Origin of the sequence: Actinomycetospora chlora, from assembly GCF_039542135.1 — a bacterium.
Taxonomy (GTDB): domain Bacteria; phylum Actinomycetota; class Actinomycetes; order Mycobacteriales; family Pseudonocardiaceae; genus Actinomycetospora; species Actinomycetospora chlora.
Genome location: NZ_BAABHO010000020.1, coordinates 55,399 through 100,291, shown reverse-complemented (window position 1 = coordinate 100,291; position 44,893 = coordinate 55,399). Strand labels below are relative to the sequence as shown.

At 75.3% G+C, this 44,893-nt stretch carries 40 protein-coding genes (1 of these 40 cut by a window edge); 15 read left to right on the top strand and 25 right to left on the bottom strand.

What is annotated here, in order from left to right; genetic code table 11:
• Positions 1 to 358: 358 nt before the first annotated feature.
• Positions 359 to 1,135 carry a transcriptional repressor LexA gene (lexA, locus tag ABD994_RS14490; protein ID WP_345415725.1) on the top strand — a complete coding sequence of 259 codons (777 nt, stop codon included), beginning with the start codon at positions 359 to 361 and terminating at the stop codon, positions 1,133 to 1,135.
• Positions 1,136 to 1,153: 18 nt separating this feature from the next.
• Here lexA and ABD994_RS14485 read toward each other — a convergent pair whose 3' ends face one another.
• The gene (locus ABD994_RS14485) at positions 1,154 to 1,891 is read right to left on the bottom strand and encodes a YoaK family protein (RefSeq protein ID WP_345415722.1); all 738 of its coding nucleotides are present in this window, start codon (positions 1,889 to 1,891) and stop codon (positions 1,154 to 1,156) included.
• 137 nt (positions 1,892 to 2,028) lie between these two features.
• Here ABD994_RS14485 and ABD994_RS14480 point away from each other — a divergent pair, with 137 nt between their 5' ends.
• Together ABD994_RS14480 and ABD994_RS14475 are read left to right on the top strand one after the other, a co-directional pair.
• A complete protein-coding gene (locus ABD994_RS14480) occupies positions 2,029 to 2,700 on the top strand; it encodes a FadR/GntR family transcriptional regulator (protein WP_345415719.1) in 672 nt (223 codons plus the stop codon).
• On the top strand, positions 2,697 to 3,872 hold the full coding sequence (locus tag ABD994_RS14475; protein WP_345415716.1) for an MFS transporter: 1,176 nt from the start codon (positions 2,697 to 2,699) through the stop codon (positions 3,870 to 3,872). The genes ABD994_RS14480 and ABD994_RS14475 overlap by 4 nt, the downstream gene beginning before the upstream one ends.
• A gap of 27 nt (positions 3,873 to 3,899) precedes the next feature.
• Here the strand turns inward: ABD994_RS14475 and ABD994_RS14470 are convergent, their stop codons facing one another.
• The 3 genes from ABD994_RS14470 to dapF are packed head-to-tail and all read right to left on the bottom strand — an operon-like array spanning position 3,900 to position 7,315.
• Positions 3,900 to 4,868, bottom strand: a complete 969-nt coding sequence (locus tag ABD994_RS14470; RefSeq protein ID WP_345415713.1) for a hypothetical protein — start codon at positions 4,866 to 4,868, stop codon at positions 3,900 to 3,902.
• Positions 4,869 to 4,885: 17 nt separating this feature from the next.
• Positions 4,886 to 6,412 (bottom strand): GTPase HflX, encoded by a 1,527-nt coding sequence (gene hflX / locus ABD994_RS14465; protein ID WP_425550059.1) that lies wholly within the window; start codon positions 6,410 to 6,412, stop codon positions 4,886 to 4,888.
• 42 nt (positions 6,413 to 6,454) lie between these two features.
• The gene (gene dapF / locus ABD994_RS14460) at positions 6,455 to 7,315 is read right to left on the bottom strand and encodes a diaminopimelate epimerase (protein WP_345415737.1); all 861 of its coding nucleotides are present in this window, start codon (positions 7,313 to 7,315) and stop codon (positions 6,455 to 6,457) included.
• Between the two features lie 106 nt (positions 7,316 to 7,421).
• Between dapF and ABD994_RS14455 the strand changes: the two genes are divergently transcribed.
• Both ABD994_RS14455 and ABD994_RS14450 read left to right on the top strand, forming a co-directional pair.
• Positions 7,422 to 8,027 carry an acyl-CoA-like ligand-binding transcription factor gene (locus ABD994_RS14455; RefSeq protein ID WP_345415710.1) on the top strand — a complete coding sequence of 202 codons (606 nt, stop codon included), beginning with the start codon at positions 7,422 to 7,424 and terminating at the stop codon, positions 8,025 to 8,027.
• Between the two features lie 50 nt (positions 8,028 to 8,077).
• Complete coding sequence (locus ABD994_RS14450) at positions 8,078 to 10,048, top strand: MDR family MFS transporter (RefSeq protein WP_345415706.1); 1,971 nt, start codon at positions 8,078 to 8,080, stop codon at positions 10,046 to 10,048.
• A 64-nt stretch (positions 10,049 to 10,112) separates the two neighbouring features.
• On the opposite strand, the gene miaA is transcribed toward ABD994_RS14450, so the two are convergent.
• On the bottom strand, positions 10,113 to 11,051 hold the full coding sequence (gene miaA / locus ABD994_RS14445; protein ID WP_345415703.1) for a tRNA (adenosine(37)-N6)-dimethylallyltransferase MiaA: 939 nt from the start codon (positions 11,049 to 11,051) through the stop codon (positions 10,113 to 10,115).
• Positions 11,052 to 11,058: 7 nt separating this feature from the next.
• Positions 11,059 to 11,772, bottom strand: coding sequence for a class III extradiol ring-cleavage dioxygenase family protein (locus ABD994_RS14440; protein WP_345415700.1), 714 nt, complete (start codon positions 11,770 to 11,772; stop codon positions 11,059 to 11,061).
• A gap of 139 nt (positions 11,773 to 11,911) precedes the next feature.
• Between ABD994_RS14440 and ABD994_RS14435 the strand changes: the two genes are divergently transcribed.
• Positions 11,912 to 13,255, top strand: coding sequence for a DUF349 domain-containing protein (locus ABD994_RS14435; protein WP_345415697.1), 1,344 nt, complete (start codon positions 11,912 to 11,914; stop codon positions 13,253 to 13,255).
• On the opposite strand, the gene ABD994_RS14430 is transcribed toward ABD994_RS14435, so the two are convergent.
• The 3 genes from ABD994_RS14430 to ABD994_RS14420 are packed head-to-tail and all read right to left on the bottom strand — an operon-like array spanning position 13,256 to position 16,660.
• Positions 13,256 to 13,702: an Rv2732c family membrane protein gene (locus ABD994_RS14430; protein ID WP_345415694.1), complete on the bottom strand. Its 447-nt coding sequence runs from the start codon at positions 13,700 to 13,702 to the stop codon at positions 13,256 to 13,258. It lies immediately after the preceding gene.
• Positions 13,699 to 15,219, bottom strand: a complete 1,521-nt coding sequence (miaB, locus tag ABD994_RS14425; protein WP_345415691.1) for a tRNA (N6-isopentenyl adenosine(37)-C2)-methylthiotransferase MiaB — start codon at positions 15,217 to 15,219, stop codon at positions 13,699 to 13,701. The genes ABD994_RS14430 and miaB overlap by 4 nt, the downstream gene beginning before the upstream one ends.
• A gap of 22 nt (positions 15,220 to 15,241) precedes the next feature.
• Positions 15,242 to 16,660 carry an APC family permease gene (locus ABD994_RS14420; protein ID WP_425550058.1) on the bottom strand — a complete coding sequence of 473 codons (1,419 nt, stop codon included), beginning with the start codon at positions 16,658 to 16,660 and terminating at the stop codon, positions 15,242 to 15,244.
• A gap of 94 nt (positions 16,661 to 16,754) precedes the next feature.
• On the opposite strand from ABD994_RS14420, the gene ABD994_RS14415 reads away from it, so the two are divergent.
• Both ABD994_RS14415 and ABD994_RS14410 read left to right on the top strand, forming a co-directional pair.
• Positions 16,755 to 17,300 carry a GNAT family N-acetyltransferase gene (locus ABD994_RS14415; RefSeq protein ID WP_345415734.1) on the top strand — a complete coding sequence of 182 codons (546 nt, stop codon included), beginning with the start codon at positions 16,755 to 16,757 and terminating at the stop codon, positions 17,298 to 17,300.
• A gap of 35 nt (positions 17,301 to 17,335) precedes the next feature.
• On the top strand, positions 17,336 to 17,806 hold the full coding sequence (locus ABD994_RS14410) for a hypothetical protein (protein WP_345415683.1): 471 nt from the start codon (positions 17,336 to 17,338) through the stop codon (positions 17,804 to 17,806).
• 45 nt (positions 17,807 to 17,851) lie between these two features.
• Here the strand turns inward: ABD994_RS14410 and ABD994_RS14405 are convergent, their stop codons facing one another.
• From ABD994_RS14405 to ABD994_RS14370, 8 genes are all read right to left on the bottom strand, one after another.
• The gene (locus ABD994_RS14405) at positions 17,852 to 18,721 is read right to left on the bottom strand and encodes a succinate dehydrogenase/fumarate reductase iron-sulfur subunit (RefSeq protein ID WP_345415680.1); all 870 of its coding nucleotides are present in this window, start codon (positions 18,719 to 18,721) and stop codon (positions 17,852 to 17,854) included.
• Positions 18,722 to 18,723: 2 nt separating this feature from the next.
• Positions 18,724 to 20,757, bottom strand: coding sequence for a fumarate reductase/succinate dehydrogenase flavoprotein subunit (locus tag ABD994_RS14400; protein ID WP_345415677.1), 2,034 nt, complete (start codon positions 20,755 to 20,757; stop codon positions 18,724 to 18,726).
• Entirely contained in the window at positions 20,757 to 21,593 is an 837-nt protein-coding gene (locus ABD994_RS14395) for a hypothetical protein (RefSeq protein WP_345415673.1), read from the bottom strand. Before ABD994_RS14395 ends, ABD994_RS14400 begins: the two co-directional genes overlap by 1 nt.
• Before the next feature lie 218 nt (positions 21,594 to 21,811).
• A complete protein-coding gene (recX, locus tag ABD994_RS14390) occupies positions 21,812 to 22,456 on the bottom strand; it encodes a recombination regulator RecX (RefSeq protein ID WP_345415669.1) in 645 nt (214 codons plus the stop codon).
• A gap of 5 nt (positions 22,457 to 22,461) precedes the next feature.
• Positions 22,462 to 23,502 carry a recombinase RecA gene (recA, locus tag ABD994_RS14385; RefSeq protein WP_345415666.1) on the bottom strand — a complete coding sequence of 347 codons (1,041 nt, stop codon included), beginning with the start codon at positions 23,500 to 23,502 and terminating at the stop codon, positions 22,462 to 22,464.
• 236 nt (positions 23,503 to 23,738) lie between these two features.
• Entirely contained in the window at positions 23,739 to 23,933 is a 195-nt protein-coding gene (locus ABD994_RS14380; protein WP_345415664.1) for a DUF3046 domain-containing protein, read from the bottom strand.
• 181 nt (positions 23,934 to 24,114) lie between these two features.
• Positions 24,115 to 24,795, bottom strand: coding sequence for a GAP family protein (locus ABD994_RS14375; protein WP_345415661.1), 681 nt, complete (start codon positions 24,793 to 24,795; stop codon positions 24,115 to 24,117).
• Positions 24,792 to 26,027, bottom strand: a complete 1,236-nt coding sequence (locus tag ABD994_RS14370) for a patatin-like phospholipase family protein (RefSeq protein ID WP_345415658.1) — start codon at positions 26,025 to 26,027, stop codon at positions 24,792 to 24,794. The genes ABD994_RS14375 and ABD994_RS14370 overlap by 4 nt, the downstream gene beginning before the upstream one ends.
• 81 nt (positions 26,028 to 26,108) lie before the next feature.
• On the opposite strand from ABD994_RS14370, the gene ABD994_RS14365 reads away from it, so the two are divergent.
• Both ABD994_RS14365 and ABD994_RS14360 read left to right on the top strand, forming a co-directional pair.
• Positions 26,109 to 30,878: an ATP-dependent helicase gene (locus tag ABD994_RS14365; RefSeq protein WP_345415655.1), complete on the top strand. Its 4,770-nt coding sequence runs from the start codon at positions 26,109 to 26,111 to the stop codon at positions 30,876 to 30,878.
• 96 nt (positions 30,879 to 30,974) lie between these two features.
• Complete coding sequence (locus ABD994_RS14360; protein WP_345415652.1) at positions 30,975 to 31,928, top strand: hypothetical protein; 954 nt, start codon at positions 30,975 to 30,977, stop codon at positions 31,926 to 31,928.
• 10 nt (positions 31,929 to 31,938) lie between these two features.
• On the opposite strand, the gene ABD994_RS14355 is transcribed toward ABD994_RS14360, so the two are convergent.
• Both ABD994_RS14355 and ABD994_RS14350 read right to left on the bottom strand, forming a co-directional pair.
• Positions 31,939 to 32,754, bottom strand: coding sequence for an IclR family transcriptional regulator (locus ABD994_RS14355; RefSeq protein ID WP_345415649.1), 816 nt, complete (start codon positions 32,752 to 32,754; stop codon positions 31,939 to 31,941).
• A 139-nt stretch (positions 32,755 to 32,893) separates the two neighbouring features.
• A complete protein-coding gene (locus ABD994_RS14350; protein ID WP_345415646.1) occupies positions 32,894 to 34,390 on the bottom strand; it encodes a M28 family metallopeptidase in 1,497 nt (498 codons plus the stop codon).
• Between the two features lie 148 nt (positions 34,391 to 34,538).
• Between ABD994_RS14350 and ABD994_RS14345 the strand changes: the two genes are divergently transcribed.
• From ABD994_RS14345 to ABD994_RS14335, 3 genes are all read left to right on the top strand, one after another.
• Positions 34,539 to 36,302 (top strand): MFS transporter, encoded by a 1,764-nt coding sequence (locus ABD994_RS14345; protein ID WP_345415643.1) that lies wholly within the window; start codon positions 34,539 to 34,541, stop codon positions 36,300 to 36,302.
• A gap of 73 nt (positions 36,303 to 36,375) precedes the next feature.
• Positions 36,376 to 36,705, top strand: a complete 330-nt coding sequence (locus tag ABD994_RS14340; RefSeq protein ID WP_345415640.1) for a hypothetical protein — start codon at positions 36,376 to 36,378, stop codon at positions 36,703 to 36,705.
• Positions 36,706 to 36,738: 33 nt separating this feature from the next.
• Complete coding sequence (locus ABD994_RS14335; RefSeq protein ID WP_345415637.1) at positions 36,739 to 37,635, top strand: DNA-formamidopyrimidine glycosylase family protein; 897 nt, start codon at positions 36,739 to 36,741, stop codon at positions 37,633 to 37,635.
• On the opposite strand, the gene ABD994_RS14330 is transcribed toward ABD994_RS14335, so the two are convergent.
• Entirely contained in the window at positions 37,632 to 38,048 is a 417-nt protein-coding gene (locus ABD994_RS14330) for a DUF2000 family protein (protein WP_425550057.1), read from the bottom strand. The two genes, ABD994_RS14335 and ABD994_RS14330, sit on opposite strands and share 4 nt — an antisense overlap.
• Before the next feature lie 83 nt (positions 38,049 to 38,131).
• Here ABD994_RS14330 and ABD994_RS14325 point away from each other — a divergent pair, with 83 nt between their 5' ends.
• Complete coding sequence (locus tag ABD994_RS14325) at positions 38,132 to 38,914, top strand: helix-turn-helix transcriptional regulator (RefSeq protein WP_345415634.1); 783 nt, start codon at positions 38,132 to 38,134, stop codon at positions 38,912 to 38,914.
• A 7-nt stretch (positions 38,915 to 38,921) separates the two neighbouring features.
• Here ABD994_RS14325 and ABD994_RS14320 read toward each other — a convergent pair whose 3' ends face one another.
• The 4 genes from ABD994_RS14320 to rimO form a co-directional block, all read right to left on the bottom strand.
• The gene (locus ABD994_RS14320) at positions 38,922 to 39,764 is read right to left on the bottom strand and encodes a PspA/IM30 family protein (RefSeq protein ID WP_345415629.1); all 843 of its coding nucleotides are present in this window, start codon (positions 39,762 to 39,764) and stop codon (positions 38,922 to 38,924) included.
• 165 nt (positions 39,765 to 39,929) lie between these two features.
• A complete protein-coding gene (locus tag ABD994_RS31685; protein WP_425550056.1) occupies positions 39,930 to 40,514 on the bottom strand; it encodes a helix-turn-helix domain-containing protein in 585 nt (194 codons plus the stop codon).
• A gap of 118 nt (positions 40,515 to 40,632) precedes the next feature.
• The gene (pgsA, locus tag ABD994_RS14310; protein WP_345415626.1) at positions 40,633 to 41,247 is read right to left on the bottom strand and encodes a CDP-diacylglycerol--glycerol-3-phosphate 3-phosphatidyltransferase; all 615 of its coding nucleotides are present in this window, start codon (positions 41,245 to 41,247) and stop codon (positions 40,633 to 40,635) included.
• A complete protein-coding gene (gene rimO, locus ABD994_RS14305) occupies positions 41,244 to 42,761 on the bottom strand; it encodes a 30S ribosomal protein S12 methylthiotransferase RimO (protein ID WP_345415623.1) in 1,518 nt (505 codons plus the stop codon). The genes pgsA and rimO overlap by 4 nt, the downstream gene beginning before the upstream one ends.
• Positions 42,762 to 42,817: 56 nt before the next feature.
• On the opposite strand from rimO, the gene ABD994_RS14300 reads away from it, so the two are divergent.
• Positions 42,818 to 43,339: an amino-acid N-acetyltransferase gene (locus ABD994_RS14300; protein WP_345415620.1), complete on the top strand. Its 522-nt coding sequence runs from the start codon at positions 42,818 to 42,820 to the stop codon at positions 43,337 to 43,339.
• 14 nt (positions 43,340 to 43,353) lie between these two features.
• Here ABD994_RS14300 and ABD994_RS14295 read toward each other — a convergent pair whose 3' ends face one another.
• A protein-coding gene (locus tag ABD994_RS14295) for a sensor histidine kinase (protein ID WP_345415617.1) crosses the window boundary here: on the bottom strand, positions 43,354 to 44,893 show its 3' portion. Its footprint extends 413 nt past the window's final position; 1,540 of the gene's 1,953 nt are visible here — the last part of the coding sequence; its start codon lies off the right edge, out of view; its stop codon occupies positions 43,354 to 43,356.

The following is a 44,893-nucleotide window of genomic DNA, read 5'->3' as shown; positions in this document are numbered from 1 at the left end:
GCCCGGCCGGGCGCACCGCCCCGCGCTCCTCCGCCGGCCGGGCCGGGCGCGTGCCGGCGGGCCGCACCCGGGCGGGCGCGCCCGGCACCGGACCCGGCACCTCGACGTCGCAGCGGCTCGCGTCCAGGGACATGACGACCTCCTCGGCTCGCACACGCGTTCGATCGAACGCGTGTGCGATGTCTAGCACCGACCCCCGACAACGTCGACGGATCGCCCGGCGTGTCGTTCGAACACGTGTTTGATCCCGTCGCTCCGCGGCGCTAACTTCGCGCTCGAGGACCCCGCCACCCGCGGGGCGACCGCACGCCCGGCCCCGCCCGGGTCGGCGGACACGACGTGGGAAGGACACACGGCCATGGCACGCACGCCCCGGGGGCCCGACGGCCCCGACGAGTCCGGGGCCGGGCCCGAGGTGGCCCCGGAGACGGCCGCCGTCGTGCCGGCCCGGGTGCACGCCTTCCCGGAGCCGGCCGACGCCGACGCCTCCCCCGGTCTCACGCCCCGCCAGCGCAAGGTGCTCGAGGTCATCCGCGACCACGTCGAGCGCCACGGCTACCCGCCGAGCGTCCGCGAGATCGGCGACGCGGTCGGCCTGACGTCCACGTCGTCCGTCGCGCACCAGATGCGGACGCTGGAGAAGAAGGGCTACCTGCGCCGCGACCCCAACCGTCCGCGGGCGCTCGACGTGCGGCTGCCCGAGGAGCTCGAGGGCGCCGACACGGCCGACCACACCGAGGAGATCCGGGCCGACCGCCCCGCGCCGACGTTCGTGCCGGTGGTCGGCCGCATCGCCGCCGGTGGCCCGATCCTCGCCGAACAGGCCGTGGAGGACGTCTTCCCGCTGCCGCGCGAGCTCGTCGGCGAGGGGTCGCTGTTCCTCCTGCGCGTCGCCGGCGACTCCATGGTCGACGCCGCCATCACCGACGGCGACTGGGTGGTCGTGCGCCAGCAGCCCGTGGCCGACAACGGAGAGATCGTCGCGGCGATGATCGACGGCGAGGCGACGGTCAAGACCTTCAAGCGCCGGGACGGCCACGTGTGGCTGCTGCCGCACAACCCGGACTTCGAGCCGATCCCCGGCGACGAGGCGACGGTGCTCGGCAAGGTCGTGGCGGTGCTGCGGCGACTCTGAGGGCAGGCTCCGGGGCGCTCACGCCCGGGCGCCCACCGGCTCCTGCCACGGCGCGGGCCGCCGCACCACCACCGCGAGCACCCCGACGATCGCCGCCAGGAGCACCGGGGCGGGCAGCAGTGCCCGGGCAAGCCCGACGTGCAGCACGAGCAGCGCCCCGGCCAGCGCCCCGAGGAACATCGTCGCCACGGACAGCACCCGCCGGGTGACGACCACGCGGCCCGACGAGCGCACGTCCGCGGCGATCCCGGTGAGGGTCATGGTGAGGACGGTCGTGGTGAGGTCGGGCACCGCGAGGTGGCGGACCGCGGAGTTCTGCAGGCCGAGGGCGATGGCCGCCAGCGCGGCGACCGCCGAGGCGAGCCCGCTGCCCGGCGTGCCGCTCAGCCCGATGAGCAGGCCCACGGCCACGAGCAGCAGCACCGTCTCCACCAGCGCCGCGTCGCGCAGCAGGTGACCCCGGCGCCGGGCCCGGCGGGTGGCGAGCGAGCCCCCGGCCAGCGCCCCGACGAGGAACCCCCCGAGCGCGGCGAGCGACGCCGCGAGGGCGAAGCCGGGCGCCCCGGCCACCGCGAAGCCGAGGAAGACGACGTTGCCGGTCATGTTGGCGACGAAGACGCGGCCGAGGCCGAGGACGCTGACGGCGTCGACGAGTCCCGTGGCGGCGGTCATCACCAGCAGGAGGATCGGGAGCGGGCCGTGGACGGGCCCGGAGAACCACGCCCCGGTCCGGTCGCCGTGCGGTGCAGCGGTCACGGTCGCCCATTCTCGGGCGCGGTCGGGGTGCTGGGCATCCGTCGATCGACGTTGCTGCCAGCACCGGGCCGACATAGGGTCAGGTCATCTGATGACCTGAGGAGTAGGGAATGCGTCCGATACGACGGGGTGGCCTGGTGGATCAGGTGATCGACGTGCTCACCGCCTCGATCAGCAGTGGCGAGTGGCCGCCCGGGCACCGGCTCCCGGCCGTGACCGAGCTGGCCGTGGAGCTGGACGTCGGGCGGTCGACGGTGCGCGAGGCCGTGCAGGCGCTCGCCCACCGCGGCCTGCTCGAGGTCGCCCAGGGGCGGGGCACGTTCGTCGCCGACCCCGGCAGCGGCGCCTGGACCCTGCGGCTGCGGCGCAGCGAGGCGCTCGACGTCTACGAGGCCCGGCGCGGACCCGAGATCGAGGCCGCCCGCCTCGCCGCGCTCCGGCGCACCGACGACGACCTCGCGGCGATCGAGGCGGCGATCGCCGACCGGCGCGCCGCGCGCACCTGCGGGGCGATCGGCGAGTGGGCCTCGGCGGACCTCGCCCTGCACCGCGCGGTGGTCGCGGCGACCCAGAACCCCGTGCTCCTGCGCCTGTTCGACGCCCTCGCCGACGGCGTGCAGGACGTGTTCCACCACCAGAGCGCGGACCCCGGCAGCGGCGTCGACACCGCCGCCGACCACGACGCGCTCGTCGATGCGATCGCCCGCCGCGACCCCGAGGCCGCGGCGCGGGCGACCCGCTCCTACCTCGACGCCTGCGAGGGCGAGATCCGCTCGCTGCTCGCCGACGGCGCCGGGGACACGGCGTGAGCCGTCGGCGGGCCCTCGGCCTCGCCGTCGAGCACGGCGTCGACGACCTCTACCAGGGCTCGGTCCCGGCGCTGGTCCCCGCGCTCGTCGCGGTCCGGGGCTGGGACCTCACGCAGGCCGGCGGGCTCGTGCTCGCGGCGACCGTGCTGTCGTCGGTCGCACAGCCGCTGTTCGGCCTCCTCGCCGACCGTCGACGCTTCCCGCACCTGCGGGTCCTCGGGATGCTGGTCGCCGCGGCCGGAGTGGGCGCGGTCGGGCTGACCGGGTCCTACCTCGCCACGTGGTCGGCGGTCCTCCTCTCCGGCCTGGGCATCGCGGCCTACCACCCCGAGGCCGCCCGGGCGGTGCACGCCACCGGCACCGGCGACCGCGGGATGGGTTGGTTAACGGTCGGCGGGCTGGCCGGCTTCGCGGCCGGTCCGGCGGCCGTCGCCGTGGTGGTCGGCGGCCTGGGGCTCCCGGCGACGCCGTTGCTCGCGCTGCCCGCGGTCGCGGCCGCGGTGCTCGGGGTCCTCCCGCGCCGGCGTCCCGGTCCCGCCGTGGTGGCCGGCGCCGCGACCGTCGCGGCGGCGAGGCGCGACGACTGGCCGCGCTTCGCCTGGCTCACCGGCGTCGTGGTCGCCCGGTCGGTGGCGTTCTACGGCCTGTCCGCCTTCCTCGCCGTGCACCTGACCGTGCGCTTCGGGTTCGGCCCGGGGCTCGCCGCGGCGACGCTCGGCGTCTTCACGGGCGCGGGGGCGGTGGCCACGATCGCGAGCAGCGCCCTGACGCGGCAGTGGGGACGCACCGCGGTGCTGCGCGGGTCCTACGTCGTCGCGGTCCCCCTGCTCGGCGCCACGCTGCTCGCCCCCTCGCCGGTCCTCGCGCTCGCCGCGACCGCTCTGCTCGGCGCGGCACTCGGCGTCCCCGTGCCGGTGCACACGACGCTCGGCCAGGCCTACCTCCCGCGCCACCTGGGCCTCGCCGCGTCGGTGACGCTCGGGCTCGCGACCAGCGCGGGCGGGCTGGCGTCGCCGGTCCTCGGCGCCCTCGCCGACCACGAGGGCACGACCGTCGCCCTCGCCGTCCTCCTCGCGGGTCCGCTCATCTCGGCGCTGTGCACCCTGCGCCTCCGTGATCGGGACGGGGACCGGGGCGGAGCCGGCGAGCGAGCGGGGAGTTCGCGCGCGTAGAAGCAGCGAACCGCCCGATCGCTGCCCCTACCGGGACAGGCGGCGGCGCACGAGGGCCACGAGGCCGAGGAGCAGCCCGGCGGCCACACCCGTGGCCAGCACGACGCCGACGGTGGCGAGCGGCTCGGGCAGGCCGGCCGAGGCGGGCGGCGAGGCGACCGGCGAGGGGAACGCCGTCGGGGCGCCGTCGACCAGTGCCGTCGCGCCGGGGATCGCGTGCAGCGGCGCGGGCGGCTCGCCGCGCGGCGTCTCGCCGGTCGCGAGCAGCGTCCCGTCCGGGGCGAAGGCCAGCGCCTCGCCCTGCACCTCGCCGGGCAGCGGGACCCGCACGGGCGCGGCCCGCAGGGCGGTGACGACGTCCTCCGCGGTGGTGGTGCCGCCGGGCGCCGGGAAGAGCCAGGCGTCGGCGTACGTGCGCAGGGCGACGACCCGGCCGTCCGCGGAGATCGCGCCGCCGGTGTAGGTGCCCGACCCGAACGTCGTCAGCGCCTCCCCCGGCACGACGACCTCGCCCGCCCGCCGCAGGACGCCGTCGTCGCCGACGTAGACACCGCTGCGCCCGCCGAGGTCCTTGGTGACCACCACCGGACGCCCGTCCGCCGCGACCAGCAGCGACTCGGCGTCGTGGGGGCCGTCGGTGTAGGTGTAGCGCACGACCTGCTCGCCTCCGTCGGGCAGCAGGCGCAGCACGGCGACGGTCGCGCGCCGACGGTCGTTGTCGCCGGTGTCGGCGAGCCAGAGCGTCCCGTCGGGGGTGCGGGCGAGGTCCTCGACGTCGCGGCCGAGGTGGGGCACCTCGCGCTCGCCCACCACGGCGCAGCGGTCGTCGAGCCGGTAGACGGTGCTCGGGTTGCCGCTGTCGTTGACGACCTCGTACCCGTCGGCGTCGGCGACCAGCCCGGACGCCTCGGCGAGCCGGGGGTCGTCGAGCGTGCAGCGGACCGCCGGGTCGGCCCACGCGACCGCCGGGACGAGCAGGCCCGCCAGGACCAGCACGACGAGCAGGGAGCGCCTCAGGGCACGCGAGCCGGGTCGGTCGCCGCCGCGCGCAGCGACGCCGCGAGCTCCTCGGAGACCCGGGCGTGCAGCTCCGTGCCCTCGGCCGTGTGGCGCTCGGCGAGCACCTCGCCGTCGGCGTGCGCGCGGGCGACCAGCGCGCCCTCGGTGTAGGGCAGCAGCACCTCGAGCTCGACGTCCGGGTGCGGGAGGTCCTCGGCCAGCCGCGCGCGCAAGCGGTCGAGACCCTCGCCGGTCTGCGCGGACACGAACACCGCCCCGGGCAGTGCGCCGCGCAGCTCGGCGAGCGCCAGCGGCTCGGCCGCGTCCACCTTGTTGACGACGAGCAGCTCCGGCGGCACAGGGGTCTCCAGCCCGGCGAACACCTCGCGGACCGCCGCGATCTGGTCCTGCGCCGACGGGTCCGAACCGTCGACGACGTGGAGCACCAGGTCGGCGTCGCCGACCTCCTCCAGCGTCGAGCGGAACGCGTCGACCAGCTGGTGGGGCAGGTGGCGCACGAACCCGACGGTGTCGGTGAGGGTGACCTCGCGGCCGTCGGCGGTCTCCCACCGGCGCGTGGTCGGGTCGAGGGTCGCGAACAGCGCGTCCTGGACCAGCACACCCGCGTCGGTGATCGCGTTGAGCAGGCTGGACTTGCCGGCGTTGGTGTAGCCCGCGATGGCCACCGACGGCACGGCGCGGTTCTGGCGGCGCCCGCGCTTGGTCTCGCGGACCGTCGACATGCCCTCGATCTCGCGGCGCAGCTTGGCGATGCGGCGGTGGATGCGCCGCCGGTCGGTCTCGAGCTTGGTCTCGCCGGGACCGCGCGTGCCCACGCCACCGCCCCCCGCGCCGCCACCACCGCCGGCGCCGCCGCCCTGCCGGGACAGCGACTCGCCCCAGCCGCGCAGGCGGGGCAGGAAGTAGCGCAGCTGAGCGAGCTCCACCTGCGCCTTGCCCTCCCGGGAGCGGGCGTGCTGGGCGAAGATGTCGAGGATCAGGGCGGTCCGGTCGATGACCTTGACCTTGAGCTTCTCCTCGAGCTGGCGCAGCTGGCCGGGCGAGAGCTCGCCGTCGGCGATGACGGTGTCGGCGCCGGTGGCCTGCACCGTCTCGCGCAGCTCGGCGACCTTGCCCGACCCGACGAACGTGGCGGGGTCCGGGTTCTGGCGGCGCTGGACGAGGCCGTCGAGCACCTCCGAGCCGGCCGTCTCGGCGAGGCGCGCGAGCTCGACGAGCGAGGCGTCGGCCTCGCGGGCGGTGCCCGAGGTCCACACGCCGATGAGCACGACGCGCTCGAGGCGCAGCTGCCGGTACTCGACCTCGGTGACGTCGGTGAGCTCGGTGGACGAGCCGACCAGCCCGGGCACGCGCCGCAGGGAGGCGCGCTCCTCGAGGTCGAGGGCGCCGCCGGTGGGCTCACCGGGGTCGGCCACCTCGTCGAGACGGATGTCGCTGCTGCGGTCGCGACGGCCCGCGGGGCCGGGCTGGGTCGCCGACGGCGTCGACACGCGAGGGTCCTGCGCTGCGGGTTCTGTCATCTCACCGTCCATGGTTCCACGCGCGGCAAGGTGAAAACCACCTCAGTGTGTCGCGGGGACCGGCGCTCCCCAGGTGCCACGCGCGACGAGCTCGGCCGGCCCGGTCAGCGTGGTGGTGGCCCCGTCGACGGCGACGACGAGCGTGCCGCCGGGCGTGTGGACGGTGACCGCGCCGGTCCCGCGGCCCACGGCGTCGAGGGCGGCGACGGCCCCGGCGACCGTGCCGGTGCCGCACGAGCGGGTCTCGCCGGAGCCGCGTTCGTGCACGCGCAGGGTCACCGCGCCGTCGGCCAGCGGGGTCAGGACCTCGACGTTCACCCCGCGCGGGAAGAGCGTCGCGTCGTGCGCGGGCGGGCGGGCGAGGTCGAGCGCGTCGAGGCGCGGGGCGAGGTGGGCGGGGAGCACGCACGCCAGGTGCGGGTTGCCGACGTCGACGGCCACCCCGGTGAGCTCGAGCCCGTCCAGGCGGGTGGTCGAGGTCGGCCCGAGGATCGCCGGACCCATGTCCACGGTGACCGGGCCCTGGTGGTCGACCGTCACCCAGCGCGTGCCCGCCCGGGTGGCGACGGGGTGGGTGCCGGGGGCGACGAGTCCCGCGACCAGCAGGTGGCGGGCGAAGACCCGCACGCCGTTGCCGCACATCTCGGCGAGCGACCCGTCGGCGTTGCGGTAGTCCATGAACCAGGTGGCCGCGCCGGCGTCCACCCCGGCCGCGACGGCCACCGGCGCGTCGGTGCGCGCCACGCGCAGGACGCCGTCGGCCCCGATGCCGCGCCGGCGGTGGCACAGCGCCCGCACCAGCGCCCCGTCCCCGGCGTCGAGGTCGATCTCGCCGTCGGGGTCGGTGAGCACGACGAAGTCGTTCTCCGTGCCGTGACCCTTGACGAACTCCACGCGACCCAGCGTAGCGAGGGGCGCCAGGCCTGCCCTGAGTGCAGAAGTACGTGATCTGCAGAACAGCATGGTCAGCAAATATGCAGACAATGCAACTTGGGCGTACGGTCGGTGTGTGACCACGGGACTGCGGGAGCGCAAGAAGCTGCGGACGCGGCACGCGCTCGGCGCGGCCGCCCTCGAGCTGGCGGTCGAGCACGGGCTGGCCGACGTCACGGTCGAGCAGATCGCGGAGGCCGCCGACGTCTCGGCCCGGACCTTCTTCAACTACTTCTCCTCCAAGGAGGAGGCGGTCGTCGCCGCCGACGTCGAGCGCGCGCTGGTCATGGAGGAGCAGCTCGAGGCCCGGCCGGCCGACGAGCCGGTGCTCGCCTCGGTGCGCGCGGTGCTGCGGGAGATGGTCGGCGGTGCCGACGAGCGGTGGCGGGACGTCGTCCGCCAGGTGCGCCTGGTGCGCGCCAACCCCGCGCTCGTGCCCCACCAGCTGGCCGCCTACGCCACCATCGAGGGCCGTCTCGCCGCCGTCATCGCCCGGCGCACCGGCCTCGGCGAGCACGACCTCTACCCGGCGCTCACCGCCGCCGCCGTCATGTCCGCCACCCGCGCGGCGACCACGCGCTGGCTCGCCGCCGACGGCGAGGTGGACCTCGCTGCGTGCCTCGACGAGGCGCTGGACCTCCTCGCGACCGGGCTGGCGCACCCACCGTCGCGCGCCCCCTGACCCGCGCAGCCCACCGCCCCCACCCACCGCTCCCGCACGGAGAACCCCTGATGTCCGCACCCGCGACGTCCGCGCCCGCGACGACGTCCGCCGCCGGCGCCCTCCCCGGCACCCGTCACGTGCTGGTGGCGCTGTCGGGCCTGCTCATGGCCCTGTTCGTCGCCATCCTGTCCTCGACGATCGTGTCGAACGCGCTGCCGCGGATCCTCGCCGACCTCGGCGGCACCCAGGCGCAGTACACGTGGGTGGTCACCGCATCGCTGCTCGCGATGACGGCGTCCACCCCGATCTGGGGCAAGCTCGCCGACCTCTTCTCGAAGAAGCTGCTGGTGCAGCTCGCGATCACACTGTTCATCGTCGGCTCGATGCTCTGTGGCCTGACGACCGGCACCGGCGAGCTCATCGGCTTCCGCGTCGTCCAGGGCCTGGGCATGGGCGGGCTGATGGCGCTGGCCCAGGTCGTGATCGCCGCGATCATCCCGCCGCGTGAGCGGGGCCGGTACTCCGGCTACCTCGGCGCGATCATGGCCGTCGCGACGGTCGGCGGCCCGCTCATCGGCGGCGTCATCGTCGACACCATCGGCTGGCGCTGGTGCTTCTACGTCACCGTGCCGATCGCCGTCGTCGCCCTCGTCGTGCTGCAGCGCACCCTGACCGTGCCGACGGTCAAGCGCGAGGTGCACATCGACTACCTGGGCGCCGTGCTCATCGCCGCCGGCGTCTCGGCCCTGCTCATCTGGACCTCGCTCGCCGGCCACCAGTTCGCCTGGGGCTCGTGGGCCTCCGTGGCCTGGGTCGGCGGCGGCGTCCTCGCCCTGGTGCTGGCCGTGGTCGTCGAGTCGAGGGTGCGCGAGCCGATCGTCCCGCTGCACCTGTTCCGCAACCCCACCGTCGCGCTGGCCACCGTCGCCGGCCTCTTCGTCGGCGTCGCCATGTTCGGCTCGACGGTCTACCTCTCGCAGTTCTTCCAGCTCGCCCGCGGCGCGACGGCCACCGAGGCCGGCCTGCTGACGCTCCCGATGATCGCCGGGCTCTTCCTGTCGTCGACGATCGTCGGCCAGCTGATCTCCCGCTACGGCCGCTGGAAGCCCTACCTCGTCGGCGGCGGCGTGCTGCTCACGGCCGGGCTGCTGCTCGAGGGGCTGTTCGTCAGCGCCACGCTGCCCTACGGGCTGCTCGCGGTCTTCATGGCGATGGTCGGCGTCGGCGTCGGCGCCACGCAGCAGAACCTCGTGCTCGCGGTGCAGAACCAGGTCGCCCTGAGCGAGATGGGCGCGGCCAGCTCGACCGTCGCGTTCTTCCGCTCGCTCGGCGGTGCCGCCGGTGTCGCGGCGCTCGGCGCGCTGCTCAGCTCGCAGGTCACCAGCTCGATCAGCGACGGCCTCGCCCGGCTCGGCGTCCCCGCCTCGGCGACGGCGTCGTCGAGCGGCCAGATCCCGAACTTGGCCACGCTGCCCGCCCCGATCCGCACCGTCATCGAGAACGCCTACGGCGACGCCATCGGCCTGCTGTTCCTCGTGGCCGCGCCACTGGCGCTGATCGCGCTCATCGCGATCGTCCTCCTGCGGGAGGTCCCGCTGCGCTCGACGATCGACATCGAGGAGACGGGTGCGGGGACGCCGGAGGAGACCTCGGTGCCCGACACCAGGACGGGCCCGGTCACCACCCCCGTGCCGGTCAGCCGACCCCTGCTCTCGGGCACCGTCCGCCACGACGGCCGGCCGGCCGCAGGTGCCGTCCTGACCGTCGTCGACGCCGACGGGCGCCAGCTGGGCCGGTCGGTCGCCGACCGCGAGGGTCGGTACGCGGCCTACGGCTCGGCGCCGGGTCGCCCGCACCTGCTGGTCGTCCAGTGGCACGGCACGCCGCACGTCGAGGCCCTCGGCGGGGCCACCGGCCCGCAGCGTCGCGACATCGTGCTGACGTCGGACGCCGGCCCCGACACCGGCCCCGACTCCGGGCGCCACGCCCGTGTCGCGGCCCTCGACACGCCGACCGTGGCGCTGGGCGCGGAGCGGTAGCGCCGCCGGCGTCCCGACCGAGGGGCACCCTCGCTCGCCCAGACCGAGCGAGGGTGCCCCTCGCTCAGTTGCGCCAGGCGTCCAGCACCGTCGCCACCAGGTCCGGGGCGGCGGCATCGAGCCAGCGCACACGCCCGTCGCGGCGGAACCACGAGCGCTGGCGCCGCACCAGCCGCCGGGTGGCGACGACGGTGCGGCGCGCGGCCTCGTCGAGGTCGATCGCGCCGTCGAGGTGCTCGAGCACCTCGCGGTACCCGACCGCCCGGGACGCGGTGACCCCCTCGCGCAAGCCCTGCCCGGCGAGCCGGCGCACCTCGTCCACCAGTCCCGCGGCCAGCATCCCGTCCACCCGCGCCGCGATGCGCACGTCGAGCACCTCGGTGTCCCGGTCGAGGCCGACCAGCAGCGCGTCGTGCCGGGGGCGGCCCGGGCGGGGCAGGCTCGCGGCGAACGGGCGGCCGGTGAGCTCCACGACCTCCAGCGCCCGGACGATCCGCCGGCCGTTGCTCGCCAGGATGTCGCGGGCGGCGTCGGGGTCGCGCTCGCGCAGGCGGGCGTGCATCGCGGCCGGGCCCACCGCGGCGAGCTCGGCGTCCAGGCGGGCGCGCACGGCGGGGTCGGTGCCGGGGAACGCGAGGTCGTCGAGCACCGCCTGGACGTAGAGCCCCGACCCGCCGACCACCAGCGGCACCCGCCCCCGCGCGCGGATCGCGTCGACCGCGGCCCGGGCGTCGCGCTGGTAGGCCGCGACCGTCGCGGTCTCGGTGACGTCGAGGACGTCGAGCAGGTGGTGCGGCACCCCGCGCCGGGCCGCGACCGGCAGCTTCGCGGTGCCGACGTCCATGCCCCGGTACAGCTGCATCGCGTCGGCGTTGACGACCTCGCCGTCCACCGCAGTGGCGAGGTCGAGCGCGAGGTCGGACTTCCCGGTCGCGGTGGGGCCGACCAGCGCGATCGGGCGGGAGACGAAGCGGAGCGGAGCTCGACCGGACGGGCGGGTCACAGCGCGCTCAGCGCTCCCAGATCGCCACGTGGTACGCGACGCCGTAGGGCGCCGACGAGTGCTCGAGGCGGGCCGCGGAGGGGTGCGGCAGGGCACCCGCGAGCACCTGCCACGGCACCCGCCCGGCGACGAGCAGGGCGTCGGACAGCGCCGGGTCGAGGGCGTCGAGGGCGGCGGCGTCGCCGGCGCCGAGGGCGTCGGCGACCGCCCGGTCGTAGGCCGCGGCGCGCTCGTCGAACGCACCCGGGGCCCGCGCGGTGTGGGTGGCCGCGCCGTCGCCGAGCACCAGCAGCACGGCGTCGCCGTCGGCCGCCAGCTCCTCCCCCGTCCGGTGGGCCTCGCCGGGCGGGGTGTCGGTGGGCAGGACGTGGGCGTCGATGCGCACCCGCTCGCCGGCCGTCCCCGCCTGCGCGCGCAGCCAGCCGGCGACGAGCACCGGCAGCGGCAGCTCGGGGTCGGGGTCGGGGTCGACCTTCGCGCCGGCGGAGAGCCCCACCCGCACGTCGGCCCCGTACCCGGCGAACGTGCCGCGCGTGTCGGGACCGTGGCGCGAGGGGGTGGGCGCTGCGCCCACCGCGATCCACCGCTCGCCCGCGGCGGCGAGGCGCGCGGCGACGTCGCGGCACGCGGCCCGCAGGTCGGCCGTCTCCGCGGCGGCCGACCCGGCGAGCTCGGCCACGAGCAGGGGCGGGTGGGGCAGCACCGCCGCCGGGGAGATCACCTCCTCGAGGCTAACCGGGGGCCGCTCGAGCGGCACGGGGACCGGCTCGCCGGCGGTCCGGACCGGGGAAGGGAGTTCCTGCCCGGTGCCCGGACCTGCTTGAATGCCCGGACCGTAGGAGCGGGAGGTGTCGGGTCCGATGACCGACGAGCAGGCTGCGGGGGTCGCCGCCGACGCGCCCGGCAGCACGGCGACCCCGCTCGTGGCGGACCAGCACGCCCCGGCACCCGGCCCGGCCGGTGGTGCCGCGCCGACGTTCCCCGCGGTGACGTCCGCGGCGGCCGACCCGGGGCGCTGGGGCCGCGTCGACGACGACGGCACGGTCTGGTTGCGCACGGGTGACGGCGAGCGCGCGGTCGGCTCGTGGCAGGCCGGCGACGCCCAGGAGGGCCTCGCCCACTTCGCGCTGCGCTTCGACGACCTGCGCACCGAGGTCGACCTGCTCGTGCGGCGCCTCACCGGCGGGCGCGGCGACGCCCGCTCGACGCTGCGCAGCGCGACCACCCTGCGGGAGCGGCTCGCCGAGGCCGCCGTCGTCGGCGACGTCGTGGGGCTGGGCGCCCGGCTCGACGCCGTCGTGACCGCCGCGGAGGCCGCCGAGGAGGCCGAGCGGGCGGCGCGCGCCGGGGCCCGCGACGACGCGGTGGCCCGCAAGGAGGCGCTGATCGCCGAGGCCGAGGCCCTCGCCGAGGAGACCACGCGCTGGAAGCACGCGGGCGACCGGTTCCAGGCGATGATCGAGGAGTGGAAGGCGGTCAAGGGCGTCGACCGCAAGACCGACGACGCCCTGTGGAAGCGCTTCTCCCGCGCCCGCGAGACGTTCGCCCGCCGCCGCGGTGCGCACTTCGCCGAGCTCGACCGCGCGCGCACGGCGGCGAAGGCCCGCAAGGAGGAGCTGGTCGCCGAGGCCGAGGGGCTCGTCGAGTCCACCGACTGGGGCCCGACGGCCGGGCGCTACAAGGAGCTCATGGCCGATTGGAAGGCCGCCGGGCGCACCAGCAAGGACGCCGACGACGCCCTCTGGGCCCGGTTCCGCGGCGCGCAGGACACGTTCTTCGCCCGCCGCTCGGAGGCGTTCTCGGCCCGCGACGCCGAGTTCGCCGACAACGCCCGCGCCAAGGAGGAGCTGCTGGCCGAGGCCGGCCGCATCGACCTCGGCGACGTCGACGCCGCCCGTGCCGCCCTGCGCGACGTGCAGGAGCGGTGGGACGCGATCGGCAAGGTGCCGCGCGAGCGGGTGCGGGAGTTCGCCGGGCGCCTCAAGGAGGTCGAGGACCGCGTCCGCGCCGCCGTCGACCGGCGCTGGCAGGCCGTCGACCCCGAGACCGAGGCGCGCGTCGGGCAGTTCCGCAGCCGCGTCGAGCAGTACGAGGCGCAGGCGGCCAAGGCGTACGCCGCCGGCGACCACCGTCGCGCCCAGGAGGCCGAGCGCCAGGCGGCGCAGTGGCGCGAGTGGCTCGCGGCGGCGGAGGCGGCCCGCTAGCTAGCGCCGCGAGATCGCGTAGCCCGCCCAGCGGCCGGCCAGCACGATCATGGCCAGCAGGGCGAGGAAGAGCCCGGCGCCCGGCCCGTTGCCCGCGCTGGTGTTCTGCGACCACACCGCCCACAGCCCGGTGACCGACGTGATGGTGCAGCCGGCCGCGGTGACGAACACCGCTGGCCAGCGCCGCGTCGACAGGCACACCGCGCTGCCGATCACGCCGAACACGACCGCGAGGGTGCCGAACAGCCGCGGCAGGCCGGTGACCCCGGGCTCGCCGAGGACGACCTCCCAGCCCGAGGCGCCGAGCCCGGTCCACGGCAGGACCGCGGCGAGCAGCAGCACGAGCACGGCGATCGCGGCGACGAGGGCGCCGGGCCCGAGGTCGACGCGGGCGCCGGCGCGGGGGACGTCGGTGTCGGTGTCGGGGTGGGTGTCGGGGTCGGTCACGACGGGACCTCCTCCAGGACGGCCGAGCAGCCGGCCGTCGGTGCGGGGGGCGCGGCCGGCGGCCCGAGGGTCGGCAGGCCCAGTCCGGTGGTGCGCGGGGTGGTGGGGCGCTGCCCGGCCTCGTGGGCGTCGCCGGCGCGGGTGCGGCGGTGGGCGAGCACGTCACCGTCGGCGACGACGTGGTGCGGCGCGCCGTAGGTGGCGCGGACGGTGACGACGTCACCGGGACGGATGGTCTCCGCGACGCCGGCCGGCGTGAAGTGCACGAGCCGGCCGTCGCGGGCGCGCCCGCTCATCCGGCGGGTCGCCGTGTCCTTGCGACCCTCGCCGGTGGACACGACCAGCTCGAGCTCGCGCCCGACCTGCTCGCGGTTGCCCGCCAGGGAGATCTCCTCCTGGAGCGCGACGAGGCGGTCGTAGCGCTCCTGCACCACGGCCTTCGGCACCTGGTCGGGCAGCGTCGCCGCCGGCGTGCCGGGCCGTGGTGAGTACTGGAACGTGAACGCCTGCGAGAACCGGGAGGCCGCGACGACCCGCAGGGTCTCGGCGAAGTCCTCCTCGGTCTCGCCCGGGAAGCCGACGATGATGTCGGTGGTCAGCGCCGCCTCCGGCATCGCCGTGCGCACCTCGTCGACGATGTCGAGGTAGCGCTTCGCGCGGTAGGAGCGGCGCATGGCCCGCAGCACCCGGTCCGAGCCCGACTGCAACGGCATGTGCAGCTGCGGGCACACGTTCGGCGTCTCGGCCATCGCGGCGATGACGTCGGAGGTGAAGTCGCGCGGGTGCGGGCTCGTGAAGCGCACCCGCTCGAGGCCCTCGACGCGCCCGCAGGAGCGCAGCAGGTCGGCGAACGCGGTGCGCCCGCTCGCGCGGTCGTCGAACGAGACGCCGTATGCGTTGACGTTCTGCCCGAGCAGCGTCACCTCGAGCACGCCCTCGGCCACGAGGGCCTCGACCTCGGCGAGGATCTCGCCGGGCCGCCGGTCGACCTCCTTGCCGCGCAGCGAGGGGACGATGCAGAAGGTGCAGGTGTTGTTGCACCCGACCGAGATCGACACCCAGCCCGCGTAGGCGGAGTCGCGGCGCGCGGGCAGGTGCGACGGGAAGGTCTCGAGCGCCTCGAGGATCTCGACCTGGGCCTCGCCGTTGTGCCGGGCCCGGTCGAGCAGGGCCGGCAGCGAGCCGGTGTTGTGGGTGCCGAAGACGACGTCGACCCACGGCGCCCGGCGGACCACCGTCTCGCGGTCCTTCTGCGCGAGGCAGCCCCCGACGGCGATCTGCATCCCCGGCCGGCGGGCCTTCTCCGGCGCGAGGCGCCCGAGCTGGCCGTAGAGCTTGTTGTCGGCGTTCTCGCGCACCGCGCAGGTGTTGAACACCACGAGGTCGGCGCCGTCGGCGTCCTCGGTGTGGGCGTAGCCGGCCTCCTCGAGCACCCCGGCCAGGCGCTCGGAGTCGTGCACGTTCATCTGGCACCCGTGGGTGCGGATGTGGAAGGTCGCCGGCGACACAGCAGTCATCGCCGTCCAGGGTAGGCGCCCGCTACTTGCCCAGCTTCTCGGCGTCGAAGTCCTCGACCCGGCCCGTCGTCGCGCGGTTGATGCCCCACAGGATGACGCCGAGCAGCAGCAGGATGCCGGCGAACAGGTACTCCTTCGGCGGGCGGCCGGAGAAGGGGCTCGCGAGGAAGGCGCACAGCACCGCGGCGACGACCGGGATGGCGGTCGGGGCCCGGAAGTGCCGGTGACCGACCTCGTCGCGGCGCAGCACCAGCACCGCGATGTTGACCAGCGTGAACACAGCGAGCAGGAGCAGCGACGTCATGCTGCCGAGCTCGGAGATCTCCAGCAGCAGCACGAGCACCACGGCGAGGGCGCTGGTGACGACGATCGCGAACCACGGCGTGCGGCGGCCCGGGTGCACCTTCGCGAAGGCGTTCGGGATGATCCGCTCCTTGGCCATGCCGTAGAGCAGGCGGCTGGCCATCATCATGTTGATCAGCGCGGTGTTGGTGACCGCGAACAGCGTGATCGCCGCGAAGAGGATCGCCGGGAACGACGGCGACGCCGTCTGCACCACCCGCAGCAGCGCCCCGCTCTCGGCCGCGGCCAGCTCCTCGGTGGGCACCAGCGTCGAGGCCAGCAGGGCGACGACCAGGTAGATCGTCGCCGTGATGCCCATGGCCAGCAGCATCGCGCGCGGGAAGGTGCGCGGCGGGTCGACGGTCTCCTCGGCCATGTTCACCGAGTCCTCGAAGCCGACCATCGCGAAGAACGCGAGCGCGGTGGCCGACGAGATCGCGAGCAGGACGGCCGGCTCGGAGAAGATCGAGCTCTCGGGCGCCGACGTGGCGAACTCGGTGAGCCGCGACGCGTCACCGGCGCCGTTGATGACGGCCCACGCCCCCAGCACGATGACGATGAGCAGGCCGAGGATCTCGATGGTGGTGAGGACGACGTTGACCTTCACCGACTCGCCGACACCGCGAAAGTTGATGACCGCGAGCATCACGAGGAACGCCACGACCACCAGCGGCGTCACCCAGCTCGGCAGCTCGCCGACGATCGCCTCGAGGTTGCGCCCGCCGAAGGCCTGCGCGGCCGACGCCGCCGACGTGATGCCCGAGCACATGACCGTGAACGCCACGAGGAACGTGACGAACGGGCGCCGGAAGGCCAGCTGGGTGTAGAGCGCGGCCCCGGCCGCCCGCGGGTACTTGCCGACCAGCTCCAGGTAGCTGAACGCGGTCATGAAGGCGACCACGAACGCGAGCAGGAACGGCAGCCACAGCGCGCCGCCGACCCGCTCGGACACCGTGCCCGTGAGGGCGTAGATCGTGGTGCCCAGGATGTCGCCGATGATGAAGAAGACCAGCAGCTTCGGCCCGATCGCGCGCACGAGGCCCTGATCGGAGCCCTCGTCCCGGGCGGTGGCGGTGTCGTCGGTGGTCACGCACGGCATCCTGCCGGAATACGCGCCGTTCGCACCCCTTTCGCGTGAAGTATCCGTTTCGATCTGTCGGCGCCGCGCCGTACCGTCCGGCGCCGTGGAACCGGTGATCCGGGCGGCCCGCCCCGACGAGCTCGAGGACCTGCGCGCGCTGGAGGACGCCGCGGGCGCTGTCTTCCGCGACGTCGGGATGGACGCGATCGCCGACGACGCCCCGCCGCCAGTGGTGGTGCTGCAGGGGGCGCTCGACCACGGCGGGCTGTGGGTGGTCGACGACGGCGGCCGGGTCGTCGCCTACGCGATGGACGACGTCGTCGACGGGCTGGCACACCTCGAGCAGGTCTCGGTGCACCCGGACCGCGCTCGGCGCGGGCTGGGCGCGCGGCTGGTCGATGACCTCGTCGCCCGGGCCCGGGACGCCGGCCGGGACGCGGTCACGCTCACGACCTTCCGCGACGTCGCGTGGAACGCGCCGTACTACGCGCGTCTGGGCTTCCGGGCCCTCGCGGACGACGAGCTCGGTCCCGGCCTGCGGGCGATCCGCCGCGCCGAGAGCGCCCGCGGCCTCGACCGGTGGCCGCGCCTGGCGATGCGCCGGGACCTCGAGGGGGTCTGCCGCTCGGCAGACGTTCCCCGGGGCGGGCGTCCCTAGCGTCGGGCGCACCGCACCGACCCGAGGGGGACCCCATGACCAGCCCCACGACCAGCACGACCACCAGCACCGGCACCGAGCACCCGCACGTCACCGCCACGCGCACGGCGTTCCTCGCCGCGCAGCAGGGTGACGTCGGCCCGTTCGACGCGATGCTGCCCACCGACTTCGTCATGATCAACCACGACAACGGCGTGCCGGCCCACCTGCACGTCATCGACGGCAAGGACGCCTTCTTCGCCTTCTACGGGCAGTGGCTGACGTTCTTCGGCGGCACCTTCCGCCAGGACCTCGAGGCGATCTACGGCGACGACGAGCGCGTGGTCATGCTGGTCCACGAGACCGGCCGCGTCGGCGACGCCGTGTTCGACAACCTGGCCGTCTACCTCATCGCGATGCGCGACGGCCGGTGGGCGCAGCTGGACACGTTCGACCGCGACCGCGAGGCCAACGACCGCTTCTGGGCGGCCGTCGGCGGGCCGGAGGCGCTCGCCGCGATCGACTGAGAGCCGGTGGACCCGTGTCCCGAGGACACGGGTCCACCGCACGCACTAGGCCTGCGCACCGCCGCGCTGCTCGATGTGCCCGATGCTGTCGGCCGGCAGTGCCGAGCCGTTGTCCGGGCCGGGGTGGTCGAGCGAGCGGGCGCCCGTCGCGCCGCGCTGCTCCAGCTCCTGGCGCTTGAAGATCTTCTTACCGAGCCACACCAGTGGGTCGTACTTGCGGTCGACGACGCGCTCCTTCATGGGGATCAGCGCGTTGTCGGTGATCTTGATGTGCTCGGGGCAGACCTCGGTGCAGCACTTGGTGATGTTGCAGAACCCGAGGCCGTGGTCCTCCTGCGCGTCCTCCTTGCGGTTGCGCACGTCGAGCGGGTGCATGTCCAGCTCGGCGATCCGCATGAGGTAGCGCGGACCGGAGAACGGCTCCTTGTTCTCCTCGTGGTCACGCACCACGTGGCAGACGTTCTGGCACAGGTAGCACTCGATGCACTTGCGGAACTCCTGCGAGCGCTCGACGTCCGCCTGGGCCATCCGGTACTCGCCGGGCGCGAGGTCCTCGGGCGGCGCGAACGCCGGCACCTCGCGGGCCTTCTGGTAGTTGAAGTCGACGTCGGTGACGAGGTCGCGGATCACCGGGAACGTCCGGATCGGCGCGACGCTGATCTCCTCGTCCTCGGCGAAGGTCGACATCCGGGTCATGCACATCAGCCGCGGACGTCCGTTGATCTCCGCGCTGCACGACCCGCACTTGCCGGCCTTGCAGTTCCAGCGCACCGCCATGTCCCCGGCCTGCGTGGCCTGGAGCCGGTGCATGATGTCGAGGACGACCTCGCCCTCCTCGACGTCGACGCGGTAGTCGGCGAAGTCGCCGCCCTCGGCGTCGCCGCGCCAGACCTTGAAACGGCCCTGGTAGCCCATGCCTACGCTCCCCCTCCGGAGTGCTCGCTGCCCGGGTCGTCGGCGTTGACCTCGTCCTTGCGGACCGGGGCGTCGGACCGGTGACCGCCCAGCTCGTCACCGGTGTAGTACTTCTTGAGCTCGTCGAGCTCGAAGAGGTCGAACAGGTCCGAGCGCATGGCCGGCTGGCCCTGGTGCTCCAGCCGGACCTCCCCGTCGCGCAGGGAGAGCACCAGCAGCTCCTGGCGCCAGTTCTCGTCCATCGTCGGGTAGTCGTCGCGGGTGTGGCCGCCGCGGCTCTCCTGCCGCTCGAGGGCCGCCATCGCGATGCACTCGCTGACCATGAGCATGTTGCGCAGGTCGAGCGCGAGGTGCCAGCCCGGGTTGTAGGCCCGGCGCCCGTCGACCGCCACCCGCGGGATGCGGTCGCGCAGCTCGTGGAGCTTCTTGAGCGCCAGCTCCATCTCGTCGGCCTTGCGGATGATGCCGACGAGGTCGTTCATCGTCTGCTGCAGTTCCTGGTGCACCGTGTAGGCGTTCTCGCCGCCCGAGTTGTGGATCGGGCGCTCGACGTCCTCGCGGGCCGACGTCACCGACGCGTCGGACACCGTCGGGACGGCCTCCCCGAGCCCGTCGAGGTACGCGGCCGCGCCCGCACCGGCCCGGCAGCCGAACACCAGCAGGTCGGACAGCGAGTTGCCGCCGAGGCGGTTGCTGCCGTGCATCCCGCCCGCGACCTCGCCGGCCGCGAACAGGCCCGGCACCGCCGACACCGCGGTGTCCGGGTCGACCTCGACGCCGCCCATCACGTAGTGGCAGGTCGGGCCGACCTCCATCGGGCCCGCCGTGATGTCGACGTCGGCCAGCTCCTTGAACTGGTGGTACATCGACGGCAGCCGGCGGGTGATCTCCGCGGCCGGCATGCGGCTGGAGACGTCGAGGTAGACGCCGCCGGCCGGGGAGCCGCGGCCCTCCTTGACCTCGTTGTTGATCGCGCGGGCGACCTCGTCGCGCGGCAGCAGCTCCGGCGGACGCCGGTTGTTGTCGGCGTCGGTGTACCAGCGGTCGCCCTCGTCCTCGCTGGTGGCGTACTGCTCGCGGAACACCTCGGGGATGTAGTTGAACATGAAGCGCTCGCCCTCGGAGTTCTTGAGGACGCCGCCGTCACCCCGCACCGACTCGGTGACGAGGATGCCCTTGACGCTGGGCGGCCAGACCATCCCGGTGGGGTGGAACTGGACGAACTCCATGTTCAGCAGCTTCGCCCCGGCCCGCAGGGCCAGCGCGTGGCCGTCGCCGGTGTACTCCCACGAGTTGCTCGTGACCTTGAACGACTTGCCGACCCCGCCCGTCGCGAGCACGACCGCCGCCGAGTGGAAGCAGACGAGCTCGCCGGTGGGGCGCCGGTAGCCGAACGCGCCGGCGATCCGGTCGCCGTCCTTGAGCAGCTCGGTGATCGTGTACTCGTGGAAGACCGCGAGGTCGGACTCGTAGTCGCCGGTGCGGGCGAAGTCCTCCTGCTGCAGCGAGACGATCTTCTGCTGCAGCGTGCGGATCAGCTCGAGGCCCGTGCGGTCACCGACGTGGGCCAGGCGCGGGAACTGGTGACCACCGAAGTTGCGCTGGCTGATCTTGCCCTCGGGCGTGCGGTCGAACAGCGCGCCGTAGGTCTCGAGCTCCCAGACGCGCTGCGGGGCCTCCTTGGCGTGGAGCTCGGCCATCCGCCAGTTGTTGAGGAACTTGCCCCCGCGCATGGTGTCGCGGAAGTGGACCTCCCAGTTGTCGTTCGGGTTCGCGTTGCCCATCGACGCCGCGATCCCGCCCTCGGCCATGACCGTGTGGGCCTTGCCGAACAGCGACTTGCAGATGATGGCGACGCGTTTCCCGCGCATCCGGGCCTCGATCGCGGCCCGCAGCCCCGCCCCGCCGGCCCCGATGACGAGGACGTCGTAGGTGTGGTGGGTGACCGGGGCCTCGCCGGTCTCGGGGGCGCCGGCCGCCTCGAAGGCGGTGGCGGTGCCGGGGTCGATCGCGGTGTCCTTCGCGGGGTCCGTCATCAGTTCACGATCCGCAGGTCGGAGATGGTGCCGCTCGCGACGAGCATGACGTAGAGGTCGGTGAGGATCAGCGTCCCGATCGTCAGCCAGGCGAACAGCATGTGGCGGGTGTTGAGCTTCGAGATCGTCGTCCAGACCCGGTAGCGCACCGGGTGCTTGGAGAAGTGCTTGAGCCGGCCGCCCGTGACGTGGCGGCAGGAGTGGCACGACAGCGTGTAGAGCCAGAGCCCGATCACGTTGATCAGCAGGATGAGCGTCCCGAGCCCGAGCCCGAACGACGTCCGGCCGGTGGCCGGGTCGGTGCTCTGGAACGCCAGCACCATGTCGTAGGTGTTCAGGATCGAGATCACGAACGCGACGTAGAAGAAGTACCGGTGCGCGTTCTGCAGGATCAGCGGGAACCGCGTCTCGCCGGTGTACTTGGTGTGCGGCTCGGCCACCGCGCAGGCCGGCGGCGACGACCAGAAGGCCCGGTAGTACGACTTCCGGTAGTAGTAGCACGTGAGGCGGAAGCCGAGCAGGAACGGCAGCGACACCAGCGCGTAGGGCAGGAACCACGGCATCTCGCCGAACCACTGACCCAGGTGGCTCGCCTCGGGGATGCACGAGGCGCTCACGCACGGCGAGTAGAACGGCGAGAGGTAGTGGTACTCGGAGACGTAGTACGCCGAGCCCCACAGCGAGCGGATCGTCGCGTAGACGACGAACGTCGCGAGCCCCAGCGCGTTCGCCAGCGGCGGCAGCCACCAGCGGTCGGTGCGCAGGGTGCGCTGTCGGATGTCGGGTCGTCCCGGCGCCGGCGGCCGGTACGTCCCGGAGTCGTGTGTGGTGGTCACGCTGCTCCGGTCCTCGTCGTCAGTGACGCGCGTGCGCCGGCGGGTCGCGTCGCCGGCCGGTCGCGAGGACCGGCGGCGGCAGGGCGGGAGACCCGCGGACGCCACGCTCTGTGGTGCGCCGCACACTACGACGCGTCAAACACCGATGTCGCCCGGGTCACCCCGCTGCCATGGCGTGACGATGGCCACTCCGGTGATCGTCCGGCCGTGGCCGGCCGTCATCCTCCCTGGTCAGCGGCCTCGTCGGCGGCACTGCGCAGGGCGTCGAGCGCCTCCTCGCGCGAGGGCCCGCCGGAGGGGTCGGGAGCGTCCCGCCCGGAGAGCGCCTCGCGGACCACGGCGTAGGCGACGCCCGCGTCGTAGCCCTTGCGGGCGAGCATCCCGACGAGACGCCGGGAGGCCACCGTGTCGTCGTGGCGGGCCAGCGACGGCAGGCGGCGCTCGACGAGCTCGCGGGCCCGGGCCCGCTCGTCGTCGCGCCCGATCTCGTCGATCGCCGTCGTGGCCGTCTCGCGATCGACGCCCTTGCGGTGCAGCTCGCCGGCGAGCGCCCGCTTGCCCAGGCCCTGGTGGCGGTGCCGCGACGACACCCACTGCTCGGCGAACGCGGCGTCGTCGACCAGGCCCACCGCGTCGAGGCGGTCGAGCACGCGGCCCGCGACGTCGTCCTCGACGCCCCGGCGCGCGAGCCCGTCGGCGAGCTCGGCCCGCGAACGGGCACGGGTGGTGAGGAGGTTGAGGCAGATGGTGCGCGCCACCGACTCGGGGTCGGCGGGTGGGTCGTCGGCGCCGTCGGTGTCCGGTGGCTCCGGCGCGCGCCCCCGCGGCGTCCGGCGCCGCCCGACCCCCTCGCGGGCACCCATCGGGCTCAGAAGTCGACCGGGGCCGGCGCGGGCGCCTCGGCGTCGAGCTTCGGCCCGATGCCCAGCTTCTCCTTGATGCGCTTCTCGATCTCGTCGGCCACGTCGGGGTTGTCCCGGAGGAACTTGCGGGCGTTCTCCTTGCCCTGCCCCAGCTGATCGCCCTCGTAGGTGTACCAGGCGCCCGACTTGCGGACGATCGCCTGCTCGACACCCATGTCGATCAGCGAGCCCTCCTTGGAGATGCCGGCGCCGTAGATCATGTCGAACTCGGCCTGCTTGAACGGCGGGGCCACCTTGTTCTTCACGACCTTGACCCGCGTGCGGTTGCCGACCGCGTCGGCGCCGTCCTTGAGCGTCTCGATGCGGCGGATGTCGAGCCGGACCGAGGCGTAGAACTTCAGCGCCTTGCCACCCGTGGTGGTCTCGGGCGAGCCGAACATGACCCCGACCTTCTCGCGCAGCTGGTTGATGAAGATCGCCGTGGTGCCGGAGGCGTGGAGCGCGCCGGTGATCTTGCGCAGCGCCTGGCTCATGAGCCGGGCCTGCAGGCCGACGTGGCTGTCGCCCATGTCGCCCTCGATCTCGGCGCGCGGCACGAGGGCGGCCACCGAGTCGACCACGATGATGTCCAGCGCGTTCGAGCGGATCAGCATGTCCATGATCTCGAGCGCCTGCTCGCCGGTGTCCGGCTGCGAGACCAGCAGCGCGTCGGTGTCGACGCCCAGGGCCTTCGCGTACTCCGGGTCGAGCGCGTGCTCGGCGTCGATGAACGCCGCGATGCCACCCTGGGCCTGGGCGTTGGCGACCGCGTGCAGCGTCACGGTCGTCTTGCCCGAGGACTCCGGGCCGTAGATCTCCACCACGCGCCCGCGGGGCAGCCCGCCGACGCCGAGCGCCACGTCGAGCGCGATCGAGCCGGTGGGGATGACGTTGACCGGCGCCCGGCCGTCGTCGCCCAGCCGCATGATCGAGCCCTTGCCGAACTGCTTGTCGATCTGGGCGAGCGCGAGCTCGAGCGCCTTGTCGCGATCCGGTGCCTGTGCCATGGGGATGTCACCTTGCTCGATGGTGGGGTGTCGGGGTCCGACTCTCGGACGTCGACGCTAGGCGGGAGGTCCGACACCGCGGTACGGGAGTCGGTCGCCCTGGGGACGGACGGAACGGTTGTGGACGGACGGTGGCGACGCCGGCGACGTCCCACGGCCGTACGGAGCAGGGTAGACGAACACGTGTTCGATCCGGGACCCCCGTCGGGTCCGGGCGTGTCGCGACGGAACCGGGCTCACCGGCGCTCGGCCGGCACCTCGAACTCGGCGCAGACCACCCGCCAGACGTCCCGCGGCTCGTCGCCGTCCTCGAGGGCCTGCTCCACGGTGCGCCCGCCGAGCGCGCCGAAGACGTGGTCGCGGGAGATCGACCCGGCCCGCACCGCCCCGAACTCGTCGTCCATGAGCTGCCGGAAGTGAGTCAGCCGCACGGCCCCCACGATAGGACCGGCAGGCCCGGGCCGGCCGGGCGGCCGGGGCCGTAGCCTCGGGGACGTGGACGGTGCGCTGGGCGCGGCCGGGGGCACGATCGGCACGGTCGTGGCCCTCATCAGCATGCTCGCGGCGCTGGTGGTGCTGCTGCGCTGGTGGTTCCAGAACCGCAAGAGGTGATCACCACCCCAGGAGCCCCGCCAGGCCCTTGCCCGTGAGGTAGATGCCGACCAGGCCGACCACGACCGCGATGAGCACCTTCGAGTTCCGCCGGCCCCACGCGTGCGCCCCCTGCACGGTCTCCAGCGTGCGGTCGGGGCGCGTCACGACGAGGAGCAGGGCGGCGAGCGGCACCGCGAAGCGGAGCAGGGTGTACGCGGCGACCTGCACGATCCCGTCGACCGCGCTCGGTTGGGTCTGGAGGATCGCGACGAGGGCGGCGAGGTAGTAGAGCCCCGGCAGGTTGGTGACGACCCCGGCGGCGGCCACCACCCGGGCCGTCGGGGGCCGCAGGCGCCGGTCGAGCGCCTCGGGCAGGACCGAGCTGCGCGTGCGGGGCTTCTCCGGGCGGCGGCGTCGCGGCTCCCGGCCCGCCAGCCGCAGCGCCGACCACACCATCGCGAGGACCCCGAGCACGAGGTCGACGATGAGCCGCCCGGTGGTCGCCTCGGTGGACGGCGCCCCGGTGTGCAGCCAGGTGACGACGACGATCCCGACGCCGAGGGTCACCGTGATCCCGGCGGCGAGGTAGGCGACGAGCAGCGGGCGGGGCCGTTCGGAGAGCAGGAGGGTGTAGACGATCGCGAGCTGCACGCCCCGCACCGCGCTGAGCAGGCCCAGGGCGAGGGCCTCGGGGCTCACCGCTCGTCCTCGGGCACCGGGCCCAGCCGCAGCGCGACGAGCGCGTCCCCGGCGAAGGCGGCGGTGAGCTCGCCGGCGGTGCCGCGGACGGTGACGCGCCAGGTCGCCTCGTCGCCGACCATCTCCTTGCGCGTGACGTCCCGGACGACCTCGCGCGCCAGGAACGCCGCCGCGTCGCCGGCGGGGCCGACGAACGGGGCGTCGACCTCGAGCGCCACGCCCTCGAGCAGCGGCCGGAGGGCGTCGGGACCGGTCTCCCAGGCCCGTTCGAACGCCCAGGCCGTGAGGAAGACGTCGGCCTGCGCGCGTCCCCGCCGCCGCAGGTCGCGCAGGAACGCCGGGTCGCGGTTGACCTTGGAGGCCGCGCCGAGCAGGCCCGACGCCGGGATGCGCGTGAGCTCGAGGACGCGGACGGCGACCTGGCGGTAGCCCGACTCCGGGACCAGCGTGCCCGCGGCGAGGAGCCGGTCGATCCGCTCGATCGACGCGAGCTCCTGGTAGAGCGACAGGTTGCCGGCGAGCTCGTTGCGACGGTCGGCGATGTCGAGGGTGGTGCGGGGCTCGTCGTCGCGCCGGGTCGGGTTGATCTGCACGACCCAGAGCTCGTCGGGGTCGTCGTCGAGCAGCGGGGCGACCGGCGGGTTCTGGGAGAACAGGCCGTCCCAGTAGGCGCCGCCGTCGAGGTGGACCGCCCGGAACAGCGTCGGGATCGCGGCCGACGCGAGCACGGTGTCGGCGGTGATCCGGTCGCGGCGGCTGTCGAACGCCCGGAACGCCCCGCTGCGCACGTCGACGGCACCGAGCACCAGCCGCGGGTGGCGGGCGTCGGTGTCGACGGTGATCGCGTCGAGGTCCACGTGGCGGGCCAGCAGCCGGCGGAACTCCGCGCGGCCGTCGAGCGGCGGCGGCACGAGGTAGGGGTTGAGCGGCGGGGCCAGGCCGAGGCTCTGCGCGACGCCCGCCCCGACGACGACGGCGTTGCCGACGCGCTCGAGCGGCCCGCTCGCGGCGTTGTCGTCCCAGAAGGAGCCGAGCGCGGCGGGGAGCCGGTCGAGCCGGCCGTCGCGCAGCGCCGTCCACGTCAGCAGCGCGTTGATCGCGCCGCCGGAGGTCCCGCTGACCGCCACGACCTCGTGGCCGTCGAACGCGGCGCGCTCGACCCACCGGGCCACCACGCCGGCCGTGAAGGCCGTGTGGCTGCCGCCGCCCTGGAAGGCGAGCGCGATCCGCATCGGGCCACGCTAGTGATCTGCGAGGACCACCGGGAAGCGTTCGCCGCGTCGTTGTCGGGGGTCGGGGGCACCCTGGTCTCCGTGCCCCCGTCCGATGGTCCGGCTCCGCTGCGCTCCGCGTCCGTGCTCGACCGCTTCTCCCCCGCGACGCGCGACTGGTTCACCGGCGCGTTCGAGGGGGCCACGCCGGCGCAGGCCGGCGCCTGGGAGGCGATCGCCGAGGGGCAGCACGCGCTGGTCGTGGCGCCCACCGGGTCGGGCAAGACGCTCGCGGCCTTCCTCTGGGCGCTCGACAAGCTGGCCACCACCCCGCCGCCCCAGGAGGCGACGCGCCGCTGCCGGGTCCTCTACGTCTCGCCGATGAAGGCCCTGACGATCGACGTCCAGCGCAACCTGCGCTCCCCGCTCGCCGGGCTGGGCCAGGCCGCCCAGCGCCTCGGCCTGCCGCGGCCGGACGTGACGGTCGGGTCGCGCACCGGCGACACCCCGGCCGACGAGCGCCGCAGCTTCAACCGCACGCCGCCGGACATCCTCGTCACCACGCCGGAGTCGCTCTTCCTGCTGCTCACCTCGGCGGCGCGCGAGTCGCTGCGCGGCATCGACACGGTGATCGTCGACGAGGTCCACGCCGTCCTCGCGTCGAAGCGCGGGGCCCACCTCGCGCTGAGCCTCGAGCGGCTCGACGCCCTGCTCGACGCGCCGGCCCAGCGCATCGGGCTCTCGGCGACGGTGCGGCCGATCGACGAGGTGTCGGCGTTCCTCGGCGGCGGGCGGCCGGTGCGCGTGGTCGCGCCCGGGACGGCGAAGACGGTGGCGGTCCGCGTCGAGGTCCCGGTCGAGGACATGTCGGCCCTCGACGGCGGCGACAACCAGAGCGGGCCGGGCGTCGAGGAGGAGGTCGAGGGCTCGGCGGCGGGCGCGGCGCAGCGCGCGTCGATCTGGCCCGCGGTGCAGGAGCGCGTGCTCGACCTCGTCGAGGCCCACCGCTCGACCATCGTGTTCGCCAACTCGCGCCGGCTCGCCGAGCGGCTCACCGCTCGGATCAACGAGCTGGCCACCGAGCGGGCCCACGCCGCGGCGGCCGAGCGCCCGCCGGTGGAGCTGGACGACGAGGCCGACGAGCTCGCCCCGGTGATCGGTCCGTTCCCGGCGGAGGCGGTCGGGCAGTCCGGGGTGGCCGAGCCGGCCGAGGTGATCGTCGCGCGGGCCCACCACGGGTCGATGAGCCGCACCCAGCGCACGCTGGTCGAGGAGGCGCTGAAGTCCGGGCAGCTGCCGTGCGTGGTGGCCACCTCGAGCCTCGAGCTCGGCATCGACATGGGCGCGGTCGACCTCGTGGTGCAGGTCGAGGCGCCGCCGTCGGTGGCCAGCGGGCTGCAGCGCGTCGGCCGCGCGGGCCACCAGGTGGGCGCCGTGTCCGAGGGCGTGGTGTTCCCGAAGTACCGGGGCGACCTCGTGTCCTGCGCCGTCGTCGCCGAGCGCATGGCGAACGGCGCCATCGAGGCGATGCACTACCCGCGGAACCCCCTCGACGTGCTCGCCCAGCACATCGTGGCCATGACGGCGATGGAGCCGTGGTCGCTCGACGACCTCACCGTGCTCGTGCGCCGCGCCGCGCCGTTCGCGGGCCTGCCGGACTCCGCGCTGGGGGCGGTGCTCGACATGCTCGCCGGGCGCTACCCCAGCGACGACTTCGGCGAGCTGCGGCCCCGCATCACGTGGGACCGCGTCACCGACCAGCTGGCCGGCCGCCCCGGCGCCCAGCGCCTCGCGGTCACCAGCGGCGGCACGATCCCGGACCGCGGGCTCTACACGGTGACGACCCCGGGGTCCGGGGAGAACGGCACCGGTGGCTCGCGGGTCGGCGAGCTCGACGAGGAGATGGTCTACGAGTCGCGCGTCGGCGACACGTTCCTGCTCGGCTCCACCAGCTGGCGGGTCCTCGACATCACCCGCGACCGGGTGATCGCGGAGCCCGCGCCGGGCGTCCCGGCGCGGATGCCGTTCTGGAAGGGCGACGCCCCCGGGCGTCCCCTCGAGCTGGGGCGGGCGCTCGGCGCCTTCGTCCGTGAGGTGGCGGCGGCCGACGACGAGGCCGCCACCGCCCGCGCCCGCGCGGCCGGGCTCGACGACTGGGCGACGGCCAACCTGCTGGCCTACCTGCGCGAGCAGAAGGAGGCGACGCGCCACGTCCCGAGCGACCGCTCGATCGTCGTCGAGCGCTTCCGCGACGAGCTGGGCGACTGGCGCCTGGTCGTGCACTCCCCCTTCGGCGCCCAGGTCAACGCGCCGTGGGCGCTGGCCATCGCCGCGCGGTTCCGCGAGACGCGGGGCCTGGAGGTGTCGGCGGCGAGTGCCGACGACGGCATCGTGCTGCGCCTGCCCGACGCCCTCGACGACGCGGGCGAGGAGATCATGCCCAGCGCCGAGGACGTCCTGCTCGACCCGGACGAGGTCGAGCAGCTGGTCACCGCGGAGGTGAGCAACTCGGCGCTGTTCGCCGCCCGCTTCCGCGAGTGCGCGGCCCGTTCGCTGCTGCTCCCCCGGCGCGACCCGACCCGGCGGACGCCGTTGTGGCAGCAGCGCCAGCGCGCGGCCCAGCTGCTCTCGGTCGCGAGCCGTTTCGAGCAGTTCCCGGTGGTGCTGGAGACGATGCGGGAGGTGCTGCAGGACGTCTACGACGTCCCCGGGCTCGCCGAGCTGATGCGCGACGTGCGGTCGCGGGCGGTGCAGGTGGTCGACGTGGCCACCACGAGCGCGTCACCGTTCGCCCGCACGCTGATGTTCGGCTACGTCGGGATGTTCCTCTACGAGCTCGACGCGCCGCTGGCCGAGCGCCGGGCCGCGGCGCTGTCGCTCGACTCGACGCTGCTCGCCGAGCTGCTCGGGTCGGAGGCCATCCGCGAGCTGCTCGACGCCGAGGTGCTCGCCGAGATCGAGGGCCAGCTGCAGCGCACCGACCCCGAGCGCCACGTGCGCGACGCCGAGGGCACCGCCGACCTGCTGCGCTTCGTCGGCGACCTCACCACCGCCGAGGCCGCGGCCCGCGGCGTGCGGGAGGAGTGGCTCACCGAGCTGGAGGGCGCGCGGCGTGCCATCCGCGTGCGCGTCGCGGGTGAGGAGCGCTGGATCGCGATCGAGGACGCCGGCCGGTTCCGCGACGCCCTGGGCGCCGGCCTGCCCGTCGGCGTGCCCGAGGCGTTCACCGAGCCGGTCGCCGACCCCCTCGGCGACCTCCTCGCCCGCTTCGCCCGCACCCGCGGCCCGTTCCCGCTCGCCGCGCCGGCCCACCGGTTCGGGCTCGGCACGGCGGTGGTGGGCGGTGTCGTCGACCGCCTCGTGTCGTCCGGGCGGCTGGTGCGCGGCGAGCTGCGCCCGGAGGGGTCGCCGCCGCTGCCCAGCGTGCCGGCCGACCTCGTCGGTACCGGGCCGGACGTCTGCGACGCCGAGGTGCTGCGGCGCCTGCGGCGCGGGTCGCTCGCGCGGCTGCGCGCGGAGGTCGAGCCCGTCGAGCCCGCGGCGCTGGGCCGGTTCCTGCCGTCGTGGCACGGCATCGGCGGCCGGGTCCGCCGGGCGCCCGGCCCGGACGACGTGCTCGGCGTGGTCGAGCAGCTCGCCGGTGCGCCGATCCCCGCCAGCGCGATGGAGAGCCTCGTGCTCCCCGCGCGCCTGCCGGGCTACTCCCCCGCGCTGCTCGACGAGCTGACCAGCGCCGGCGAGGTGACGTGGACCGGCTGCGGCACGCTCGCCGGCGGCGACGGGTGGCTGGCCGTCGCGCCGACCGACCTCGCCGAGCTCCTGCTGCCCGACCCCGAGACCGGACTCGCCGACACCCCGCTGCACCGGGCGCTCCTGGGGGCCCTCGAGGCGGGCGGGGCGCTGTTCTTCCGCCAGCTCACCGAGCGCGCGCACGCCGGGCTGCGGGAGGACGGGGAGACGGCGGGCTCCCTGCCCGACGACGCGACGGTCGTCGCCGCCCTGTGGGACCTCGTGTGGGCGGGCCTGGCCACCAACGACACGCTCGCCCCGGTCCGGGCCCTGGTCTCGGGCGGCGGGTCGCGCGGGTCCGGCGGCTCGCGGGGCGGGGCCCACCGGCAGCGGCGCGCCCCGGCCCGGGGCCGCTACGCCCGGCTCGGGCGGGCGCCGATGCCCTCGCGCACCGGCCCGCCGACGGCGGCCGGGAGCTGGTCGGCGGTGCCCGGCCGCGAGGCCGACCCGACGCGGCGGGCGCAGGCGCGCACCGAGGCGTTCCTCGAGCGCCACGGCGTGCTCACCCGCGGCGCGCTCGACTCCGAGCGCACCACCGGCGGCTTCGCCGGCATCTACCCGGTGCTGCGGGCGATGGAGGAGTCGGGGAGGGCCCGCCGCGGCTACGTCATCGAGGGGCTCGGCGCCGCCCAGTTCGCCGTCCCGGGCGCCATCGACCGGCTGCGCGCCGAGTCCCGCGACGAGGCGGGCTCCGGGCCGGGCTCGTCGCTCGTCCTCGCGGCCACCGACCCGGCGCAGCCGTGGGGGGCGGCGCTGGAGTGGCCGAAGACCGTCGGTAGCCAGGAGGGGGGCAGCAGTTCGCACCGGCCGGGGCGCAAGGCCGGCGCGCTGGTCGTCCTCACCGACGGCGAGCCCGCGATCTACGTCGAGCGCGGCGGCAAGTCGCTGCTGAGCTTCACCACCGACCACGACACCCTCGCCGCCGCGGCCTCCGCGCTGGCCACCGCGGTGCGCGAGGGCTGGCTGGGGAGCATCGCGGTGGAGAAGGCCGACGGGTCCGGCTCGCTCGACGGCGTGCTGGCCGAGGTGCTCACCGACGCCGGGTTCCGGCACAGCCCGAAGGGGCTGCGTCTGCGGGCCTGAGCCGCGCGCGGGCCCTGGGCGCGCGGTCCGGCGGCGACCACGGCAGGCTGGACGTCGCACCGCCCCGGCCGAGCAGCCGACCGACGAGGGAGAGCGATGGCGCTGGCGTGCCCGACGTGCGAGGAGTCCGCGGCCGAGTACCTCGGGATGGCCGACGACGGACGCAACATGATGCGCTGCACGGCCTGCGGCCACGAGTGGGTGCTGGGCGCCAAGCCGGTGTCGCCGCGCGCGGTCAGCCAGACGACGCGGTCGCGCAGCACGACGACCCGGACGGCGAGCCGCAGCTCGGCCGGCACCCGGACGGCGTCGCCGCGGACGACCGGTTCCGGTCCGGCCCCGCGAGCCGCGCGCGAGCGCCGGCCGGTCGAGGACGTCGAGACGGCGCGGCGCCGGTTCCCCACCGTCGACGCGGTATCCCGGGAGCGCCGGACCCGGGTGGAGCGGCTGCGCGGGGACTTCCTCGCCGAGGTCGAGCTGACCGACGACGAGGCCGGGCGCTACCGCGACGTCTACCGGCAGGCGTTCAGCGCCGAGTACCTCCCGATGACCACGCCGAACGCGCTCAAGGACTTCGCCACCAACAGCGTCGTGGCCCGGGCCGGCAACCTCAGCCGGTTCAACGAGGAGTGGCGGTCGCTCGGCAGCCAGCGCGCGGCCGAGGCGTTCCGCGGCGTCATCGAGCACCTCCTGCGCGGGGAGGACCCGCCGGCGCCCGAGGACCGGCTGACCGAGTTGATCACCTCCGAGGACCCGCCCGCCATGCCCGGGTTCCGCGAGTCGATGCTCACGCGCGTGCTGTGCGTCGCCGAGCCGGAGCGCTTCCTGCCCGTCCTCGTCTACACCAGCTCGTCGGACGGCAAGCGCGAGATCGCGCGCAAGGTCTTCGGGCTGGAGCTGCCGGCCCCGGAGGCCGGCTCCCAGACGATCGGGCGGCTCGCCTACTGGAGCAACGACCTGCTCGTCGAGCTCGTCGGGCACCTCTTCGGCGACCTCGAGCACGCCCGCCAGTTCCTCTGGTGGGCCAAGGACCACCCCGCCCTGCGCTGACGCCGGGCCGTCAGGACCCGAGCCAGCCGAGGCGGGTCGAGAGGTCCTCGGCCGCCGTGCGCAGGTCCGGGACGATCGCGCGGGCGCGCCGCCGCGGCAGCCGGTAGGCCGGCCCGGCGGCGCTCAGCGCGGCGACGACGTCGCCCCCGGCGCCCCACACCGGCACGGCGACGGCGTGGAGGCCGACCTCGAGCTCCTCGAACGAGCGGGCGTGCCCCTCGTCGACGACGCGGGCCAGCTCGGTGCGCAGCTCGGCCGCCTCGGTGATGGTGGCGTCGGTGAAGCGCGGCAACCGGCGGCGCAGGAAGGTCCGCCGCTCGGCCTCGCCCATGTACGCGAGCAGCACCTTGCCCGCCGAGGTCGCGTGCAGCGGGGTGCGGCGCCCCACCCAGTTCTGGGTCGTCACCGAGGCCGAGCCGAACTCCTGGGCGACGTTGATCGCCGCCTCGCCGTCGTGGATGGCGAGGTTGACCGTCTCGCCGACGACCTCGGCGAGCTGCTGGCACGTCGGCTGGCCCAGCCGCGCGATGTCCATGCGTCCGGTGGCCGACGCCGCGAGGCGCACCACGCCGAAGCCGAGCGCCACCCGGCCGCGGTCACCGAGCTGCTCGAGCATCCCGCGCCGGGCGAGCGCCGCGACGAGGCGGGAGGCCGTGGACTTGTGCACCCCGAGCTCCGCGGCCAGCTCCGTGATGCCGATCTCCCCGCGGGCCGCGACCACCTCGAGCGCCGTCACCGCGCGGTCCACCGACCGGACGAGCGAGGGCTCGGACCGCTCCCGGCCGGAGCCGTCGGAGCGGGCGTCGTCGCTCTCGGTGCGCGCCATCGCGGACCATCCTCTCCGAGCGGGCGGGGCCGACCGGGGGGCGGGTCCGGCGGGGTCGGGACGTCGCCGCCGCAGGGGTGCGGGCGTGGGGTCGTTTCGTGATCGGGACAAGGTTGCGGGTGACGCAACCCTACCCGTCTCAGCGCGTCTGCCGCTGCTCGCGGGACGGTACGCCGTTCGGCCCACCGAGATCGACCGCGTAGGTGCCGACGCCGACGGCGAGCGCGTCAAGCATCCGGTCGAGCGCCGGGCGGTCGATGTTGGCGACGGTGTCGCAGGCCTGGTGGTAGCACCGGTCGAACGGCGCGCCGGCCTGACCGCCCCACCGCGCGGCGTCCTCCGGGGTCTTGATCTCTTCGGCGCCCGTGAACAGCCCACCGGCGGGGATGCCGGCCTCGATGAACGCGCCGTAGTCCGACCGCCCGTCGAAGTCGGTGCCCTGCGGCGGCACGCCGGTCGCCTCCAGCGCGGCCCGCAGGGTGCGCTCGATGCCGTCGGACCCCCGCGGACCGGGCGGGGCGCCCACGCGGTCGGAGTCGTCGCCGTCGTAGACGAGGTAGGCCGGGTTGGGCGAGGCGAGCATGTCGGAGTTGAGCAGCACGGCGATGTCGCGGCGGGCCTCGGGCGTCAGGCCCCGGACGTAGGTCGTCGAGCCGATGAGGCCGGACTCCTCCGCGCCCCACCACGCGAAGCGCACCGCGTTGGTCACCGGCGGCGCGCTCCCGAGCCGCAGGGCGAGCTCGAGCTGGGCCGCCGAGCCGGACCCGTTGTCGTTGATGCCGGGTCCCTGGGGCACCGAGTCGAGGTGGGCACCGCTCATGACGACCTCGTCCGGGCGGCCCGTCGTGGTCTGGGCGATGACGTTGCGGGTGGTGATCGTGGCCGACCGCGTCGCGAGCACGAGCGTCGCCGGCGTGCCGGCCCGCGGCAGCAGGGCGTCGAAGTCGGGCTGGAGCAGCCCGCCGGTGGGCAGCCGGCCCTCGGCGACCGAGCCGAGCGTGCCCCCGAGCGGCCCGGGCACGTTGTTGCCGACCAGCACGGCCGCGGCACCGGCGTCGGCGGCGACCTGCTGCTTCTGCGTGAACGTGCACGTGCCGCGACGGACCAGCACGATCGCGCCGCGCACCGGCAGGTTCGCGTAGTCGGTCGCGTCGCACCCCGGCGAGGGGTCCGCCGGCCCGTCCGGGGCCGCCACCAGCGGTGCGCTGACCCCGCCCGGCGGCGTCGTCGGCGAGTAGGTCAGCGCCGTGACCGCCGGCCCCGGCGCACCGCCCACCGCGAGCGTCTGGGCGTCCGCGGCGAACGTGTCGAACGGGAAGCTCGGCGTCTCGACGGTGAACCCGGCCGCGCGCAGCGCGCCCGCGACGTACTCGACGCTCGCGTCGTAGCCGGGGCTGCCCGAGGCGCGGTTGCCGCCGTGGGCGTCGGCGATGCGCTGGAGCTCCTGCAGGTGCACGAACGCCCCGTCGCCGGTGACCTGCTCGGCCAGCCGCCGGGCGAGCCCGGGGTCGCCGGTGGGGGCGGCCGCGGGCGCGCTCGACGCGGTCGGGGCCGGCGCCCCGGCGCCCCCGCACGCCGTCGCGGCGAGGACAGCGCCGAGGACGAGGGCCGGTATCCCGCGGCGAGCCGTGATCACGATCACGAAGCGTAGAGGACTGCTCCGGACGCCCCGGCCCGAACCGCCCGGAGCGCGCACGCACGCCGAGAGCGACACGGACCACGTGTTGCCGGCCCGGTGCGCGGGCTACTGTTGGTTGCCGCAGACAACTACCTGAGGAGGGTGCGTGGCGGACACCGCGGCGACGGCGCCCCGTCCGGCCGTCGTGGTCACCGTGCTCTCGTCGGTGGGCCTCGTCGCGTCGCTGTGCATGACGCTGGTGGTGCCCCTGGTGCCGCGCCTGCCCCAGCTGCTCGGGACGTCGACGGCCACCGCCTCCTGGGTGATCACCGCGACGCTGCTCGCCGGCGCCGTCGCGACGCCGATCGCCGGACGCCTCGGCGACATGGTCGGCAAGCGCCGGGTGCTCGTCGCGACGCTCGGGCTGCTCGTTGCCGGCTCGGTGCTCTGCGCGGTGACGTCGGACCTGCTGCCGGTGCTCGTCGGCCGCGCGCTGCAGGGCGTCGCGGTGAGCGCGGTGCCGCTGGGCATCAGCCTGATGCGCGACACGCTCCCGCCCGAGCGCCTCGGCTCGGGCATCGCGCTGATGAGCGCGACGCTCGGCATCGGCGGCGGGCTGGGCCTCCCCCTCGCGGCGATCATCGTCGAGATCGCGGACTGGCACGCGCTGTTCTGGGTCGCCGGCGGTCTCGGCCTCGTCGGCCTGCTGCTCGTCGCGGCGGTCATCCCCGAGTCGGCGACGCGCTCGGGCGGCCGCTTCGACGCCGGCGGCGCCGTCGGCCTGTCGATCGGCCTCATCGGCCTGCTGCTCGCCGTCTCCAAGGGCGCCGAGTGGGGCTGGACCAGCGCGGCGACGCTCTCCTCGGCCGCCGTCGCCGTCGTCGCCCTCGTCGCCTGGGGCCTCTACGAGCTGCGCGTCCGCGACCCGCTCGTCGACCTGCGCCTCAACGCCCGCCGCGCGGTGCTGCTGCCGAACCTCATCTCGATCCCGGTCGGCGTCGCCATGTTCACGGGCATGGTCGTGTTCCCGCAGCTGCTCTCCGCGCCGCTCGCCTCCGGCCACGGCCTCGGGATGAGCCTGCTCGCCGCCGGACTGACCCTCGCCCCGAACGGCCTGGTGATGATGGCGATGTCGCCGGTCACCGCCCGCGTCTCGGCGGCCTTCGGCCCGCGGACGTCGCTGCGGCTCGGCCTCGTGATCATCGCCGTCGCCTACGGCGCGGGCACCGTGCTGCTCTCCGCGGCCTGGCAGGTCTCGGTCGTCATCGCCGTCATCGGCGCGGGCGTCGCCCTCGCCTACGGGGCGCTCCCGGCGCTGATCATGCGTGCGGTGCCCACCACCCGCACCGCCGCCGCCAACGGCCTCAACACCCTGATGCGCTCGATCGGGACGTCCAGCGCCTCGGCGCTCGCCGCCGTCGTGCTCTCGGCGTCCACGGTGCCGGTCGAGGGGACGCTCGTGCCGTCCCTCGGCGCGCTGCGCACCACGTTGATCATCGCCGCCGGCTGCGCCGTCCTCGCCCTGCTGGTCAGCCTCGCCGTGCCGTCGCTGCCCGAGCCGACCGAGGAGGTCGAGGAGTTCGGGCACGACGCGGAGCACGCGACGCAGGCCGGGGACGGCGAGCCCGCCCTCGTGCGCGGGGTCGTGCGGCACGACCACGGAGGGCCGGCCGCCGGCGCCCGGGTGACGCTCGTCGGCGTCGACGGCCGCCAGCTCGCGATCACCCACACCGACCCGGAGGGCGCCTTCGCCGCCGACGCGGGCACGCACCGCCCGGGGCTGCTCGTCGCCGGCCTCGCCGGCTCCCGCCCGGCCGCCGTCCACGTCGTCCCCGGGCAGGACCTCGCCCACCCGCTCGTGCTGCCCGCGGCCGACGAGCGCGAGACCGCCGTCGCCGGGGTCCCGGAGCCCACCCGCGCCCGGTGCTGATCGCGCGTTTGTGAGCGGCCCCGCCCGTGGCACTCTCCCGTCGGCCCCGACGACGAGAGCCCCGGAGGCGACGATGTCCACCGACGACACCCCGGTGGTGGCGGTCCGCCAGGCCCTCTCGGCGCTGCGCGCCGGCACCGTGACCCGGCCCCTCGACCGCGAGGACCTCGGCCTCCTCGGCACCGAGGCACGGGCGCTGGTCGAGCAGCTCGTCGACGTGCTGCAGAGCGTCGACCGCGCCACCACCGACCCGCGCGACCCGCACACCCACGACCTCGCCACCCTGCGCGAACGCCTCTCCGGCGCGCTGCGGCCCAGCGGCGCCGACATCGGCGACCCCCGCGACGGCATCGGCGAGACCGCCACGACGGGCGGCGGACGCGCGGGCACGCCCGACGACTGAGCCGGGGAGACGTCGTGGTGGGACGATGGCGGGGTGCCCGAGGGTGACACCGTCTTCCTGGCCGGCCGGCGCCTGCACGACGCGCTGGCCGGGCAGGAGCTGACCCGCGGCGAGCTGCGCCACCCGCGCCTCGTCCAGCACGACCTCGCCGGGCGCACGGTGCTCGAGGTCGTCAGCGTCGGCAAGCACCTCTTCACGCGCTTCGACGACGCCACCAGCCTGCACAGCCACTTCCGCATGGACGGGTCGTGGCACCTCTACCGGCCCGGCCGGCCGTGGAAGGGACCGGACCACCAGGTCCGGGCGATCCTCGCGGTGCCCGAGCGCGTGGCCGTCGGGTTCCGGCTGCACGACCTCGACCTGCTGCCCACCGAGCGGGAGGACACCTGGGTCGGCCACCTCGGGCCCGACCTGCTCGGCGAGGGCTGGGGCCCGGACGACGCCGCCGAGGTCGAGCGCCGCCTGCGCGCCGACCCCGCCCGCGAGCTCGGCGCGGCCCTGCTCGACCAGCGCGTCGCCTGCGGGGTGGGCAACCTCTACAAGGCGGAGATCTGCTTCCTCGTCGGCGTCTCGCCGTGGACGCCGGTCCGGGACCTGTCCGACCAGCAGGTCCACGACGTCGTCGCCTGGGCCCACAAGCTGCTGTCCCGCAACGCCTGGCGCCCCGAGCAGTCGACCACCGGCGACCTCGGTGACGGCGCCCAGCACTGGGTGTTCGAGCGCGGCGGCCGCGGCTGCCGGCGCTGCCGCGACGTCGTGCAGAGCGCCGGCCAGGCAGAAACACAGCACGCCGATAGGGGATCCCCGGAGCGCGAGGACCGCATCGCCTACTTCTGCCCCACCTGCCAGCCCGGCCCGCACCCGCCGCTCCCGCCCCGGCGCCGGGGGCGCCGCCCGCAGCAGCAATCGGTCCCCCGTGCCCGCTACTAGGCGTGCATCCAGGCGCCCTTGACGATCTTGTCGACGGCGTTGCGCGGGCCGTGGACGGCGATGCCGACCAGGTCGAGGTCGTCGCGCGCCACCTTCGCGACGGCGGCCCGGTTGTCGGCGTCGTTGCCGGTCGCGAACAGGTCGGCGGTGAACACCGCGATGCGCAGCCCCCGCCCCAGGGCCCGGCCGTGCGCGGCGCGCAGGACCCCGGCGTCGGCCGCGAACACCATCACCGGCTGCCCCAGCATCGGGAGGTAGGTGGTGCCGTCGGCGTCGGCGTAGGGCTCGCCGACGAGCTCGGGCGTCGCGGCGGTGATGCCGCTGACGAGGAAGGCCGTGACGTTGAGGGACTGCCAGCCGGCGAGGTCGTCGCGCAGGACGACGGCGATCTTGGTCTCGAAGCTGCTGCTCACGCCGACCACGATCACCGCCCGCCCGCCGGCGGGTCTTGTACGTTCTTGACGTGGGAGTCGATGGTCCAGCTCCGCTCCGCTCCGTGTCCGAGGAGGTGCGCGCGTGGCGGCCGGCGGTCCCCGGCATCACCGAGGTCTTCCACGCCCGCTTCGTCGAGCACGCCTACCCGTCGCACACCCACGACGCGTGGACGCTCCTGCTCGTCGACGACGGCGCGGTGCGCTACGACCTCGACCGCCAGGAGCACGGGGCCCTGCCGTCGTCGGTGACGCTGCTGCCGCCCCACGTGGCGCACGACGGGCGCTCGGCGCGGCCCGGCGGCTTCCGCAAGCGCGTGGTCTACCTCGACGACGCCGCCCTCGCGGGCCCGTCGCTCGTCGGCCGCGCCGTCGACCACCCGGCGTTCGACGACCCCCTGCTGCGCCACCGGGTCGACCAGCTCCACCGCGCGCTCGACCACCCCGGGGAGGAGCTGGCCGCGCAGTCCCGCCTCGCGTTCATCACCGAGCGCCTCGCCGCCCACCTCGGGCAGGAGCACGGCGCGGCCCGGCACGACCCCGGTCTCGCGCACCGGCTGCGCGACCTCCTCGACGCGCGCCTGCCCGCCGCCCTGACGCTGGACGAGGCCGCGGGCCGGCTGCACGCGCACCCGACGCACCTCGTGCGCGCGTTCACCACGGAGTTCGGGCTCCCGCCCCACCGCTACCTGACGGGGCGGCGCATCGACCTGGCCCGCCGCCTCGTGCTCGGCGGCATGGCCCCGGCCGCGGTGGCGACGGCCGCGGGCTTCCACGACCAGGCGCACCTGACGCGGCACTTCCGCCGCGTCACCGGCACCACCCCCGGGCGGTTCGCCCGGGGGTGAGCGCGGCTCAGTACTGGCGCGGCGCCTGCTGCTGCGTGGGCTGCTGCTGGGGCGCGGGCTGTGCCGGCTGCTGGGACGTCTGCCCCGCCGGGATCTGGGCGGACTGGCCCTGGCCGACCTGGCCCTGACCCTGGCCCATCGAGGCGCGGATCTGGTCGAGGCGGCTCTTGCCCGCGTAGTCGCGCGTGGCCTGCTCGACCTCGAGCATGCGGCCCTGCACGCTGTTCTGCGCGAGCTCGGCCTGCCCCAGCGCCGTCGAGTAGCGGCGCTCGATCTTGTCGCGCACCTCGTCGAGCGACGGGGTGTTGCCCGGCGCCGCGACCTCGCTCATCGAGCGCAGCGACGCGGAGACCTGCTCCTGCATCTTGGCCTGCTCGAGCTGGCTGAGGAGCTTGGTGCGCTCGGCGATCTTGGTCTGGAGCACCTGCGCGTTGCGTTCGACCGCCTGCTTGGCCTGCTGGGCCGCGCCGATCGACTGGTCGTGCAGCGTCTTGAGGTCCTCGACGTTCTGCTCGGCCGTGACGAGCTGCGACGCGAACTGCTCGGCGCTCTGCTCGTAGCGCTGCGCGCCCTCCTCGTCGCCGCGCGCCCGGGCCTCGTCGGCCATGACCAGCGCCTGGCGCGCGGAGGCCTGCAGCTTCTCGATGTCGGCGAGCTGACGGTTCAGCTTCATCTCCAGCTGGCGCTGGTTGCCGATCACCGACGCGGCCTGCTGCGACAGCGCCTGGTGCTGGCGCTGCGCGTCCTCGATGGCCTGCTGGATCTGGACCTTCGGGTCGGCGTGCTCATCGATCCTCGAGGAGAACGCGGCCAAGAAGTACCGCCAGGCCTTGACGAAGGGGTTGGCCATCTGCTCCCGCCCAACTCGTGACGTCGATCCTCAGGCGGGCGACATCCGCGCCTGGTCTGTCGCCATGTTCTCACCTCCTCGCGGAGGCTTCCACCGACCCACCGATCACGACGACCGTCCGGCCCACCGAGATCAGCAGGGCTTCACACTGCACTCACGCGGGGCTCACGCGGCGACGCGCAGCGCGCGACCGGAGGCCGACGCGACCGCTCCCCCGCCGGCCAGGCCGACGAGCCGCACCGTGGTGCCGCCCTCGACGGGCGTCACCTCCGGCTCGCCCTCGGGCTCGGGCAGCGCGACGGTGCGCGGCGGGGCCGGGTCGGTGGGCTCGGGCGGGGTCGGCGGCGCGGACGAGGACGCCGACGCGGACGCCGACGCGGCCTCCGAGCCCTCGGCACCGGGGGACGCGGGCTCGAAGGCCTCCTCGACGGCCGTGCGGAGCGCCGGGTCGATCTCGCCGTCGATTCCCCGCTCCATCGCCGGGCCGGCCCCGACCCCCGCGGGCACGGGGCGGCGCACCGGGCGCAGGACGTCGGCGACCTCGTCGAGCAGCTCGGGCAGCGGCAGGCCGAGCGCGGCGCAGACGGCCGCGAGCAGCTCGCTCGACGGCTCCTTGCGCCCCCGCTCGATCTCCGACAGGTAGCCCAGGCTCACGCGCGCCTCCCGCGAGACGTCGCGCAGCGTGCGGCCCCGCTCGGTGCGGGCGCGGCGGATGGTCCCGCCGATGGCCTCGCGCAGCAGCAGCGACATGCCACACCTCCCACCACCGGCCGTGGTCGACCGTGTCCGTCCACCGTACCGAGATCGACCGACCGGCGACGGCGACGCAGGTCCGGGCCTGTTCGTCGAGAGCGAACAGCAGGGCCGGTCAGGAGGCCCGGGCGCGGGCGCGCAGGCGCAGGGCCCGGACCAGGTAGTCGAGCCCCGTGACGACCGTGACCACCACCGCGGCGAACACCAGCACGGCCACGACCGGCGCGAACGCCGCGGGTAGCGGCATGATCGCCAGGCCGAGCGCGACGGTCTGCAGCATCGTCTTGATCTTGCCGCCGCGGCTGGCGGGGATCACACCGTGACGCAGCACCCAGAAGCGCAGCAGCGTCACCCCGATCTCGCGGACCGCGATGGTGATCGTCACCCACCAGGCCAGCTCGCCGAGCAGCGAGAGCCCCACGAGCGCCGCGCCGGTGAGCGCCTTGTCGGCGATCGGGTCGGCGATCTTGCCGAAGTCGGTGACGAGGCCCCAGCGCCGGGCGAGGTCGCCGTCGAAGGTGTCGGTCAGCGACGCGACGGCGAACACGGCGAACGCCGCCCAGCGCCACGTGGCGCTCGTCCCGTCGTCGACGAACAGCACGACGAGGAACACCGGCACGAGCACGATCCGGACGAGGGTGAGCGCGTTGGCCACGTTGACCAGCGGGACCGGCGGGGCGACCACGCCGGCGGAGGCGGGGCCGGAGGCGCCCGACCCCGGGCTCGTCACCGCGCTCCCGCGCCGGCCGGGACGCCGGCGGCGGTGGGAGCGGTGTCGTCGGTGTCGGGGCCGGCGATGCCGAGCGCCTCGACGACGAGGTCCAGGCCCTCGGCGTCGACCACCCGCCCGGTGACGACCACGCCCGGCGCGAGCGCGTCGAGCAGGTCGGGGTCGCCGACGAGGCGGCACTCGCCGTCGACGTCGGGCCCCTGGTGGGCGGCGCGGCCGACCCAGCCCGGGTCGTCGGTGTCGTCGGCCTCCCACCGTTCGACGAGCACCTCGACGGCGGTGCCGACGCGGCGGGCGGCACGGTCCTCGGCGACGTGCTCGGCGAGACGGGTGATGCGCTCCACGCGGGCGGCGATCTCGGTCGGGTCGACCTTGTCGGGGAGGCCGAGCGCCTCGGTGCCGTCCTCGTCGGAGTAGCCGAACACGCCGACCGCGTCGAGCTCGGCCTCGGCGAGGAACGCCTCGAGCTCGGCGAGGTCCTCCTCGGTCTCGCCCGGGAAGCCGACGATCACGTTGGACCGGATGCCGGCCTCCGGGTCGAGCGCGCGGATCTCGCGGCAGAGGGCGAGGAACGTCTCCCGCGACCCGAACCGGCGCATCCGGCGCAGCACCGGGGCGCTCGCGTGCTGGAAGGAGAGGTCGAAGTACGGGGCGACCCGCGGCGTCGTCGCGATCGCGCGCAGCAGCGGGGGCCGCACCTCCGCGGGCTGCAGGTAGGACACCCGCACCCGGCGCAGGCCCGGCACCGCGGCGAGGTCGCCGAGCAGCCGCTCGAGCGCGCCGCCCGCGGCCCCGCGGGCGTCGATGTCCTTGCCGTAGGACGTGGAGTTCTCGCTGACCAGCATCACCTCGGCGACGCCGTGGTCGGCCAGCCAGGCGGCCTCGGCGACGACGTCGCGCGGGTCACGCGAGACGAAGGCGCCGCGGAAGGACGGGATGGCGCAGAAGCTGCAGCGGCGGTCGCACCCCGAGGCCAGCTTGAGCGGCGCCACCGGCGCGTCGTCGAGACGCTGCCGCGGCACCTCCGGGAGCCACTCGTGCCCGGGGATCGAGCCGCGCTCGACCGCCTCAGGGCGCTTCACCGGGCTGATCGGCAGCAGCGTGCGGCGGTCGGTGGGCGTGTGCGACGCGAGCGGCCGGCCGGCGAGCACGTCGTCGAGCCGCGAGGGCAGGTCGCCGTAGTGGTCGAAACCCAGCACCGCGGACGCCTCGGGCAGCGCCTCGGCGAGCTCGGCGCCGTAGCGCTCGGCCATGCAGCCGACGGCGACGACCTTCGCGTCGCCCCCGCCCGCGGCGAGCACCGCGTCGATGGAGTCCTTCTTGGCCTGCTCGACGAACGTGCAGGTGTTGACCACCACGACGTCCGCGTCCCCGGCGTCGCCACTGGTCACGTCCCAGCCGTCGGCGGCGAGCCGGCCGGCGAGCTCCTCGGAGTCGACGTCGTTGCGGGCGCACCCGAGGGTCACCAGCGCCGCCCGGGGGCGCTCGACATTGCGGGGGGAGCGCTCGACCACCTCCCCAGCCTATCGGCCCGGCCCCTGGCCTACCCTCCGCTGGTGGTGATCCCCGCGTGAGCCCGGCGCCCGAGACCGCCGCGCCGGTGCTGCTGCGGCGGGCGCGCACCGCCGACGTCCGCGGCATCAAGACGCTCGTCGACTCGTTCGCCGACGACAACATCCTGCTGCGCAAGCCCCTGGTCACCCTGTACGAGACGGTGCAGGAGTTCCGGGTGGCCGTGCGGGGGCGCGACGTCGTCGGGTGCGGGGCGCTGCACGTGCTGTGGGAGGACCTCGCCGAGATCCGCACCATCGCGGTCGACCCGCGGATGCAGGGCGCGGGCATCGGGCACGGGCTCGTGCACGAGCTCGTCGCCCAGGCGCGGGCGCTGGGCCTGCGCAGCGTGTTCGTGCTCACCTTCGAGGTGGCCTTCTTCGGCCACCACGGCTTCCGCGAGATCGAGGGCTCGCCCGTGACGCCGGAGGTCTACGCCGAGATGATGCAGTCGGCCGACGAGGGCGTCGCGGAGTTCCTCGACCTCGCCTACGTCAAGCCGAACACCCTCGGCAACAGCCGGATGCTCCTCGAGCTGTAGGTCGGAGCTGTCGGTCAGACGACCGTCCGCTCCGGCTCGGGGAGGAGACCGGCGCCGCGGCGGGGCAGGTGTGCGGCCACGCGCCAGCCCGCCCCTATGGGCCCCGCCTCCACCGTCCCCCCGACGAGCGCGGCGCGCTCCCGCATGCCGACGAGGCCCAGCCCCGAGCCCTCCGCCGGGGGGCGGTGGCCCGGGCGCACGCCCTCGTCGGTGACCTCGAGCGCCACCGCGTCGTCGTCGTGGCGCACGACCACCCGGGTCGGCGACGGCCCGGCGTGGCGCAGGGCGTTGGTCAGCGCCTCGGTGACGATGCGCGCGGCGAGGACGTCCGCCTCCGGGCGGTCCGGCCGGTCCGGGCCGACGACCTCGACCTCCACCGGGAGCCCGGCGTCGCGCACCGGCGCCACGAGCGTCTCGAGCGCGGCCGCGTCCAGCGCCCCGGCGGGCGGCGTGTCGCCCTCGAGCAGCGTCGGCAGCGCCGCGGCGATGCGCTCCCCGGCCTCGCGGATGGTGCCGAGCGCCGAGGGGTCGGGGGCGACGCGCGCGGCGTTCAGGGTCACGACGAGCGCGGAGAGCTCGTGGGCGAGGACGTCGTGCAGCTCGCGGGCCAGGCCGAGCCGCTGGGCCCGGACCTCGCGCGTGGCCCGTTCCGCCGCCCGGTCGGCCTCGCGCCGCGCGGCCTGCGCGGCGGCGCGGCGCTGGAGCACGCCGAGCCCCCACACCGCGGGGACGAGCAGGTAGGACAGCACCCAGCTCACGGGGCTCTGCGCCAGCGCCGCCGGCACGTCCGTCGCCAGCGTCGTCACCAGCACGGCCGCGGTGCACCCGGCCACCGTGAGCGCGGACGCGACGGTCGGGGCGGCGAGCCCGGCGCCGTAGACCAGCACGCCCCACGACGTCTCGGTGACGAGGTGGGTGGTGCCGAGCAGCGACGCCGCCGCGGACCCGAGCGTCGCGACGACGAGCGCCGGCAGCGGCGCCCGGCGCCACCAGGCCAGGGCCAGCACCTGCACCGCGATCGGGAGGAGCCCCAGGGGACGGGCGAGGTCGACGTCGAGCAGGGCGAGCAGGTCGGCGATCCGGCCGGGGCGCACGTGCGGGAGGGCGAGGCCGGCCGTGACGGCCGCGAGGACGACGAGGCCCGCGACGGCCCCGGCGAGCGCCACGCCGCCGCGGGACGGCCACCACCGCCGGGGGCCGGTTCCGGGGGCGGGCCCGGCCCCGACCGGCTCGGGGTCCGCGGTGCCGCGGAGCAGCGTGAGGGCGCGGCGCATCCCGGCCAGCGCGGCGCGCGCATCCTCGGTGACCGCGGCGAGGCGGGCGGGCTCGGGGTCGGCCAGCTCCCGGATCCGCGCCACGACGCGCTCGACGCGCACGGCGACGAGGTCCCGCAGGTCGGCGGCGAGCCGGTCGCGCTGGGCGGTCAGCGCCTCGGCGAGGCGGTCGCGCTCCTCGGCGCGCCGCCGCACCGCGACCTGCGCCGCGCGGGCCCGGGCGACCACCGCGACGACCGCGGCGATGCCCAGCACCGGCACGACGCTGACCAGCAGGCCC

What these genes read in the sequence shown, in the direction of transcription:
- lexA (WP_345415725.1), top strand. Translation starts at nt 359, where the DNA reads ATGGCACGCACGCCCCGGGGGCCCGACGGCCCCGACGAGTCCGGGGCC.
- hflX (WP_425550059.1), bottom strand. Translation starts at nt 6,412, where the DNA reads ATGACAGAACCCGCAGCGCAGGACCCTCGCGTGTCGACGCCGTCGGCG.
- ABD994_RS14450 (WP_345415706.1), top strand. Translation starts at nt 8,078, where the DNA reads ATGTCCGCACCCGCGACGTCCGCGCCCGCGACGACGTCCGCCGCCGGC.
- ABD994_RS14435 (WP_345415697.1), top strand. Translation starts at nt 11,912, where the DNA reads ATGACCGACGAGCAGGCTGCGGGGGTCGCCGCCGACGCGCCCGGCAGC.
- miaB (WP_345415691.1), bottom strand. Translation starts at nt 15,219, where the DNA reads ATGACTGCTGTGTCGCCGGCGACCTTCCACATCCGCACCCACGGGTGC.
- ABD994_RS14420 (WP_425550058.1), bottom strand. Translation starts at nt 16,660, where the DNA reads ATGCCGTGCGTGACCACCGACGACACCGCCACCGCCCGGGACGAGGGC.
- ABD994_RS14410 (WP_345415683.1), top strand. Translation starts at nt 17,336, where the DNA reads ATGACCAGCCCCACGACCAGCACGACCACCAGCACCGGCACCGAGCAC.
- ABD994_RS14405 (WP_345415680.1), bottom strand. Translation starts at nt 18,721, where the DNA reads ATGGGCTACCAGGGCCGTTTCAAGGTCTGGCGCGGCGACGCCGAGGGC.
- ABD994_RS14400 (WP_345415677.1), bottom strand. Translation starts at nt 20,757, where the DNA reads ATGACGGACCCCGCGAAGGACACCGCGATCGACCCCGGCACCGCCACC.
- recX (WP_345415669.1), bottom strand. Translation starts at nt 22,456, where the DNA reads ATGGGTGCCCGCGAGGGGGTCGGGCGGCGCCGGACGCCGCGGGGGCGC.
- recA (WP_345415666.1), bottom strand. Translation starts at nt 23,502, where the DNA reads ATGGCACAGGCACCGGATCGCGACAAGGCGCTCGAGCTCGCGCTCGCC.
- ABD994_RS14370 (WP_345415658.1), bottom strand. Translation starts at nt 26,027, where the DNA reads ATGCGGATCGCGCTCGCCTTCCAGGGCGGCGGCAGCCACACGGCCTTC.
- ABD994_RS14360 (WP_345415652.1), top strand. Translation starts at nt 30,975, where the DNA reads ATGGCGCTGGCGTGCCCGACGTGCGAGGAGTCCGCGGCCGAGTACCTC.
- ABD994_RS14355 (WP_345415649.1), bottom strand. Translation starts at nt 32,754, where the DNA reads ATGGCGCGCACCGAGAGCGACGACGCCCGCTCCGACGGCTCCGGCCGG.
- ABD994_RS14340 (WP_345415640.1), top strand. Translation starts at nt 36,376, where the DNA reads ATGTCCACCGACGACACCCCGGTGGTGGCGGTCCGCCAGGCCCTCTCG.
- ABD994_RS14320 (WP_345415629.1), bottom strand. Translation starts at nt 39,764, where the DNA reads ATGGCCAACCCCTTCGTCAAGGCCTGGCGGTACTTCTTGGCCGCGTTC.
- ABD994_RS31685 (WP_425550056.1), bottom strand. Translation starts at nt 40,514, where the DNA reads ATGTCGCTGCTGCTGCGCGAGGCCATCGGCGGGACCATCCGCCGCGCC.